Source organism: Methylobacterium sp. HJ2 (assembly GCF_056431005.1).
In genome coordinates, this window is sequence record NZ_JBWJYM010000014.1 from 1 (window position 1) to 55,495 (window position 55,495).

Consider the following 55,495-nt stretch of genomic DNA (forward strand, 5'->3'; position numbering starts at 1 on the left):
GGGATGCCCCTCCGGCCCGCGGGGCGCCGGGGGATCGGTTCACGCGCGACACACGGATTTCGGGTTCCCCGGCGTCCCGCGTCTCCCTCCAGCCACGCCTCCGGCGCAGCCCCGCGCGCGGAGCCCGAACCCCTGCCCGGCGTCCAATCCGGCGCGGAGCCCGACCCCGCGCGAAGCCCGAGGCGCGTGACGATGGCCGACGCTGAGGGGGCGCCCCTACCCCGCCATGGTCTTCTTCACGGTCTCGACGAGCTGCTTCAGGCTGAAGGGCTTGGGCAGGAAGTTGAAGGCCTCGCCGTCGGGCAGGTTCTTGCGGAAGGCGTCCTCGGCGTAGCCGGAGACGAAGATCACCTTGAGGTCGGGCAGGTGCTTGCGCACCTCGCCGAGCAGCGTCGGGCCGTCCATCTCGGGCATGACCACGTCGGAGACGATGAGGTCGATGACGTGGTCGCCCGAGCGCACGATCTGCAGGGCCTCGACCCCGGAGGCCGCCTCCAGCACGGTGTAGCCCCGGGCCGAGAGCGCGCGGCTGTTGACGGCGCGCACCGGATCCTCGTCCTCGACGAGCAGGATGGTGCCCTGCCCCGTATGGTCGGTCGAGGGCTTGCGCGGCGGGGTCGCCGCGGGCGGCGGGGCGCCCCCTTCCGCGCCCCGGGCCCGGCCCCCCTCGGGCGCCGGGAAGCTCGCGGGCGGCAGGCCCGGGACCCCCTGCGGCAGGGCCGGCTCGGCCTCGACGGCCTCGGGCACGTGGCGCGGCAGGTAGATCCGGAAGGCGGTGCCCTCCCCCACGGTCGATTGCACGTCGATGGTGCCGCCCGATTGCTTGACGATGCCGAACACCGTCGAGAGCCCGAGGCCCGTGCCCTTGCCGATCTCCTTGGTGGTGAAGAACGGCTCGAAGATCTTCTCCATCAGCTCGGGCGGGATGCCCTCGCCGGTATCGAGCACTTCGATCAGCACGTTGTCGCCGGGCGGCGGGCCGCCGCGCCCGTCCGGCACCGCCGCCGCGCCGGGATCGGGCACGTTGGCGGTGCGGATCAGCAGGCGCCCGCCGTTCGGCATGGCGTCGCGGGCGTTGACCGCGAGGTTCACGATGACCTGCTCGAACTGGTTCACGTCGGCCTTCACCGGCCAGACCTCGCGCCCGTGCTTGAGCTCGAGCCCGACGCGCTCGCCCAGGAGCCGCTTCAGCAGCAGCGTCAGCTCGGAGAGCGATTCGCCGACGTTCATCACCTCGGGGCGCAGCGTCTGGCGGCGCGAGAACGCCAGGAGCTGGCGCACGAGGCCCGCCGCCCGGTTGGCGTTCTGCTTGATCTGCATGATGTCCTGGAAGGCCGGATCGGTCGGCCTATGGCTCGCCAGCAGCAGGTCCGAGTAGCCGATGATCGCCTGGAGGACGTTGTTGAAGTCGTGCGCGATGCCGCCCGCGAGCTGGCCGACGGCGTTCATCTTCTGCGACTGCGCCACCTGCTGCTCGAGTTGGCGCTGGGCCGTGGTGTCGAGGGCGTAGAGGATCACCGCCTCGCGCTCGGTCTCCGCGATGGTCTCGTCGGCGCTGCCCGCCGTGATCAGCCAGACCCGGGCCGAGCGGCTGCCCGGCCCCTTCAGGGTCACCTCGATCGGGGCGACCTCGGGCAGGCCGCTCGCGCCCTTGGCGAGCGCCGCGTCGAGGCCCTCGCGGTCGTTGACCGAATCCGCGATGTTGGGCGCGCCCGTGGCCTCCCCGACCTCGCCGACGGCGTGGCGCGGCAGGGTGCCGAACAGGCGCGCGAAGGAGGCGTTGGCCCGCGCGATCCGGCCGCTGCGGTCGAGGGTGGCGATGGCGATCGGCGAGTTGTTGAGGAAGCGCGCCAGGCGCACCTCGGCCGCGCGCTGCGGCTCGTCCGACTCGGCGCCGGCCGAGCGGTTGATCACGAAGGTGCGCGAGGCGCCCGGCTTGCCGTCCTTGCCGAAGGCGACGCGGTGGTAGAGCCGGGCCGGCAGGGGATGGCCGTTGCGGCGGCGCAGGTCGAGGTCGAAGCGGTCGGTGCGGACCTCGCCGGGCAGGCCGGCGCTGCGGGTCAGCACCTCGGCGCCCGGCGCGATCTCCGCGAGATGGGGCCCGCCGGAGCCGATCGTGGCGAGGTCGTAGCCGAGCCAGGCGGCGAGGGTGGCGTTCATGTAGACGATCGCGCCCTGCGGATCGATCGACAGGAACCCTGCGGGCGCGTGGTCGAGATAGTCGATCGCGTGCTGGAGCTCCTGGAAGACGTTCTCCTGGCGCTCCCGCTCGGCGGTGATGTCGGCCACCGACCAATGCGCGGCGGACCGGCCCGGCCGGGGCAGCGGCCGCACCTGGATCCGGTACCACGCGAAGTCGCGCTCGCCGCCGCCGGGCGGGGGCGACATCCGGATCTCCTCGGTGTGGCTGCGCCCGTCGCGGGAGGCCTGCGACAGCCGGTAGACCGCCTCGGAGACCTCGGGCGAGCCGACGAAGACCCGCTCCACCGAGCGCAGATTGGAGAAGCTGTCGCCGCCCGCGACCTGAAGATAGGCCTCGTTGGCGTAGATCAGGCGTCCGCCCTCCTCCACCACGAGGACCGCTTCGGGCGCGCCGTCGACGATCGCCTTGGTGATGTCGTCCCGGGCGCCCTGCCCCGAGAGCTGGATCGCCCCGATCGCCAGGGCGAACAGGAAGAACACCCCGGCCATGGCGAGCAGCGCCAGGAGCCAGATGATCAGCGACTGCGCCTGCTCGTTGGCGACGAAGGACAGGCCGATCGCCGCTCCGACGAGGAGCCCCGCCAGAACGAGCAGGAGGCCGACCCGGCCGGGCCGCTCGGACCGGTCGATCGAGCCCGGCACGGGGGGGGCGACGGGCGTCGTGGGTCCAGACAACTCGGCCATCACGCTTCAATCCAGTACGACCGACCGGTTATGCCCCGCGCCGCCCGGACGGCAAGGGGATAAAATCGGTGCTCCTGCAGGGGGCTGGTGGAAGTCGCCCCCGAATGTTGCCGGAATGGCGCGCCCGCGGTGCGGCCGGACGTCCCCACCCTCAGGCCGCGCGGCGGCGCAGGCGCAGGACGAAGCCGATCACCTCGGCCACCGCCCGGTAATGCTCGGCCGGCACCGGCTGGTCGATCTCGACGGTGGCGTGGAGCGCGCGGGCGAGCGGCGGGTTCTCCAGCACCGGCACGTCGTGCTGGGCCGCGACCGTGCGGATGCGCAGCGCCATCGCGTCGACGCCCTTGGCGACGCAGACGGGGGCGGTCATGCCCGGCTCGTAGAGCAGCGCCACGGCGTAGTGGGTCGGGTTGGTGACGACCACGGTCGCGCCCGGCACGGCGGCCATCATGCGCTTCTTGCCGCGCTGGGCCCGGATCTGGCGCATGCGGCCCTTCACCTCCGGGTTGCCGTCCTGCTCCTTCATCTCCTGCTTCATCTCCTCCTTCGACATGCGCAGGCGCTGGCGCCAGCGGTAGCGCTGGTACAGGGCGTCCGCCATGGTGATGAGGAGATGGACGGCGAGCACGCCCGCCAGCAGCTTGAGCCCGATCCCCAGGATCGCGGGCAGGCAGGCCGCCGGGTCGAGCCGCGCGAAGACCTCCAGCCGGTCGCGGTCGTTCCACAGCATCACCGAGACCAGCACGCCCACGACCGCGATCTTGGCCAGCCCCTTGCCGAACTGGACCAGGGCCTCGATCCCGAAGATGCGCTTCACCCCCGACATCGGCGAGACGCGCTCGAACTTGAAGCCGAGCGTCTCGGTGGTGAAGACCAGGGGGTGCTGCAGCAGGCCGGCGGCGAGGCCCGCGACCACGGCGAGGCCCGCCGGGATCGCGAGCGCCTGGAGCCAGATCAGCAGGGACCGGCTCGCCAGCGCGCCCATCGCCGCCGGGTCGTCCGGGACGGCGTGGGCGTTCATCAGGAAGCCGCGCATCTCCGCCATCAGCGTCGTGGCGATGTGGGGCCCGGCCAGCATCAGCCCGAGGGTGAAGGCCCCGAGCGCCGCGAAGGTGTTGATCTCGATGCTGGTGGCGACCTCGCCGCGCTCGATCGCCTGATCGAGCCGCCGCTGGGTCGGCTCCTCGGTCTTGTCCTCCTGCTCGGTGCCCTCAGCCATCGCGGCCTCCGGCCGGCACGCCCGTCAGCGCCCCGCGAGGTTGGCGAGGTAGCGGCCGATATCGTCGAGGAAGACGCCCATCATCACGCCCAACGCCCCCACGAGGATCAGCATGCCGATCATGATCGAGGCCGGCACCGCGACGAAGAACACCTGCAATTGCGGCATCATGCGCGAGAGCACGCCGAGGCCGAGGTTGAACAGCAACCCGAACGCGATGAACGGCGCCGAGATCTGCACGCCCAGGGTGAAGCCGCGCCCGAGCGCCTTGAGGGCGAGCTGGGCCGCCTCGCCGAGGCCCGGCACCCCGTCCGGCGGCAGCACCCGGTAGCTCTGCCCGATCCCGTCGAGGGCGAGGTGATGCAGGTCGGCGGCGAAGATCAGCGTGATGCCGAGCAGCGACAGGAAATTGCCGATGGCCGCCTGCTGGCCGCCCATCGTGGGATCCACCGTCATGGCGTAGGACAGGCCGAGCTGCTGCGAGGCGATCACCCCGGCCGTCTGCAGCGCGGCCAGGATCATGCGAACGGTCAGCCCCAGCACCAGCCCGATCAGGGTCTCGCCGAACAGGAGCCCGATCAGCCGCGGCCCCGCGAGCGTCTGCACGTCGCCGAGCAGCGGGCGCACCGCCGGGAACAGCACCAGCGCCACGAGGAGCGCGAAGGCGAGGCGCAGCCGCGGCGAGACCGATTGCTCGCCGATTCCCGGCATCAGCATGATCAGCGTGCCGACCCGGGCGAAGGTCAGGAGATAGGCCGAGGCAATGCCCGGCAGCAGCAGGTTCATGGAGGGGGTTATAGCCGGTCGCGGCCGGTTTGGCCCCCGGGTCGGTCCGCCGGCCCGCGAGCGCCGCGCCCGCCATCAGCCGCCCGCCGCGATGCGGGCCGCGATGCGGCCCATGTAGCCCGCCATCGCGTCCCCGATGAAGGGCAGCATCAGCAGCAGGGCCGCGAAGACCGCGACGATCTTGGGCACGTAGATCAGCGTCTGCTCCTGGATCTGGGTCAGGGCCTGGACGAGGGAGACCGCGAGGCCGACGGCGAGCGCCACCAGCATCAGGGGACCGGCGATCTTCAGGAACACGAAGATGCCGTCGCGGGCGACGTCGAGGATGGCGAGGCCGGTCATGGGATGCGGATCACGGGTTGGGAGATGGGGGCGTGTGCGCGGATGGCGGGCGGCCGGACGGCTCAGATCTGCATCCGCATGATCTCCTCGTAGGCGGAGATCATGCGGTCGCGCACCGCCACCATGGTCTGGAGGGCGGTCTCGCTCTCGGCGACCGCCGTCACCACGTCGACGACATTGGCCTTTCCGGCCGCCACCGAGAGGGCCTGGGCGTCGGCGCGCTTGCCCGCCGCGCCGACACCGTCGATCGCCTGGCCGAGGAGCTGGGTGAAGTCGGTCGCGGACGAGCCCGCCTGGATCTTCGGCGCCGCCTTGGGGGCGCCGATCGACTGGACCGCCGCGTAGGCGCCGGCCGCGAAGTTGCTGCTTGCCATGACGCGCCTACTTCAGGATCTCGAGGGTGCGGGAGATCATCCGGCGCGTCGCCGTGACCATGTTGAGGTTGGCCTCGTAGGAGCGCTGGGCCTCGCGCATGTCCATGTTCTCGATGAGCGCGTTGACGTTGGGCATCCGCACCTCGCCCCGCTCGTTCGCCGCGGGGTTGCCGGGGTCGTACTTCGTGCGGAAGGGTGCGGTGTCGCGCCGGACCCGGCCCGCCTCGACGAGGCTCGCGCCGGTCTCGCGGTCGAGGTGGCTCGTGAAGCTCGGGATCTTGCGGCGGTAGGGATCGGACCCGGCCGTCTGCGGCGCGGAATCGGCGTTGGCGATGTTCTCCGCGATGATGCGCATCCGCCCGGACTGGGCGGTGAGCCCCGAGGCGGCGATGCTGAGCGTCTTCGAGAAATCCACGGCACCGGCTCCTCAATGGGGGCAGGAAGGGCATCCGGACGGGGCCGGGCCTACTTCTTGCCGATGGCGATCTTCAGGACGTCGAGGTTCTTCTGGTAGAGCGAGGCGGCGAGCTGATAGTCGGACTGGTTGTCGCCCGCCTTCATCATCTCCTCCTCGAGGTTGACCCCGTTCCCGCTCGGGCGGATCTCGAAACCCTTGAAGCGGCGCGGATCGGCGCCCGCGCCGTCCATCGCCCCGGAGGGCGCCATGTGGGCCGCGCTCGTGAGCGCCAGTCCGGAGCCGGTCCCCGTCGGCGCGCCGGTGCGCGGGTCGAGGCTCAAGGCGGCGAGATCGCGTGGGCGGAAGCCCGGCATGTCGGCGTTGGCCACGTTCTCGGCGATGAGCTGCTGGCGGGCCTGCTGCCACTGCATCCGGGTCCGGAGCGCCGCGAACAGCGGCATGTCGATCAGGGCCACGGGCCTCCTCCGTCGGGAAACGCGGGCGTGATCCGTCCGACCGGCAAAATCTGCCGGGTCCATGGTTAATGTCGCGTTAAGGCCCGGGAGGGCCGGAGAAGCTGTTAACGGACGGTTTCGGCGATTGCCTCGACGCCCCGGCGCCGTGCTAACCTCAGGCAGTGTCCTGCGTAGGGTCCGGCCGGATCCTGGAACGAGAGTGCGAAGCCTTGCAATGGTTGCAGTCCGTGTTCGGCTCTGACGGCTCTCCGATCATCCAGTACGTCAGCATCTTCGCGGTCATCTTCGCGGTCCTGACGGTCATCGTGCTCCTGGTCCGCCGGCTCACCGGTGGCGGGCTCGCCGCCGCGGGGCGGCCCGGGCAGCGCGGGCGCCAGCCGCGCCTCGGCATCGTCGACGTGTACGAGCTCGACCGGCAACGCCAGCTCATCCTGCTCCGGCGCGACAACGTCGAGCACCTGCTCCTCGTCGGCGGTCCGAACGACGTGGTGATCGAGCGCAACATCCAGCGGGGACGGGCGCTCGGCGAGGCGGTCCTGCGGCCCGACGACCTGCCTGAGGTACGTCCCGAGCCCGCCAGCGACCCTGTGCTCGAGGCTCCGTCGACCTTGCAGGGGGCTGGGGCCCTGCGTGAGCCTTCCGCCCTGCACGGCCCCGCCGACGGGCTGCTCGCGCCGAGCTTCGAGATGCCGGTGGTGGTGCCTCCGGCCGTGCCGCGCTCCAGCGCCGCCCCGCCGGTCACCCATCCTCTCGACGCGACGGCTCTCGGGCCCGACATGCCGGAGGACGGCGCGCCCGGTCAGGGCTCCGAGGCGGTTCCGGAGATCAGCGCGGGCCCGCGCCCCGGGGCACCGGGGCCGGCAGCGCCCGCGCGCGAGGGCCCGGCCAAGCGTCTGCTGCGCCGCACGGCTCCGCCCCTGATCAATCCGCCGCCGGCCGCGCCGGAGACGCAGACGCCCGAGACGCCGCCGCCCGAACGCGCCGCGTCCCAGGCCGTACCCGCGGCGATGCCCGCAAGCCCGCCCCGGCGGGCCATCGATCCGGCAATCCTGTCCGACATGGCGCGGCAGCTCCAGGCGGCATTGAGCCGGCCTTCCTCCGCAGTCACGCCGCCGCCGGGGGACACGGCGGTGCCAGCGCCGTCAGCCGCCCCGTCATCCCCTCCCCGTCCGCCCTCCCCCGAGCCGGTGCAGCCAGCCCGGGAGCCCGCTCCGGCGATCGATCCGATGGCGGCCGCGATGGCGGCGGCCCCCGCTCCGGTGCCGGCACCGCCCGTCGTCCCGCCTGCGCCCGTCGAGCCGCCCCCGCCCCCGGCCGCACCGGAGCCGACGCCGCCCGCACCGGAGCCGCCGGCGCCGATCCCGGCTCCTGCGCCGACGCCGTCATCCGAGCCACCTCCGGCGAAGCCCGCGACAGCCAATCCCTTCTCCGTCGAGGAGATCGAGGCCGAGTTCGCCCGCCTCCTGGGACGGCCGCTCGACAAGCGGGGCTAGAGCGCATTCCGACGACCCGGTTGCCGGTTCGTCGAAAGACTGTGCGTCGTAACAAGGACATAGAAGCCTCGATCCGACGCGATCAGATCGGTGCTTCCGGCCCGACCACGCCGCGCCGAACGCCCCTGAGGGTCCCGCGGATGTCGCGCGCCCTGGTATGGGGCCGCGCCCGGCGGCAATCCGCGCGGCTTCGCCCGGCCGGTTCGGGTTGGCGCGGGGGGATGCCCGTTCTAAGACCCTCTCTGGCCGAGGCGGGGCTCGACCCGATCTCGAACCGCGACCGCGGCGGGCGCCTCCCCGCCGATGGGCTCCGCCCGGAGCCGCGCAACGAACCGGAGATCGCCAGACCGTGATCGGACGCCTTCTCGCCGCCGCGCTCCTCCTCGCCGGTCTCGCCGCCCCGGCCCTGTCCCAGGAGCCGGCCAGCTCGGCCGCGGCGGCCGCCTCGGGTGCTCCCGCCGGCACCGCGACCGGCAACTGGGTCCACGCCATCACCCTGATGGGCCAGCCGAAATACGGCCCGGGCTTCGGCCATTTCGATTATGCCGACCCGAACGCGCCGAAGGGCGGCCTCGTCCGGCTCGGCGCGCAGGGCGGCTTCGACAACTTCAACATCGTGGTCTCGGGGCTGAAGGGCGATCTCGAGGGCGGCATCGCCCAGATCTACGACACGCTCAGCACCGAATCCCTGGACGAGCCCTTCACCTCCTACGGCCTGCTCGCCGAGGCGATCCGGGTCGCGCCCGATCTCGGCTCGGTCTCCTACCGGCTGCGCGAGGACGCCCGGTGGCACGACGGCAAGCCGGTGACGCCCGAGGACGTGATCTGGTCGTTCGAGGCCTTCAAGGGCAACAGCCCGCTCTACGCGGCCTATTACCAGAATGTCGCCAAGGCCGAGGCCACCGGCCCGCGCGAGGTGACCTTCACCTTTTCGGAGACCGGCAACCGCGAATTGCCCCAGATCGTCGGACAGCTGCGCGTGCTGCCCAAGCATTGGTGGACGGCCAAGGACCAGCAGGGCAAGGCGCGCAACATCACCGAGACCACCCTTGAGCCGCCGCTCGGGTCCGGTCCCTACCGGCTCGCCAAGTTCGAGCCCGGCCGTACCGCCACCTACGAGCGGGTGCCCGATTACTGGGGCCGCGACCTCGCCGTGAATGCCGGGCGCAACAACTTCGGCACGATGCGCTTCGAGTATTTCCGCGACTCCTCGGTCCTGGTCGAGGCGCTGAAGGGCGACCTCTACGATTTCCGGCAGGAGAACGTCGCCCGCAACTGGGCCACCGCCTACGACGACTTCCCGGCCGTCAAGGAGGGCCGCCTCGTCAAGGAGGAATTCCCCGACCGCGGCAACGGCATCATGCAGGCCTTCGTATTCAACCTGCGCAAGCCGATGTTCCAGGACGAGCGCGTGCGCCGCGCCTTCAACCTCGCGATGAATTTCGAGGAGATGAACCGGGCCCTGTTCTACGGCCTCTACAAGCGTATCGACTCCTATTTCTACGGTTCCGAGCTCGCCTCATCGGGGCTGCCCGAGGGCGACGAGCGCGCGATCCTGGAGAGCGTGAAGGACAAGATCCCGCCCTCCGTCTTCACCGAGCCCTACCGCAACCCCGTCAACGACACCCCCGAGGCCGTGCGGGCGAACCTGCGCGAGGCCGTGCGGCTGCTGCGCGAGGCCGGCTACGAGCAGCGCGACGGACGCATGGTCAGCAAGGCGACCGGCCAGCCTCTCAGCGTGGAATTGATCGAATCCCAGAGCATCTTCGAGCGGGTGATCCTGCCCTACGTCGCCCAGCTCAAGCTCATCGGTATCACCGTGTCGCCGCGGATCATCGACCAGGCGCAGTACCAGAATCGCAAGCGCGCCTTCGACTTCGACATGGCGATCAATTCCTGGCCGGAATCCTTGTCGCCCGGCAACGAGCAGCGCGACCATTGGGGCTCCGAGGCCGGGGGCCGGCCGGGATCGAGCAACGTGGCGGGCATCAAGGACCCGGGCGTCGACGCGCTGATCGAGCGGGTGATCTTCGCCCATGACCGGCCGGGCCTCGTCGCCGCCACGCGCGCCCTCGACCGGGTGCTGCTCGCCCACAATTACGTGGTGCCGCAATGGGCCTCGAAGGTCTCGCGCACCCTGCGCTGGAACCGGTTCGCACACCCGTCCGTGCTGCCCGCCTACGGGGGATCGGGTTTCCCGACGACGTGGTGGTACGACGAGGCGGCCGCGGCCAAGGCCGGAGCGCCCCGTTGAAGCGGCGCGGGGATGCTCCGGCGGGACGGAGCGGCGGAGCGACGCGCCGCCGCCTTCTCCTGGGCGCCGGGGCCCTGGCGCTCGGAACCCGCCTCGTCCGGGCCGCGGAGGGCGCGAGCACCATGGGCGTCGTCGAGCAGGCGGGGGCGACGGGCGAGCGCCACGGCCTGTCGAGCTTCGGCGAGCTGAAATACCCGGCGGCCTTCGAGCGCTTCGACTACGTCAACCCGGAGGCGCCCCGGGGCGGGCGCTTCTCGGCTCAGGTCAGCCAGACCTTCGGCAATCAGGCGGGCAACACCTTCAACACCCTCAACCCCTACGTCCTGCGCGGCGAGGGAGCGGGCGGGATCGAGCTCACCTTCGACAGCCTGATGGTGCGCGCCTACGACGAGCCGGACGCGCTCTACGGCCTCGTCGCCCGTTCGGTGGCCGCGAGCGCGGACGGCCTGACCTACACCTTCCGGCTGCGGCCGCAGGCCCGCTTCCACGACGGCACCCGCCTGACCGCCCGGGATGCCGCCTTCTCCTTCACGATCCTGCGCGACAAGGGGCACCCCGAGATCTCGCAGGTGATCCGCGACATGACCGAGGCGGTGGCCGAGGGCGACGAGGTGCTGGTCGTCCGCTTCGCCCCGGGGCGCGCCCGCGACTTGCCCCTGACGGTGGCCCAGCTGCCGATCTTCTCCGCCGCCTACTGGGACGGGCGCGACTTCGAGGCCTCGACGCTCGAGGCGCCGCTGGGATCCGGGCCCTACCGCGTGGCGCGGGTCGATCAGGGCCGCTCGATCGCCTACGAGCGAGTGCCCGATTACTGGGCCGCCGACCTGCCCGTGCGGGTGGGCCAGAACAATTTCGACACGATCGGCTACGAGTATTTCCGCGACCGCAACGTCGCCTTCGAGGCCTTCAAGGGCCGGGCCTACACCTTCCGCGAGGAGTTCACCGCCCGGGTCTGGGCGACGGGCTACGACTTCCCGGCCGTGGCCGAGGGCCGCGTCCAGCGCTTCACCGTCCCGGATGCGCGGCCCTCCGGCACCCAGGGCTGGTGGCTCAACACCCGACGCCCGCAATTCCAGGATCCGAAGATCCGCGAGGCGGTGGGCCTGTGCTTCGACTTCGCCTGGACCAACAAGAACCTGATGTACGGCGCCTACACGCGCACGGCCTCGTTCTTCGAGAATTCCGATCTCAAGGCCGCGGGGCCGCCCGCCCCGGCCGAGATGGCGCTGCTGGAGCCGCTGCGGGACCGGCTCCCGGCGGAGGTCTTCGGCGAGCCCTGGAGCCCGCCGGTTTCGGACGGGTCGGGGCAGGACCGGGTGCTGCTCCGCCGCGCCGACGCGCTGCTGCGCGAGGCGGGCTGCACGCTCGAGGGCGGCACGCTGCGTCTGCCCGGCGGCAAGCCCTTCGAGATCGAGTTCCTCGATTTCGACCCGAGCCTCGAGCCGCACACCCTCGGCTTCGTGCGCAATCTTGGTCTCGTAGGCATCCGCGCCGGCATCCGCACCGTCGATCCGTCGCAGTACCAGGCCCGGGTCAACGACTTCGACTACGACGTGGTCACGCGCCGCTTCGCTTTCGGGCCGACGCCGGGGGCGGAGCTGCGGCAGTCGTACGGCTCGGCCGCGGCTGCGGTGAAGGGCTCGGCCAACCTCTCGGGCATCGCCGACCCGGCTGTCGACGCGCTCCTCGACCGGGTGGCGGATGCGCGCTCGCGCGCCGACCTCGTCACCGCCTGCCGGGCGCTGGACCGGGTGCTGCGGGCCGGTCGCTACTGGGTGCCGATGTGGTATTCGGCCAGCCACCGCCTCGCGGTCTGGGACGTCTACGGCCGGCCCAAGAACGGCCCGAAATACGATCTCGGGGCGCCCCAGGCCTGGTGGTTCGACGCCGAGCGGGCGCAGCGGATCGGCGTGCCCTGATGCGGCGATCGAAGCGCGAGGAAGCCTAGCCCATGCTCGCCTACATCCTGCGCCGCGTCGCCCTGATGGTGCCGACGGTTCTCGGCATCCTGCTCATCACCTTCACCATCGTGCAGTTCGCACCCGGCGGCCCGGTGGAGCGGGTGATCGCGCAGATGCAGGGCCAGGGCGACGCGCTCTCCCGCGTCACCGGCGGCGCGGGCGATCTCGGGGGCGCCGGGCGCCCGACCAACACCGAGAACACCTCGCGCTACCGGGGCGCGCAGGGCCTGAGCCCCGACTTCATCGCCAAGCTCGAGAAGCAATACGGCTTCGACAAGCCCGCGCCCGAGCGCTTCCTGAAGATGATCTGGGACTACGCCCGCTTCGATTTCGGGCGCAGCTACTTCCGCGACGTCACGGTGATCGACCTCATCCGCGAGCGGCTGCCGGTCTCGATCTCGCTGGGGCTGTGGATGACGCTCCTGTCCTACGCGATCTCGATCCCGCTCGGCATCCGCAAGGCGGTCCGGGACGGCACCCGGTTCGACCGCTGGACCTCGTTCGTCGTCATCATCGGCTACGCGGTGCCGGGCTTCATGTTCGGCCTGATGCTGATCATCCTGTTCGCGGGCGGATCGTTCTTCCAGTGGTTCCCCCTGCGCGGACTGACCAGCGAGGGCTGGGACGGCTTCTCGACCTGGCACAAGGTCACCGACTACACCTGGCACATGGCGCTGCCGCTGACCGCCCTGGTGATCGGCGCCTTCGCCACCGCGACGCTGCTCACCAAGAACTCCTTCCTCGACGAGATCCGCAAGCAATACGTCCTCACCGCGCGGATGAAGGGCCTCTCGGAGCGGCGCGTCCTCTACGGGCACGTCTTCCGCAATGCCATGCTGATCGTGATCGCGGGCTTTCCCGGCGCCTTCATCTCGGCCTTCTTCACCGGCTCGCTCCTCATCGAGACGATCTTCAGCCTCGACGGCCTGGGCGAACTCTCGTTCCGGGCCATCACCGGGCGCGACTACCCGGTGGTGTTCGCGACGCTCTACATTTTCTCCTTGCTGGGGCTGGCGGTGAACCTGCTCTCCGACCTGATCTACGTCTGGATCGACCCGCGCATCGATTTCTCCGCGCGGGCGACCTGAGGCGATCCGCATGAGGAACGTCGTCGCCCGCGGTGTCCGCATAGCCGTGCCGGACGACGGACCGGTGGTCGAAGCCGTGTTGGAGGCTTCCTATCCGGTCCCGATGGCGAATGCCTATGACCCTGACCTCTTAGCGGCAGCGCTGCCGATGATGTGTCGAGCCCAACCGGGACTCCTCTCGTCCGGGCGTTACTGGCTTGCCGACGATCCTCCCATCGGCTGCGGTGGGTGGAGCCTGGAAAGACCGGGTACGGCGGACGTCGAGCCCGGTCTCGGCCATATCCGTCATTTCGCCGTCCACCCTGACCATGTCGGGCGGGGCATTGGTCGAAGGATCTTCAACGCTTGCCGTCGCCAAGCGCAAGATTGTGGCATTCAGCGGTTCGAGTGCTGGTCAAGTCTGAACGCTGAGCCTTACTATGTCGCGCTCGGCTTCGCGGTCCGTGAACGCAAACGGATCCGCATGGGACCAGCGATCCATTTTCCGGTCGTCTGCATGGTACTGGCGCTTTAAGTCGCGATGTCCGAAGTGCGCGCGCACCTGTCGATTGCGGGATGCGCCGGCCGCTGCTAACCGCGCCGGTACCCGTCCCGGAGCGTTCGTCCCGCGTGCCCGCCCTCGCCCCCGTCATCCGGCCCGAGCATCCCGACGACGCCGAAGCCATCGAGCGCCTGCATGCCCGGGCCTTCGGGCCCGGCCGCTACGCCCGCACCGCCTTCCGGCTCCGCGAGGGCAACCCCCACCGCCGGGATCTCGCCGTCACCGCCTCGGTCGGCGGCGTGCTCGCCGGCTCGGTGCGCCTCAACGCCGTGCGCGCGGAAGGACCGGCCTTCCTGGCGTTGGGGCCGCTCGCGGTCGATCCGGCCTTTGCGGGAAGCGGCATCGGCTCGGCCCTGATGCGGGCCTGCCTCGACGGCGCGATGCGGGCGGGCGAAGGCTTGGTGATCCTGGTGGGCGACGCGCCCTTCTACGCCCGCTTCGGCTTCGCGCCCGTGCCGCCCGGCCGCCTCGCCCTGCCGGGGCCCGTCGATCCCGCCCGCTTCCTCTGGCGCGAACTCGTGCCGGGCTTCGCGCCGCGCGTCTCCGGCACGGTCGCCGCGGAGTTCCGCGCCCGTTCGGGAACGCCCTTCTCCGCCGCGTCTTGACCGCCCGGATGGATCGCGCGGAGGCCAGGGTGCGGCACGAGACGGTTCGGGTGAACGGAATCGATCTGCACGTCGCACGCCTCGGCTCCGGGCCGCCGCTTCTGTTTCTGCACGGCTGGCCCGAGTTGTGGCTGACCTGGGAGCCTGTGATGACGCGGCTCGCCGCGCGGTTCGACTGCATCGCGCCCGACCTGCGCGGCTTCGGCCTCACCGGCACACCGGATGCGCGCCCGGATGACGGCGTCGGCGCCTCCGTGCACGCGGCGGACATGCTGGCGCTCCTCGACGCCCTCGGGGTCGCGCGGGCGGGGATCGTCGGGCACGATGTCGGGGCCTATGTGGGCCAAGCCCTCGGACGCGCGGCGCCGGAGCGCTGTGCCGGCCTGTTCTTCTTCGACTGCCCGTATCCGGGCATCGGCCCCAGGCTCGGCGCGCCTGGGAACCTGATCGAGATCTGGTACCAATCCTTCCATCTGCAGCCCTTCGCGGCCGAGCTCGTGGGCAGTTCGCGCGAGGCCTGCCGGCTCTACATCGGGCATTTCCTCCGGCACTGGGCCGGCCCGAACCCGCATGCCTTCGACGACGTGCTGGAGGACTTCGTCGACGCCTATCTCCGGCCCGGCAACCTCCAGGGCGGCTTCAACTGGTATCTCAGCCAAAATCCCGCCCGCCTTGCGATGATCCGGGGAGAAGCTCCCGACCCGGAGCCCATCGGCGTGCCGACCTGCATCCGCTGGCCCGAGGCGGACCCGCTCTTCCCCTATGCCTGGAGCGACCGCCTTCCGGTGTATTTCACGGATCTCGACCTCGCGCCGTTTCCCGGCGTCGGGCATTTTCCCCACCGGGAGAAGCCCGATGCGGCCGCCACCGAGATCGCGCGCTTCTTCGGCTTGCGCGTCTAGAACCCGCCGCTGGCGCGACGGCGAGCCACCCTGGCCCAGGCCGATGCGCCATTCCGAGGAGACAGTGATGTTCAGAGCGATCCTGATCGAGAAGGACGAGAGCGGCTATCGCGCCGGCCTCACCGAGGTGGACGAGGCGCGCCTGCCAGAGGGTGACGTGACGATCGCCGTTCAATACTCGACGCTGAACTACAAGGACGGGCTCGCAATCACCGGGAAGAGCCCGGTGGTGCGCAAGTTTCCCATGATCCCGGGCGTCGATCTCGTCGGCCGGGTCACCGAGTCATCGGATGCGCGCTACGCGGTGAGCGATGCCGTGGTGCTCAACGGCTGGGGTGTCGGCGAGACGCATTGGGGCGGTCTCGCCGAGATCGCGCGTCTCAAGGGCGACTGGCTGGTACCCCTGCCCGCGGCCTTCACCCCGCGCCAGGCCATGGCGATCGGCACCGCGGGCTACACCGCCATGCTCGCCGTGATGGCGCTGGAGCGCCACGGGGTCACCCCAGAGAAGGGCGAGATCGTGGTGACGGGTGCGGCCGGCGGCGTCGGCAGCACGGCGATCGCGATCCTGTCGAAGCTCGGCTACACGGTCGTCGCGGTGAGCGGCCGGCCGGAGGAGGCGGACTACCTGCGCGGCCTCGGTGCCGCGGAGGTCCTTGAGCGGGCGCAGTTCTCTGAGCCCGGCAAGCCGTTGGCCAGGGAGCGTTGGGCCGGCGCGATCGACGCGGTGGGCAGCCACACCCTCGCCAACGTCTGTGCCGCGACGCGCCAGCGCGGTGTGGTCGCCGCCTGCGGCCTCGCCCAGGGCATGGATTTTCCCGCCACCGTCGCGCCCTTCATCCTCCGCGGCGTGACGCTCGTCGGCATCGACAGCGTGCTGTGCCCGCGCCCCGAGCGCCTGGAGGCCTGGGACCGCCTCGCCCGCGACCTCGATCCGGCCAAGCTCGACGCCCTGGCGGCCGAGATCCCGCTCTCGGACGCGATCCCGACGGCCGAGCGTCTGCTTGCCGGACAGGTGCGCGGGCGCGTGGTGGTGGACGTGTCGCGCTGAAGGCGTGCGCACCGATCGGGACCGCCCGGTCGCGGGATCGGGGGCTCCTCGTCCGTCGTGGAGCGGGCGGTCGGTCTCCCGACCGCTCTCCCGGACCGGCGTCCTCGCCCGTGCCTCCGCCGATAGTGCCGGGATGTGGTACGCCTTCTGATTCTCGTTCAGCAGGATCGCGGCCGAGGTCGGAAAGGCCTTTCCTGCAGGCGGGACAGGCCCCCTTGCGCCTTCACCTACGCAGAGGCGGATCCTGGTGGCGACCGGGACCCTGGCAGGGCAGGACCTGGCTTCAGACCGGATCCGCCGACGTCGCGGGCACGGACGAGACGTGCCGTCGCGTGCTTCTGAATCCGGGAGGATCGCGGAACGGTCGGCAACGCCTTCGGAGCGCTCCGAACCGGCTGCGTCGGCCTCAGGCGGCCCGCCGTCGTCCTTCCACCAGCCACATCGCCAGCACCGCCGCCGCGAGGCCGGCGAGCGCCCACAGGCCCAGCGCCAGCGGGTAGACCTCGACGCCACGGATGTTGGCGCTGTCGCTCGGCCGGAAACCGATCCAGTCGCCGCCCGCGAGGCGGCCGCCCCGCACGACCTGGAGGCGCGGCACCTGGATGCCGCCCGTATCCGCGACGCGGCGGATCGAGCCGCCTGAGGCCTCGGCGGCCGGTCGCAGGCGTTCGGTGTCGCTGAACACGTCGGCGAGTTCGCGCGGGTTGGCGGGGCCGACGCTGACGAAGGCCACGAGATTGCCCGAGCGCAGCGTGTGCAGGCCGAGTTCGGTCGCCTCGAAGCTGGCCGTGAACAGACCGGGCTCGGCCTGCGTCAGGGTCAGGCCCCGCTCGCGGCCGGTGGGACCCGTGACGGTGACGGGCTCGGCGGTCTCCGCCATGGTCTGGCGCTCGACGCGGATCTCGCGGCCGTGGCCGGTCATCTGCGCGCGCAGCGCCTCTTCCTCCAGCGCCGGCTCTTTCATCAGCCAGTGCGCGAGGCGGCGGAGCAGGTCGAGATAGGGGCCGCCGTCCTGGTAGCCGCGGGCCCAGAGCCAAGCATGGTCGGAGAGGAGAAGTGCGACGCGGCCCTTGTCCTCGCGGGTCAGGGCCAGCAACGGCAGGTTGTCGGCCCCCGACAGGATCGGCTGGATCCCGGCCCGGGTCTGGGCCTGGACGATGCGCAGCCAGTCGCCCCAGGCCGGCGGCTTGCCGGGCTCCGAGCCCGGAAGCGCCCGCGTCACCGGATGGCGCAGGCCGGTCTGCGTCGGCGTCGCCTTGTAGGGCCGCTCGACCACGCGCCCGTCCGGGTCGCCCGGCAGGATGCCGGCGAGCCGGGTGCGGGCGAGACTCGCCGGGCCGGCGAATTCCGGCCCCGCCGCGATCAGAAGCGCCCCGCCTTCGCGCACGTAGCGGACGATGTTATCGAAATAGGCCTGCGGCAGCACGCTCTGGTTGGCGTAGCGGTCGAAGATGATCAGGTCGAAGTCCTTGATCTTCTGGACGAACAGCTCGCGCGTCGGGAAGGCGATCAGGGACAGCTCCGAGATCGGCGTGCCGTCCTGCTTCTCGGGCGGGCGCAGGATGGTGAAGTGGACGAGGTCGACGTTGGCGTCCGACTTCAGCAGGTTGCGCCACGTGCGCTCGCCCTGGTGCGGCTCGCCGGAGACGAGGAGCACCCGGAGCTTCTCGCGGATGCCCTCGATAGGCAGCACCGCGCGGTTGTTGACCGTGGTGAGTTCGCCTTGGAGCGGCTCCACCTCGATCTCGACCACGTTCGGGCCGCCGTGCTCGATCTTGGTGGTGAGGCTGAAGGGCTTGTCGGTCGGTACGCTGAGCCGGCCGATCTCCTGGCCGTCGCGCCGCATGGTGACGTTGGCTGTGCCGGTGCCGCCGCGCTCCATCACCTCGGCCCGTATGGTGAGGTCGCGCCCGACGATGCCGAAACGCGGGGCCTCGATCAGCTTGATCTGCCGGTCGCGCTCGTCGGCGTGGCCGGTGACGAGGACGTGCAGCGGCGCCTTGATGCCGGCGGCCGCGAGGGAGGCCGGGATGTCGTGCACCACCCCGTCCGTCAGCATGACGATCCCGGCGAGCCGCTCCGGCGGCACGTCGGCGAGCGCTTGGCCGAGCGCCGTAAAGAGCTTGGTCCCATCGTCGCCGTCTTGCGAATCCGGCACGTCGATGAAGCGCGGCTCGATGTTGGCGAACGCACCGAAGCGCCGCTGCAACTCGGCCCGGACCTGATCGGTCATCTGCGGCCGGTCCCCCAGCGCCTGGGAGCCGGAGCGGTCGACGATCACCGCGGCGACATCCTTCACCGGTTCGCGGTCCTCGCGCACCAGGGCGGGGTTCGCCAGCGCGGCGAGCACCAGGGCGAGCGCCAGCGCGCGCAGCAGGCCGACCCGCCCACGCGAGACGATCGCCAGGACGCACAGCAGGGCGACCACGACGCCGAGGCCGGCAAGCACCGGCCAGGCCAGGAGAGGCGTGAAGCTGAGGCTCAGCATGCGCTCACTGTCCCAGCCGTTCGAGGAGCGCGGGCACGTGGACCTGATCCGCCTTGTAGTTGCCGGTCAGGGTGTACATCACGATGTTGACGCCGCCCCGGAAGGCCATTTCGCGCTGGCGCTGGTCGCCGCCAACGACGGGGTAGAGCGGCTCGCCCCGGCGGCCGATCGCCCAGGCGGCGGCGAGGTCGTTGCCCGTGATGATGATCGGGCTGACGCCGTCGCCCGCCCGGGCCGGGCGGCGCTCGCTGCCCTCTGCGGCCGGCGGCAGGGCCTCGACCCAAGTCTGGCCGGTGCCGTAGCGGCCGGGAAAGCTGTCCACGAGGTAGAAGGCCTTGGTCAGGACGTGATCGGACGGGACCGGCTCTAGCTCCGGCACCTCGAGGGTCGCCAGCATCTTGCGCAGATACGCGGCCTCGGGCGTCGGCGCCGCGCCGGGGCGAACGGTCAGCCCGTCGCGGGTGTCGAACAGCACGGTGCCGCCGTTGCGCATGAAGGCGTCGATCCGGCGGATCGCCGCTTCATCCGGCTGCGGTCGACCCGGGGCGATCGGCCAGTAGATCAGTGGGTAGAAGGCGAGCTCGTCCTTGGCCGGATCGAGGCCTGCCGGCTCGCCCGGCTCGAGCGCCGTCCGGGCGGCGAGCATCTGGGTCAGGCCGGTCAGGCCGGCCCGGCTCGCCTCGTCCACTGCCGCGTCGCCGGTGATCACGTAGGCGAGGCGGGTGACGAGGGCCGACTCGAAGCCGTTCGGGCGGTTGGCCGGCGGCTCTTCGGCGTGAGTGGGCGCCGGCGCGAGGGCCGCGAGGCCGACGAGGAGCGCGACGGCCAGGGGAATGGCCGCCGGGCGCCCGCGCAGGCGCGCAGTGAAGCCGCCTGTGAGGAAGCCGCCGAGCCAGAGGCCCGCCAGGGTGTCGAGGGCGAGAAGCATCAGGGCCAGGGTGAACAGGGTGGGGCGCAGGTCGACGGTCTCGGCGCCCGCGAGCGTGCCGACGCGGGCGTCGCCGACGCTGGCGAGATCGAGGGACTTCAGCGTGTCGCCGGCCTTGAGGGCGTTGATCGCGATGCCGCCGTCGGCCGGGCCGTAGAAGCCCGGCGGGTGCTCGGAGGTGGCCCGGTCGCCGTAATCGGCCGCGACCGCCTTGGCCGAGGCCGGCGGGGAGCCGAGCGCCCCGAAGCCGTCGAGGGACAGGCGCGGGGCGAGGATCGCGGCGGCCGGGCGGGGACCGCCGTCGGTGGGCGGCGCCGACGAGCCGGCGAGGGCCACCACCCGCCGCAGCATGTCGATGAACAAACCCGAGAGCGGCAGGTTCGACCACGTGGTGTCGGCCGTGACGTGGAATAGCACCACCCGCCCCTGCCCGCGCGTCTCCGCGGTGACGATCGGGGTGCCGTCCTGCAGCGAGGCCCAGGTCCGGGCAGGCAGGTCGCCGTCGGGCTCCGCAAGGATCTGGCGGCGCACGCCGATGTCGCCCGGCGGCACGAGCCCCGCGAATGGGCTCTCCGGCGCGAAGGGCGCGAGAGTCTTCGGGTTGTCCCAGGAGAGCGTGCCGCCGAGGCTGCGGCCGCCCCGGCGCAGGCGCACCGGCACCAGCGGGTCGTTGCCGGCGGCGAGGCGCGGACCGGCGAAGCGCAGCAGCAGGCCGCCCGCATCCACGAACTTGGCCACCCGCGCGGAGGTGCGCTCGTCCATCGCGCCGACGTCGGCAAGGACCAGAACCGTGACTTGGTTGTCGAGAAGCTGGCTGATCGAGTCGGCGATGCCCTTAGCGCCGCGCGGCTCCTGCACGTCGGCGAAGGGTTGGAGCGCCTTGGCGAGATAGTAGGTCGGCGCGAGCAGGGGCTGAGCCTGGTCGCTGGTACCGCCGAAGACGAGGCCGACCCGGCGGCGCTTGCCGCGTTCGTCCATCAGCACCACGGCGCCGGCCGAGCGCTCGCCCGCGACCTCGAGGCGGCTGATGCCGTTGCGCAGCTCCACCGGCATCTCGAAGGGAACCTCCGCCTCCAGCGCGTTCTGCGCGAAGGCGAAATCATGCTCGGCCAGCGGTAGGCCCTTCTGGTCGAGGGCACGGATCAGGCCGGTGTCGCGCCCGTTCGGCGCGGCGCGCAGCACCTTGGCGATGAGCTTGCCCGCGTTCTCCCCGGCGGCGAGCACCAGGGCCGGCGGCTGGTCGGCCCGCAGAAGGGTCAGCGAGGCCCCATGACGGGCGACGAGGTCGGCCAACCCCTTGGTGAAGGTGTCCGCCTGGATGCCCGCGACGCCGTCGCTGATCCAGACGAGGCCGGCGCCCGAGTTCTTCTCCAGGAAGGCGCCGAGCGCTGGCAGCAGCGCCTCGCGCGCCGCGAGGTGCGGACGCGGCGCCAGCGCCCGCAGGCGCTCCAGGGCGGCTGCCGGGGGGCGGGCCTCAAGGCCGCGCGCCTCGGCTCCGGCGGACTCGGCGGTGCCCAGGACGGCGACCGGGCGGCCGTCACGGGCTGCGCCCTCGATCGTATCGGTGGCGACCGCGAGGCGGGCGCGCCAGTCGTGGGCGGCGGTGGTTCCGTTGTCGAGGAGGACGAGCAGCGCGCTGCGCCCACCCCCGGCGCCGACCCCTTGCGGATTCCAGACCGGGCCGGAGACCGCGAGGATCAGGGCGGCGGCGGCCAGGAGGCGCAGCAGCAGCAGCCAGGGCGGCGTGCGTGCGGGCGTCTGGCGCTCCGGCAGCAGGTCGGCCACGAGCTTGAGCGGCGGGAAATCGATGCGGCGCGGGCGCGGCGGCGTCACCCGCAGCAGGAACCACAGGGCCGGCAGGCCGATCAGGGCGGCCAGCGCGAGCGGCGCGGCGAAGGTCAGTCCGAGCACCCGAGCCTCCTCAGCCGGTTCCGCGGGCGGCGGCGACCAGGGTCATCAGGCGGAGCGCCGCCTCGGATGCGGGCCGGTCTGTGCGGTGGAGCGTGAGCGTCCAGCCCTGCCCCCGCGCGATCTCCGCCAGCGCCGCGCGGTGCCGCGCGATCCGGCCCCGATAGGTCTCGCCCCAGGCGGCGGCGTCACCGATGTCGAGGGAGAAGCCGGATTCGGGGTCGTGCAGCACGGTCTGGCCGGCGAACGGGAAGGTCTCCTCGATCGGATCGATCACCATCGCGAGGTGGCCGCGGCTGCCGCGGCCCGCGATCTCCTGCACGGCCGCCGCCACGCGCTCGGGCGGGGTGAGAAAGTCGCTGACGAGGATCACCTCGTCGAAGCGGCCGGGCTCGGAGCGCGGCGGCAGGTCCAGCCCGAGCCCGGCCGTATCGGCGACGAGGGCCTGGGCCATCCGCTCGACGATCCGGCGCGAGGCGGTGGCGCGGGTGAGCCCGAGCAGGCCGACCCGCTCGCCGCCCTCCACGAAGGCGTCGGCGAGCGCGAGGCCGAGCACCAGGGCGCGCTCGACCTTCGTGGCCTGCGCGAGGTCGGAGGCGAAGCCCATCGAGGCCGAGCGGTCGATCCAGAACCAGATGTTGTGGGCGGCCTCCCACTCGCGCTCGCGCACGTAGAGCCGGTCGTCCCGGGCCGAGCGGCGCCAGTCGATCCGCGCCGCGGCTTCGCCCGTGACGAAGGGGCGGAACTGCCAGAAGCTCTCGCCGGGACCGGCACGGCGGCGGCCATGCAGGCCGTGGGCGAGGAGGCTCGACACGCGCCGCGCTTCCAGCACGAGGCGGGGCATCCGCGCGGCGAGCGCCGCGGCGCTCTCGCTCTCCCGCCGGCTCGGGCTGCGCTCGGAGGCTCCGAGGGTGCGGGTCGCGACCAAGCTCAGAGCTTTTCCGCGAGCTTCGCGATCAGCCCCTCGACGGTGTCCCCGTCGGCGCGGGCGGCGTAGCTCAACGCCATACGGTGCTTCAGCACCGGCTCTGCCAGGGCCTTCACGTCGCTGACGGAGGGCGCGACCCGGCCCTCGATCAGCGCGCGGGCGCGGACCGCGAGAGTCAGCGCTTGGCTGGCGCGGGGGCCCGGCCCCCACATCAGCTTCCCCTTCACCAGGGCGTCCCCGCTGTCGGGACGGGCCGCCCGCACCAGGTCGAGGATGGCGTCGACCACCGCCTCGCCGACCGGTAGCCGGCGTACGAGGCGCTGGGCGGTCAGGAGCTGGTCGGTGCTCATCACCGACCGGGCCCGGGTCTCGTCCACGCCGGTGGTCTCGATCAGGATGCGGCGCTCGGCGGCGCGGTCGGGGTAGCCGACGTCGATCTCGAGGAGGAAGCGGTCGAGCTGGGCCTCGGGCAGCGGGTAAGTGCCCTCCTGCTCGATCGGGTTCTGGGTCGCGAGCACGTGGAAGGGCCGCGGCAGGTCGTAGCGCTCGCCCGCCACCGAGACGAAGTGCTCCTGCATCGCCTGCAGCAGCGCCGACTGGGTCCGCGGGCTCGCCCGGTTGATCTCGTCGGCCATCAGCAATTGCGTGAAGACCGGGCCCTTCACGAAGCGGAAGGAGCGGCGGCGCTCGGCGTCCTCGTCGAGGATCTCGGTGCCGAGGATGTCGGAGGGCATCAGATCGGGGGTGAACTGGACGCGGCGGGCATCGAGTCCGAGCACGGTGCCCAGCGTCTCCACGAGCTTGGTCTTGGCGAGGCCCGGCAGGCCGACGAGGAGCCCGTGCCCACCCGCCAGGATGGTGACCAGGGCGAGATCGACCACCTTCTCCTGCCCGAAGATCACCCCGTGGATCGCCTCGCGGGCCTGGCCGACGGCCTGCAGACAGGTCTCTGCGGTGGCGACGATTCCATCGTCGAGGCTGGTGGCGCCTTGCGCGGCGGCTGGGCCCTGCGTCATGCGGTTGAGTGCTTCCTGCTCAAAACACCGGGGGGCGCGTCGCCAGGACGGCCCGGTCGTTCCAGACTCCCGAGTGTGGCGCGCTTTTCGACAGGCTGGCAAGGTCGGCGTCGCCGCATGCGGGAGCCGGGCCGATCAAGTTCCGATCAGGCCTCACGGGCGGAGGGCTCCTCTTTCATGGCTTCGCAGGTGATCGGGGCGGCGAACGGATTCGGCGGCGCCTCGGTGCCGCGCCAGCGGCCGTAGGCCCAGGGCCGATACCACGCGGCGTGCGGCGGAACGCAATCCGGCACGAGGTCGATGCCGTGAGTGCCGAAGGGGCCGCAGCGGCAGATTCGCGCAAGACCCATCCAGCCGCCCGGCCAGAGCCCGTGCCGGCCGATCGCCGCGTCGGTGTAGTCCGAGCAACTCGGCCAGTGCCGGCACTGGCGCCCCACGAGACCGGACAGGGTGAGCTGGTAGCCGCGGATCGCCCAGTGGGCGGCGCGGCGCGCGACGGTGCTCGCGAGGAGCGCCCGCGACCGGTTGGCTCCGGAGGAGGTCACGCCGCCCGGCGCTTGGCCGCGATCTGGTCGAGGGCGTCGACCACCGCGTCGAAGGTCAGGAGCGTCGAGGCGTGGCGGGCCTTGAAGTCGCGCACCGGCTCCAGCACGGCCAGGTCCGCCCAACGGCCCTCGGGCGCGGGCCCGCCCTGCTTCAGCATGGCCCGCACGGCCTCGCGGACCTGGCGCAGTTCGGCGGCGTCCGCCCCCACCACGTGGCGGGCCATCAGCGAGGACGAGGCCTGCCCCAGGGCGCAGGCCTTCACGTCGTGGGCGAAGTCGCTCACCCGGTCGTCCGGGCCGAGCGCCAGATCCACGGTCACCGTGGAGCCGCAGAGCCGCGAATGCGCGGTCGCCGTCGCGTCCGGCCGTTCTAGGCGCCCGAGCCGCGGGATGTCGGCGGCGAGTTCGAGGATGCGGCGGTTATAGATGTCGTCGAGCATCGGAGGCGTCCGGGGTTCCTCGGGTGGCACCGGCCCGGCGCACCGCCGGAGTCTGGCCCGGCGGCGTGCCGGTCGCGGGCCGGCGCGCGGTGCGCGGCAGGCCACACGTTGCGCGATGGCGCCGAAACGACGATATAGGCCCGACAACGCCGCTTCGCGAGGAGGCGGCCCGTCGACCAGGGTCGCGCCCACGGCCGGGGACGCGACGACTGCAGCGGGCAGCGGCTCGAAACCCCTTCAGCCGCCACGTAAGCCCGGAACGGTCCGACGCGATGTATGCCAAACCTGACGGCACGAGCATGAAGTCCCGTGTGGCGCAGGCGGGAGATGCCATGGATGCCGCTCTCAAATCCCTCTCCTACGGCACCGCCGCCGCCGAGGAAGGCCGGGTTCTCCCCTTGATGCGCAACGACAATGACCGCCGGCACGAGGATGCGGGGGCGAAGGCCGCTGAGATCGCCCCCGAGCCTGCCTCCGCCACCCGCGTGCCGGAGGGTATCGCCCTCGGCCGCCCGAGCCGCGAGGAGGCCGAGGCCGCCGTCCGCACCCTGCTGCGCTGGGCCGGCGACGATCCGAACCGCGAAGGCCTGATCGACACACCTGCCCGTGTGGCGAAGGCCTACGGTCAGCTCTTCGGCGGCTACGGAGTCGATGCCGAGGCGCTGCTGGAGCGCGTTTTCGAGGAGGTCGAGGGCTACTCGGACATCGTGCTGGTGCGCGACATCCCGTTCTATTCCCATTGCGAGCACCACATGGTGCCGTTCATGGGGCTCGCCCACATCGCCTACTACCCGACCAAGGGCGTGGTCGGCCTGTCGAAGCTCGCCCGGGTGGTCGACACCTTCGCGCGTCGCCTCCAGACGCAAGAGACCATGACCGCCCAGATCGCCGACGTGATCGAGAGCATCCTCAAACCGCGCGGCATCGCCGTGCTGGTCGAGGCCGAGCATCTCTGCATGGCGATGCGCGGGGTGCAGAAGGCGGGCGTCTCCACCATCACCAGCCAGTTCCGTGGCGTCTTCCGGGACGATCCGAGCGAGCAGGTGCGCTTCCTGACCCTGGTCCGTGGCGGCAAGGGCTGAGGCTTCCCGTCATCCGAGAGATCGGGGCCCGTGTTGGAACGGCCGTCATCGTCCGGGTTTAGGGGATGGTCCATCCGCCAGCGGCAGGCCCTCCCGCCGATCCGGCCAAGGGGCGAAGCGATCCGATCCTCATGACTTCCTCTCCGAGCTTCAAACCGCCCGGCAGCCGCGTCGAGGTCGAGGAGGGCGATGCCTTCACGCCCCGCTTCGACGCTCAGGGGCTGATCGCCTGCATCGCCGTCGACGCCCGGGACGGGCGCGTGCTGATGCTCGCCCACATGAATGCCGAATCCCTGGCCCGCACGCTGGAGACCGGCGAGGCCTGGTACTGGTCGCGCTCGCGGCGTGAGCTCTGGCACAAGGGTGCCACCTCGGGGCAGGTCCAGCGCGTCGTCGAGATGCGGATCGATTGCGACCAAGACGCGGTGCTCATCACCGTCGAGGTCGGCGGGGACGGGGGATGCTGCCACACCGGCCGGCGCGATTGCTTCTATCGGAGCGTCGCGCTCGAAGAGGGTCGGCCCGTGCTGCGGCCGGTCGTGTCGTGAGCCGTGGGACGGCCTCGCTGCGCGCAGTGGAGGCCGAGGCGGGGTTCGGTCCCGGTGCGGTCGAGCCGCTGCGGCAAGCAGCCGATGGGGTCCGTCTCGGGCTCGCCCTTGGTGGCGGCTCGGCCCGCGGATGGGCGCATATCGGGGTGATCCGGGCGCTGGAGGAGGCCGGGATACATCCGCGGGTGGTGGCGGGCTGCTCGATCGGCGCCGTGGTCGGCGGCTGCTACGCCGCCGGCAAGCTCGACGCGCTCGAGACCTTCGCGCGCTCATTGACCAAGCGCCGTGTGGTGGGCCTGCTCGATCTGCGCCTGTCCGGATCGGGGCTGATCGGCGGCGACCGGCTGCGGCGCCGCCTCGTGGAGGATCTGGCCGAGCGACGGATCGAGGATCTGCCGGTTCGCTTCGCGGGGGTCGCCACCGAACTCGGCACCGGACACGAGGTCTGGCTGAGCCGGGGATCCCTGGTCGATGCGGTGCGGGCCTCCTACGCCCTTCCCGGCATCTTCCCGCCTGTGCCCCTCGACGGCCGCCTCCTGATGGACGGCACCCTGGTCAACCCTGTTCCGGTGGCTCTGGCCCGCGCGATGGGGGCAGATCTCGTGGTCTGCGTGAATCTCAACTGCGACCCGGGCGTACGCGGCGGCGTGATCGAGCCGGCGGGCGCCGACACGGTCGCGCGCGTGGTTGCGGGCGCCGTCGAGGCGCGGCGGCGCTGGACGCTGCTCGGGCTGATGCGCGGCCGCCGCCGACGAGGGCGCCCGCTCGCCCCGGTCGCACCCGGCATCGCCCGCGTGATGTTCGACGCCTTCAACATCACCCAGGATCGGATCTCGCGGGCACGCCTCGCGTGCGACCCGCCCGACGTCAGCATCGGACCGGATCTCGCCGAGATGGGTCTGTTCGAGTTCCACCGGGCGGCCGACGGCATCGCACAGGGCTATGCCGCGGCTCGCGCCGCTCTACCTCGCATCCGCGCCGCGCTGGACGGGGCGCGCGCGCGAGTCTGAGGCCGTCAGGCCGTGGTGATGTAGTCCCGCAGAGCCTGATGCTCGGCCTCGACGGCCGCGATGCGCCGCTTCACCACGTCGCCGATCGAGACCATCCCGACGAGCCGCCCATCCTCGCAGACCGGCATGTGGCGAAAACGCCCGCTCGTCATGGTCTGCATCACGTCCTCGATGGTCGTGCTCTTGCTGCAGGTGATCACCTTGCGGGTCATGTGAGCCGAGACGGGCTCGTCGAAGGCAGCGCCGCCGAGGCCCGCGAGGACCCGCATGATGTCGCGCTCCGAGATGATCCCAAGCACCGCGCCGTCCGGATCGGCAACCACCAGAGCGCCGATACTCTTCTCGGCGAGCAGGTGGATCGCCTCGTCGAGGGTGCGCTCTGGGCTCACCGTGATGACGGAATGGCCCTTCTCGACGAGAATGCGTGCAACGGTCATGTGTCCTCCCAGATCGGACGGAAGGCGCGCCAGCCCCGGCGCGCGATTGGCAGGGCCAGGCCGGGTTGACCCCAGCTCGTTCGGGCGATCGCGGCGAGTGTGTGGCGAATGTCCGCCGATGGCAAGCGCCGGACGCGGCGGGCCCATGCGCAATCGACATGCCTCGCGCTGGCGGGCGGTGTTCTCGCGCCGATGGCAGGCCCGCCCGCGTCAGGCGATCGGCTGGCCCACTGGGACACGACCGCTGAACTCAGCCTCGCCCTGGGCGGCTCAAGGGATCGACCAGGGGAAATAGGAAGAACCCGACGGCGAAGCCGCCGAGATGCGCATCCCATGCGATCGCCGCGTTCTCGGCCCCGAGAGGAAGCGTGATCACTCCGAACAGGATGTTGGTGACGAGCCAGATCGCCAGGAAAGCCACGGCCGTACGGTTGCGCATCAGTTCGGAGAGCGTCTCGGGCGGGCGCCTCGGAGGCAGATGCCAGGGCTGGCTGCCGTATCCCGATGCCGGGGGCTGGAACACGAAGCGCGCCGCTCCCGCCATAAGGGCGGAGATTCCGGCCGAGGCACCCACAAGCGGCGCGGTGCTGAGCGGGGCGATCGCGACGTGCAGCATGCCGCCAGCCACCGTCCCGGCCAAGGCGAGCAGGGCGAAGCGCCAGGGTCCGCAGCGGCGGGCGACCGGCGAGCCGAAGGCCGCGAGCCAGACGCAGTTGAAGATCACGTGGAGCCAGGACCCGTGCAGGAGCGCGTAGGTCGCGAATGTCCAGGGCTCGGCGGAATGCTCGGCGACGAGATAGCGGGCAAAGGCCTCGCGCGCGGCAGCCAGGCTCCCGTCCGCAGCGTCGCCGGCTGCCCGGATCACCGCTTCGGCCTGCGACGGATCGAGCCAGACCGTCCACCGCGCGGGGACCAGGGAGAGATTCAGCATGAGCTGAATGTCCCAGGTATCGGATAGGATGAACTCGCGCACCGCGTGGATCGTGAGCAGCACGGCGATCGAGGCCGTGACCACGCCCGGCATGTTGAACACGGGTACACGGCTCTGCGGCGGCAACTCGGGCGATGCATCCATGGCGTCACCATGTCGGTGCCGACCCGTGCAGGGCAAGGCCTCGAAGGTTCGGGGCGGCGTATAAAAAGGATCGCGGAGGAAGGTGCTCGGAGGTTTGGCGGGAACCATCCCGGAGAAAAAGAAGGGAGGGCGGCCTGGTCCGGACCCCCTCCCTCAAGCGAGACGCTTCCCCGATATCTCCAGTCCGCCGCCGGTATTCCGGGACCGCGTGGATCCCGACGATCCGACGCCTCTATGGCCCCTGCCAATCCGGCACCCTGCCGTGCCGCAACGCTGCTCCGCCGATGCTGCAAAACTTCGCCGCATCACCGAGCTAATCGTTTCTTAAGCTGGCTCGCTTCGCAACCGTGCGCGGTCGTCATTGGAAATTAACCTTACCAGAGCGTTACCAGCGCGGCTCGCCGTGACAGGGCATAGAGTGTGCGCAGATCGCGAGGAACGGTTCAGACATCGTCCGGAAACCCGCGTCAGGGCGTGCCGGATCGGGACGGCTCTGCCGACCGAAGGATAGTTGCGGGACACCATGAAGCACCCGACCAGCCGCATGCTCCACGCCTACTGGGACCGCTTGCGTGGGGAGCGTGCGGCTCCCGAGCGGGCCGAGATCGAGCCAGGCCAGATTCGCCATCTCCTGGCCGACAGCCTGATCCTCGAACTCGACATGCCGATGCGGACCGCTCACCTGCGGCTGGCCGGGACGCGGGTTTGCGCCCTGTTCGGGCGGGAGCTGCGCGGCATGTCCTTCGAATGCCTCTGGCAGCCGGGCCATGCGGGAGCGCCCCACCCCGAAGCGTGGCGGATTCTCGAGATCGTGGCCCACGACACCGTGGGTGCGGTGATGGGCCTGCGCGGCACCACGACGGAGGGCGAGGAGGTCGATCTCGAACTCCTGTTGCTCCCCTTGCGCCATCGTGGTCGGACCCAGGCACGGATGCTCGGTACGCTCACCCCGATCACCGTGCCCTACTGGGTCGGCCTACGCCCGCTCGTGAAGCTTGAGACAACCTCACTGCGGATTCTGCGCGGTGAAATCCTCTCCGAGGTCGAGCCGCCCCTTCCCGCCAACGACCGCGCTCCCGTTCGCCGCGGGCACCTTCTTGTCCACCGCGGCGGGCGTCACTGAGCTTCGTGCATTCCGGGAAGGCTTTCGTAACGCCCTGCCGGCTATGGTCGGGCTCGATCCCGCCCGTGCAGCAGACTCGGATGCAAGCCAGCCTCAGCATGACAGCGAGCTCCGCGCTCCTCGCGCCGGACGTCACCCGCGTCCCGGAGCCGCGCCGCGTCGTGCGGGCCTCGGACCAGCGCCGCTTCCAGCGGGTCGCCGTCGCGCTGCTCGGCCGCTACATGCTGAGCGACCGCCGGGAATTCCCGTGTCAGACCGTGGATATGTCGCCCGGCGGCGTGCGCCTCACCTGTGCGGTCGCCGGAGGGATCGGCGAGCGCGTCGTGCTCTACCTGGAGCAGATCGGCCGGATCGAGGGCGTGGTCGCGCGCCACACCCCCGGGGGCTTCGCGGTCGAACTGGCCGGCACCGCGCGGAAGCGCGACAAGATCGCCTCGCAGCTCACGTGGCTCGCCAACCGCGAACTACTCGGCCTGCCCGAGGGCCGCACCCACGAGCGCATCATCCCGAAGATGCCCGGCGTGGTCCTGCGGCTGGAAGGCGGCCGCGAAATCAACGCCCGCATCATCGACTTCTCGATGTCGGGCGCGGCGATCGCCTGTACCACCTTGCCTCCGATCGGGACGCCCGTCGCGGTCGGCCGGATACCGGGGCGGCTGGTGCGCTATTTCGAGGGCGGATTCGGCGTGCAGTTCCTGCTTCCGATCGATCCCGACCGGTTCCACGACGGCATGACGCTCTGAGCCAGTCCCGCTCTGAGCCAGTCCCGTCTCGAGCTCAGTCGGCCGTCCCCACCCGCATCCCAATCCCGCACTGACCTGCACCCCGGGGGCTCCTCCGGCGGTCGCGGGTCCATGGCCGTTCCTGGACATGTGCGCCGATGATTCGTCGTCGCTCGTGTGCCTGCGCCCACGGTTTCGAATCCCTGAACGATCTGCATCGAACGCCTCGAATCGCCGACATCGCCAGTTCGCGCTGTCGCGAGCCGTGCCGTCCGGGACGGCGATTCGCTCAAATTGTTCGTATCGGTTTCAGCGCGGAACAGGAGAGCCGGCGGCATCGTGACCTCACGAGCGGAGGGGGTTGCGATGAGCGGGGCGGTTCTCAAGGTTGTCGGGTTCGCTCTCGCGACGCTGGTCGGCCTCGGCGCGGGTGATGCGGCTCAGGCAGAGCCGATCCTCGCGCTCCCGGCGATGGAAGCCGGCGCGACGCCGCTCGGCCCGGCGAAGCCACTGGCGGCGTGGGTGACGTTCTGCCAGTCCTACGCGGCGGAATGCGCCACGGACCGGTCCGAGCCGGCGCGCATCAGCCTGACGCCGGCGCTGTGGTCGAGCATCGTGGCCATCAACAAGCGCGTGAACAAGAGCGTGCAGGCCATGACCGACCAAGAGCACCTGGGCGTGCCCGACCGCTGGGACCTGGCCGAGGACGGCATCGGCGATTGCGAGGACTTCCAGCTGCTCAAGCGCCACCTCCTGGCCGCCGCCGGACTGCCGCGGCGGGCCATGCGCATGACGGTGGTGATCGACGAGAAGGGCGAGGGCCACGCCGTGCTCACCCTGATCACCGACCGCGGCGACCTCGTGCTCGACAACAAGACCAACCAGATCCTGCCCTGGCACCGCACCGGCTACATCTTCGTCAAGCGCGAGAGCCAGGACGCCGTCGCATGGGTCAGCCTCGGTGGCGTCTCATCGCCGGCGATGACTGCGAATCGCTGAGGATCTCGACCTAGCGCTGCGCGCGGCCGGGCCGGCCGGAAGCCCCGGCCACGCCGCCGTCAAGCAGCTTCGGACAATCCGCCGGCAGGTTCGGACAAGCTGGCGGGGGCAGTGTCCGTGCGACGCAGGACGGCGACGTGCGCCTCGATCCGGCCGACGAACCCCGCCAGGTGCGGGGCGACGCCGCGCAGACCTGCGAGATCGCGCAGGAGGATATCGAGGGCGAGCGCCCGGTCGCCGGCGCTCGGGCAGTTCGCCGCGAAGGTATCGACGGCGTACTCGGCGAGACCCAGGGCCCCGGCCCGGCCATCCTCGGCGAGCGCCCGGATCACGTGGTGGATGGCGGGTTGCATCGGTCTGCTGTTCCCTGAAGCCCAGCCTGGCCGGGTTTTTGCGAAAGCGTCTGCGGCCCGGATGCGAATCACCGCGATCCGGGCATTGTCTCAAGCCGGCAATCGGCTCGAGATCAAGGGGATGCCGCCGCGCCAGGACAAGGCGCGGACCCGGCATGTCGAGGGCGCATGCGCACTCCCTCCCCTCCACCGAGATGTTTCTTCGCCACGCCTGTTTTTCTTTGGAACCGAACGCTCAGCAGGGCGTTAATTCCTTCTTCATTTTCGGTTGAGCAACGCGCGTCGTCATGCAACCTTCATCGCAGCATCAGCGATGGGGCAGCGGGCATGCGGCACGCGATTGTCCAGGGAATGGCCGAGGCGGGGCTTGCGATCGCGCGGCCCGGATGGGCCGTCCTCGCCCGGCGCCTCGGCCGCGCCGGCAGCTTCGGCCTCATGGCTGCGATCCTGATGCTCGGCGGTGCCACCACCCAGGCTCGCACCGGCCTGACCCTGCCCCAGGACGGGGCCGCGGTGGAGACCGGCGCCACCGTCCGCCCGGTGGCGGCCTGGACCGAGATGTGCAAGCGGATGCCGGAGGAATGCGCGGTCGACACGCGCGAGCCCGCCATCCTGTCGCTCAACACCGCGCTCTGGCGAACGCTGACCAGCGTCAACCGCCGGGTGAACGCCCGGATCAAGCCGATCACCGATCAAGCCCACTGGGGCGTCATCGACCGCTGGGACTTCCCCGACGACGGCTTCGGCGATTGCGAGGATTACCAGCTGCTCAAGCGTCGCATGCTGGTGCAGCGCGGCCTGCCCCGGCGGGCCCTGCGCATGACGGTGGTGATCGACGAGATCGGCGAGGGCCACGCGGTGCTGATGGTCCGCACCGACGGCGGCGACTTCATCCTCGACAACAAGACCAACGCGATCCTGCCGTGGCGGCGCACGGGCTACGCCTACATCAAGCGTGAGGGCCAGGAGAGCGAGCGCTGGGTCAGCCTCAATGGCGGCAGCTCACCGGTCGCGACCGCCAACCGCTGATGCGACCCATGCAGGAGGCTCGCTCCGGTCAGACGCCCGCGATCAGCGCCGCGAGGTGCAGGGCGAGGCTGCCCGAGAGCAGGCTCCAGCCGCAGGCGATGACGGTGGCCAGCATCACGAAGGGGATCGGGCGGCCCTCGATCCGGCGCCCGCGCACGGTGTTGCGCAGGATGATGAACGGCGCGCTGAAGGCCAGCATCGGCAGGGCCGCCGCCGCCGCCACGCCGCCGCGCTCCAGCACGCTGAAGCTGGCGCGGCGCTCGGTGAACAATTCGTAGGCGCTGGCGAGCAGCCCCGACAGGGCGAGGCCGACGCAGAGGGTGCGGATCGATTCGAAGGCGGCGGGCGAGACGGTCATGACGCGCGACACTCCAGGGGAATGGCGCGCAGTCTAACCCGTCCGTTTACGAAACGTTAAGCAGGTCTCGGGGTTAGCGTTAACCCGTGCACAGCCGGACGCGGTTCGGGACGCCCGAGCAGCTGCCCGTGCTCAATCCTCGAGGTCGATGTCGAGGATCGGCATCCGGAACACGAACGAATCGTCCCCGTCCTCCTTGTCGTCGGCGATCACGCCGATCGATTCCTCGCCGATGAACACCTCCGCCGAGTCGGCGGCCTTCATCGCCACGATGCGGATGTTGGCGTTGGCGAACTTGCGGCGCAGGTAATCCTGCAGCTTGGCGATCTCGGGCTTGGTCACGCTGTCTCGTCTCCTGGGCCGGTCGGGGGTGCGCTTGCCACGGCGTGGCGCGGTCGGCAAGCGCGGAGCGGTGCGGCCCATCGCGGGAGCCGCGGGGCCGGAGTCATTGCAGGACTTGGGGGCCTCCGATGCCGTAGGCGTCTGCCCCCCGGCGCGTCGGAGCCTGCGGATTCCGTCAGATGCCTTCGGCCATGTGGATGAACTGGTCCATGCTGACGAACTGGTCCATGGCGCGGGACGGCTCGGCGCAGCCCGCGGTGCCGACCACGCGGGCCGGGACGCCGACGACGGTGGTGTTCGGCGGTACGGGCCGCAGGACGACCGAGCCGGCGGCCACGCGGGCACAGGTCCCCACTTCGATGTTGCCGAGAATCTTGGCGCCCGCCCCGATCATCACCCCGCGGCGGATCTTGGGGTGGCGGTCGGCGCCCTGCTTGCCGGTTCCCCCGAGGGTCACGGCGTGCAGGATCGAGACGTCGTCCTCGATCACTGCCGTCGAGCCCACCACGAGGCCGGTGGCGTGGTCGAGGAAGATGCCCCGCCCGATCCGCGCTGCCGGGTGGATGTCGCACTGGAACACTTCCGACGAGCGGCTCTGCAGGTAGAGCGCGAGGTCGCGCCGGCCCGCGTTCCAGAAATGATGGGCGAGGCGGTGGGCCTGCAGGGCGTGGAAGCCCTTGAAGTACAGCACCGGCTCGATGGCGCGGAACGTCGCGGGGTCGCGGTCCATCACCGCGACGATGTCGGCCCGGAAGGCCTCGCCGATATGCGGATCCTCGCGGATCGCCTCGAAGAAGCCGTGGGCCACCAGCTCCGCCGGCAGGGAGGCGTGCCCGAGGCGCGCGGCCACGCGATGGGAGACCGCTCCCTCCAGCGTCTGATGGTTCAGGATCGTGGCCACGATGAACGAGGCGAGTTGCGGCTCCTCGCGCATCACGGCCTCGGCCTCACCGCGCAGCCGCGACCAGACCGGATCGCAGACCGCGAGCGACTCGTCCTGGCTGTGGCCGAACGGGCTGACGGCAGGGCTCGCTGTCATGGCGGGTTCCTCAGATGGGTTCTCGGGTCGGGCCCGCGCACCGGGCGGGTCCGCCCCCTCCGGACAGGACCGATTGCCCGCGCGGCGCGGCGACGTGGAAGGATCCTATCCCAAACTGGCCGGGACCGGACCGTGCATCCTGCCGCATCGGGGCTGCGGCGGTCGAATAGGTCCCGCGGGCGTCGCAGCGCGGAAGGGCCTTAGCGTGGGATTGCCCGTCTCCGCGATCAAGGGGACGGCGTGACGAACCGTGGGCCGGCGAAACCCGGCCGTGGCTCCCCTGCCCGATCCCCGCTACGTCAGCGGCGTCTCCCCGGCTTCAGGCCGGCGCGCGCTGGCCCAGCCCGAAACGGGTCTCGATCGCCGCCGTCAGCCGGTCGACCATCGTGGCCACCGGAACGTCGGAGGTGTCGACCGTGGTCTGCGCCCGGGCATAGATCGGCTCGCGGCTCGCCAGCACCGCCCGCAATTCCTGCATGGCGGTGGCATGGTCGCCGGTGGTGGCGAGGTGGCCCTGGTCGCGCACGCGTTGCATGTGCTCCTCGGGCTTGGCCTTCAGCCAGACCGTGTAGAAGGCCTGCAGCAGAAGATCGTAGGTCAGCGGCTCGGCAACGATGCCGCCGCTGGTGGCCAGAATCATCGGGCCCGGATGCTCCGTGAGGCGGCGCAGGGCCGCCTGCTCCAGCCGCCGATAGCCTTCCTGGCCGTAGATCGCGAAGATCTCGCGCACCGAGAGGGCGTTCTCGCGCTCGATCTCGGCATTGAGCTCGATGAAGGTCCAGCCGATCCGCTCGGCGGTCAGCCGTCCGAGGGTCGACTTGCCGGCACCGCGCAGGCCCACCAGGGCGACGCGCTGGCGCATGGCCCCGTCGGCCTGCGCGCTGCCCGAGAGAATCGTCTTGGCGGCCGCGATCTGGGCGGGGCTGGCCTGGGCGACGAGGTCGCGCACCACCGGCCAGTCCGGCATCGCCTCGTTGCCGCTGATGAGGTCGTCCAGCCGCACGCCCATGGCGTTGGCGACCCGCCGCAGCAGGATGATCGAGACATTGCCCTGGCCGCCCTCGAGCTGCGCGATGTAGCGCTCCGAGAGACCGGAGGTCTGCGACAGCATCTTGCGGGACAGCCCGCGCACCGTGCGCGCGTGGCGTACCCGGCGGCCGAGATCCGTCAGAAACAGCGATTCTTGTTCCAAGACGCCGCTCATGGCGCTGTCAACCTTCCTCGTCGCCCGGAGCAAGGGCGATGCCTCGGGGCCGTCCGATACGCGGATCGAGGGGGCGCCCCCCGATCTCCCGGTCCCGGACGGTGACGCACCCTGACCGCGCAGGCTCGTCCGTTCGGCAGCCCGAAGGGACCATCCGGGGCCGATCCCGCGTCCGCCCGGCCTGTCCTGCCCGGGGTGATGCGCCGGCCCGCCGATGCCGACGCGGCGATCTGCTGCAGCGCAGCGAACCGGTGGCCTATGTGTTGTCGGAAGGGGCCCCGGTCAAGCCGCCCGTCTGCGATCGCTGCGGATTCCGGGGGGCTTCGGCTCGGGCCGAATCCTGGCTGTCCCTGCGAGCGGCGGTTCCGGGCTTCGTGCGAGCGCGGCGCAAGCCGATCGATACGGTCTCCGCTCGCATCGAGCGGAAGCCGGATCACTGGACCGGCGGCAGGGCGGAGGCTTCCTGAACGGCCGTGCCGACAGCGGGCTTGCGCGCCACCGCAATCGGGCGCGCCACGGCGGCGAGCATCTGGACCGAGGGGCGCCGGGGCGGCAGCGGCACTTCGATCGTCTCGGCGACGGGTTGGTTCGCCGCCTGCGCCGCGGTCGGCGTGGTGGACGACGCGACGGCCGGCGTCTGGGCGGAGACCTGGCCCGGGGGCGGCCGCGGCGTGAGCGTGACGGCGGACAGGTCCGCGCTGGCGAGCTGGATCGTCGCGCCCGCCAGAGCCGCCGGGCGACGGGGCGGCAGGGGCACCTCGACCGCCTCGACCTGCACGGAGGCCATCTGGGAGCCCGGCTGCGCGGCTTGCGGCGCGAGGCTCGGCGCGTAGGCCAGCGCCGTGCCGGCGACGGCCACGCTCGGATCGGAGGCGGGAGCGCCGGTGAACAGGCTCGCCACGGCGCTCGCCGAGGCAGCCACCGGGGCCACGACGGAGGCCAACTCCGTGGCGATGCCCTGGCGCTTGGCGGCGTAATAGTAGCCGCGGTTGTAGTAGGTGTAGGCCTGAGCGATGTTGCCCTTGGCCGTGCGGTAGGCGCCGGCGAGATAGGCCACGCCGTAGCGCAGGTTGGTCTGGGGATCGAACAGGCCGCTCGGGGCGCCGTTGTAGCCGAGGCTCCGCGCCGTCGCGTGCTTGATCTGCATCAGGCCCAGCGCGCTGCCGCCCTTGGCCTGCGGATTGTAGTTGCTCTCGCGCTTGACCACCGCGTGGACGAAGCTCGCCGGCACCCCGTTCGCCTTGGCTTCCTGCTCGATCAGCGCGTCGATGTTGTCGCGGGCGCCCTGTGCGAGCGCCGCGACAGGAATCGACGCGAGCAGGGCCGCGAGGAGGAGGCGATTCATTCGAGACCCGGTCGGCTTGTTCTGGTCAAGCTGTGGTCGGATCCAAATGAGGCCGGAAAGCGGCCCGGCGGCGCCCGGCTGTGGGCGGTGCGCGTTCCGGTGGTGTGCTGTGGTTCGTGTGCCACAGCGCACACGGGGCATGCGGGCGAGCCCTGAGGGCGCCCGCCGGGGCTCCTGACGCGAACCGGACCGCGCCGGGCCCGCCTCATCATGACCCGCCCGCGCGACGGCGGGGGCCGGGATCAGGCTCCGACCGCCATCAGGCTTCGGATCGGCCGAGGATCAGCGTGTCCACGCCCGCGGCGAACCCGTCCGCCCCATTGGTGCCGGTGACGGCGCCGGCAGCCCCCTTCACGGCCTCCGGGGCGTTGCCCATGGCGATCGCGAGGCCGCTGCGGGCAAACATCGGCCAGTCGTTGCCCGCGTCGCCGAAGCTCGCGATCCGGGCTGCCGGGATCCCGAGATGGCGGGCCATCCAATCGACGAAGCCGCCCTTGTCCCGGTGCGGCGGCGTCACGTCGAGGTAGTAGGCCTGGGAGCGGTGGACCGTGGCGCGCGCGCCGAGCGCGGCGGCGATCTCCGCTTCGCTGGCCGCCAGATGGGCGGGGTCCGGACCGACGCCGACGATCTTGGAGGCCGCCCCCAGGAGGCCGGCAAGATCGTCCGTGACCCGCGGCTCCGCCGACAGGGTGCGGCGCTCGAGATCGGCATAGGGCGCGGACGGATTGCGCAGCCACCACGCGCCCGCCGCGAACACCCAGATGTCGAGGCCCGCCGCGGCGAGGCGCCGGGCGGCCTCCCGGGCCGTGTCCTCGGGGATCGTGTGCTCCTCGATCACCGTCAGGTCGGGCCGGAGCACGCTCGCCCCGTTATAGGCGCCGAGCGGGAGGGCGAGCCCGAGGGCCTCCGTCAGGCTGCGGAGCCCGACCGGCGGCCGTGCGGAGACGACGGTGAAGCCGATCCCCGCCGCCGCGAGGCGCCGCACCGCCGCGACCGTCCCCGGCGTGAGCCGCTTGTCGTCGGTGACGAGGGTGCCGTCCACGTCCGAGATCACCAGGGCGATGTCGCGGGTCATCGCTGCGCCTCGCGCAGGGCGGCGATCACCCGGTCGGCGATTACCTCCGGCTCCGCCTCGATGCCGACCGTGATCGCGCGCTCGTCCGGGCCCGGGGGCTCCAGAACGGCGAACTGGCTGTCGAGCAGGGCCGGCGGCATGAAGTGCCCGGCGCGCTGGGCGAGGCGGCGGGCGATCAGGGCGCGCTCGCCCGCCAGATACACGATCCGCACGCGCGGATCACCGCCCGACAGGCCGTCCCGGTAGCGCCGCCGCAGGGCCGAGCAGACCACGACGCCCGCCTCCCCCGCCGCCAGACGATCCCCGATCCAGGCCCCGATGCGCGCCAGCCAGGGCGCGCGGTCGGCGTCGTCGAGCGGAAGGCCCGCGTGCATCTTGGCGATGTGCTCGGGGCTGTGGAAGCCGTCGCCGTCCGCGAAGACCCAGCCGAGGCGCTCGGCGATGCGGGCCGCGATCGTGCTCTTGCCCGATCCCGACACGCCCATCACCACCAGCACCTGCGGAGGGATCCGGGGTTCCGGGGCGTCTGAGTCTGGCTGCGGCACGATCGATCTCCGGCTCGAAGCCCATCAATAGGCCGGCGCCGCCGCAAGGGAAGCGTGGGCCGGGCCGACCCGTGCGGCGCGCGGGCGGGGGACGGCGACCTCGGCACCGCGTGGGCTCAGGCCGCCGCCCGGCTCTGGGGCGCCGCGGGCTCGGGCCCGATGATCGGCCGGGTGGCACGGTCGCGCAGGAACTGGGGGCCGAGCACCATGCGGAAGTAGTCGTACTCGCCCGGCCGCTCGTTCGCGATCAGGAACTGGAAGTGCATCCGGAAGGGCTGGTAGACCACCTTCGCGTAGGTCTCGGCCGTGAGGATGTCCCGGAAGCGCGCCGAGCGCACGATCGGGTTGGCGATCGGCCCCCCGGCGAGGTCGAGGGGCAGGTCGAGCACCGGGTTGAAGCCCGGGAAGTTCATCCAGTCCTGCGGCGCCTGGAAGTCGCACCAGACGATGCGGCGGGCGCGTACGATCGCGGCGATCTCGCCCCGCAGGCGCCCCGCGGCGGGATTGTCCGCGACCAGGGGCAGGCCGGACCCCATGGTGACGAGGGAGAGGGCGGTCTCGCCCGTCCCCAGTTCCGGATCGCGCGCGAGCAGCCGCGCCGCGATCTCCAGGGCCGTCATCGCTCCCGTGGAATGGCCGACGATCATCACCTCGTCCGGCCGGTCGCCCGCGGACGCGGTCCGCGCCAATTCGCCGAGGACGGCCTCGGCGAGGGCCTCGACCCGGGCGCGGTAATCCGGCCGCCGGTCCCGGCCGTACTGCCAGTTGAAGACCCAGTCGTTCAGAAGCTGCCAGAAGTAGATCCGGTTCAGGGACGTCTCGATGGCGACGATCCAGCCCAGGCCCGCCGCGACGGCGAGCGGCACGGAGATCCACGGTGGCAGCCCGAGACTGTGGCCGAACCCGCTGCCGAGACCCGCCTGCACGAGGCTGCCGAGCGCCAGGGAGACCAAGCTCAGCAGCACGACCATCACGAACGGGTAGAGGATCACGTTCCCGTAGCGCCAGTTCCAGCGGTAGAAGCGCCACAGTCGGCCGTAGACGAGCGCGTGCAGGGTCCCGGCCAGCAGGAGCAGCACGCTGAGGACGCGCGGCCGGCGGAAGTCGCGGGCGACGACGTCGTCCCAGAGCAGCACGTGATAATCGACGCGCGCGCCCTCGGTCGCCGGATGGGCCGCGACGGTCCAGCTCTGCCGCAGGCCGTCCGGGCTGATCGTCGCCGGCGAGATCGCGCGCCGGCCTTCGCCGAACCGGCGCGCGGCGCGCGACAGCTCGCGCACGAACAGCATCCGGTAGCGGCTGCGCCCCTCCGGATCGTAGCCCGGCAGGAAGAAGACTTGCCGGCGCCGAACCGTGCCCGGCCGGGCCTCCTGCAGGTCCGGAGGTGTGTAGGCCAGGACTTTGCGCATGCGGATCCGGGACTCGGGCGTTCGCCCTCGCGTCTGAAGGGCCGCGATCTATTCCTCGGAACACGCGTGCGGGCAATGGCCTCGGCCCTCCGGACGGCGGAGCTCGCCGCCGGGCGCGAGCCTGAGGTCCGGGCAGCCGCAGGCGGATTCCGGGCGGGCGTGCTGTGTGCAGCGGGGATCACGGGGGCGCGCCGGCCGTCCGGGCGAGGGTGTGTCTCACCCGCTACGGACACCCCGACGCGATTGGGCTAGGCAGCAGGACAGCGAAACCGAGGCGAATCCTGGATGCGCGCTTTTCCCCTGGCCCTGTGCACCGCGCTCGCGGTCTCGGGCTGCTCGGTCCTGCCTGCGGCTGGGCCGACGGCCTCGGCTGTGGAGTCGGGCGCGGAGGTGTCGACCTCGGAAGGCCTGCTGGCGCGCTACGAGATCGTGGACATCACGCCGGCGGTGGTGGAGGCGCTGCGCGGGCGCCCGCTCGACAGCCTGCTGGCCTCCTTCGGTGACCACCGGCCCTCGCTCGAGCCGGTGATCGGGGTGGGCGACTACGTGGCCATCTCGATCTGGGAGGCGGGCTCGGGCGGCCTGTTCTCCGGCCCGCTGCTCTCCGACCGCTTCTCGGCCGGCTCCAAGTCGGCGCTGATCCCCGAGCAGGTGGTGGGCCGCGACGGCGGCATCACGGTGCCGTATGCCGGGCGCATCCAGGTGCTGGGCCGGCGCACCCAGGACGTGCAGGCGCTCATCGAGAACGAGCTGGCCGGCAAGGCGATCCAGCCCCAGGTGCTGGTCGCGGTCACCAAGGCGGTCTCCCAGACGGTGACGGTGACGGGCGAGGCCACCGTGGGCGGGCGCGTGCCGCTCACCACCCGCGGCGACCGGCTGCTGGACGTGGTGGCCACCGCCGGGGGCGTGCGCTCGCCCGTCAACGAGACCTTCGTGCGGCTCTCGCGCGGCACCCAGACCGCGACGGTGCCGCTGACCACGGTGGTCTCGAACCCGCGCGAGAACGTGTTCCTGCGCCCGGGCGACGTGCTGACGCTGGTGCGCGATCCCCAGACCTTCCTGGCGGTGGGCGCGCTGGGCAACGCCACCGAGATCCCGTTCCAGGCCGAGGGCATCACCCTGGCCCAGGCGCTGGCCAAGGCGCGGGGCCTGTCGGACTTCCAGGCCGATCCGGCTGGGCTGTTCATCTTCCGGTTCGAGCCGGCCGCGGTGGTGCGCCGGCTCAACCCCGGCTCGCGCCTGCTGGGCACGCCGCTGGTGCCGGTGGTCTACCGGGTCAACATGCGCGATCCCAACAGCCTGTTCACCACCCAGGCCTTCCGCATGCGCAACCGCGACCTCGTCTACGTCTCCAACGCCCCCTTCACCGAGGTCCAGAAGGTGCTGGGCGTCTTCTCGACCGTCACAGGTCCCATCGCCGGCGCCGCATCCGTCTACGCAACCGCAAAATAAAACGCCCCGGCGCGGTTCCGCACCGGTCCGGCGCGGTTCGCAGCACGGGCGGCCTTGCCATCGGGCGAGCCGCGTCGTTTGCTGCAGGGGGCCGCGCCGCGGTCTCCGGTGCGCTCCGCGGCCGGGGCAGAACGAGGACCCGCGTCCGGCATGTCCGATCGCCGCACGAGCTTGCGACCAAGAGACGGAACGGTGCCGATTTCGCTCGCTCGGAAACGGCTCTAGAAGGCCCCGATGAAGATCGGACGCGTCGCTCTCGGCCCCGGGCCTCTGCGCCGGAGCCTGACCCGGGCCGGCCTGAGGCCAGCCCTGACCCTGCTGCTCTCCCTGGCGCCGGCGCTCGCCGCGGGCTCGGCGGCGCTGGCCGACGTCGTGGTCGGCGTGGCCGTGCCGCGCTCGGGCGCCTACGTGGCGGTCGGCGAGCAGGTGCTGCGTGGGATCGAGGCCGCCGCGCGCGACGCCAACGCGCGCGGCGGCCTCGACGGCCAGACCATCGTGCTCGACGTGCAGGACGACGCCTGCGACTCGAACACCGCCGTCGCGGTCGCGAACCACTTCGTGCGCAGCGAGGTCCGACTCGTCGTCGGCCATGTCTGCTCGAACGCGTCGATCGCGGCGTCGGAGGTCTACGCCCAGAACGGCATCCTGATGATCACCGCCGCCTCCGTCGCGGCCAAGCTCACCGACCGCGGCTTCCCGACGATCTTCCGGGTCTGCGGGCGGGACGACGATCAGGCCCGGCTCTCGGCCGCCGTGCTGGCCGAGCGCTTCCGCGACCGCAAGATCGCGCTGATCCAAGATCTCACCCCCGCCGCCCGGCAGCTCGCCGCTGCCACCAAGGACAATCTCAACCGCATCGGCATCAACGAGGCGCTCTCGGTCGCCTTCTCGCCGAGCGACGCCGACGACGCGGCGCTGGCCGACCGGCTGAAGGGCGCGGCCATCGAGGTGGTGTATTACGGGGGCGACGCGGCCGAGATGGGCCGCCTCGTGCGGATCTCCGCCGAGCGGGGCTTCCGCCCGCAATGGTTCGGCACCTCGGCCATCGCCAACCCGGATTTCGCCCGCATCGCCGGGCCGGCGAGCAACGGCGTGCTGATGACCTTCTACCTCGACCCGAGCCGGCAGCCCGCGGCGGCGGCCGTGGTCAAGGCCTTCAAGGCCGAGGGCATCGACCCGACCGGATCGACGATCTACGGCTACGCCGCGCTCCAGGCCCTCGCCGCCGCCGGCAACTTCGCCAAGACGCCCGAGCCGCGGCGCCTCGCCGCCACGCTGCACGCCGAGCGCTTCGATCTCGTCCTCGGAACGGTCGGCTTCGACAACAAGGGCGACGTCACCGCGCAGGGCTACGTCCTCTACGTCTGGAAGGACGGCGCCTTCACGCCCGCCGGCAAGTAGGCCCGTACCCGGCCAGGAGGCCTGTACGGGGAGAGGCCTCCGGCTCGCGCCCGCCTATCGGGTCCAACCGTCGTCGGGCCATGATCCGTGCGCCTGCCCGCGGCCCGGGCCCCCGCCTCCCCGGCAAAGGCCCGAGGGAAGCGCGCGGGCTCCATCCGCGACGGGTCGGTCCGGTAAACGCCTTCCCGATCGCGTCGCGACGGGAAACGGCCCCCAACCCCCTTTGCGCGATGCGATTCTGCGCCGAACCCGCATCCGTCGCGGCGGAAAGCGCTCCCGGACGTGGCGCTACAGCGCCAGCGCCGCGTCGATCTCCGGACCGCGTCCGTGCTCGCGCAGGAGCGTCGCGAGATGGGGCCGGACCGCGAGCTGGCGTGCGTGGAGGCGCCGCACCGCCGCGGTCAACGTGCCCGCCCGCCCCAGGATCTCGTCGGCGAAGCCCGTCATCCGGGTGTTCGGCCAAGCCGGCTCGCGCAACGCATGCAGCCGCGCCACCAGAGCCTCGGCGTCCGTCCCCGGCTCACCCTGCGCGAACAGGATCAGCAGCGCCGCGGTCGAGCGCGAGAGCCCGTAATGGCAATGCACCAGCAGGTGCCCCTCGGCGTCGGCGAGATCGCGTCCGAAGGCGAGGATGCTCTCGACGTCCGCGCGCTCGGGCGGCACCAGCCCCGCGCCGGGCCCAAGGCAATCGTGGAAATGCAGGACGGTGCGCCGGTGTGCCCCGTAGGACGAGAAGGCCGCGGGCTCGGGCGTGCCGGGATCGAGCAGCGAGAGCACGTGGCTGACGCCGCGCGCGCCGTGGCCGGCGAGTTCCTCGAGGCCGCAGACGGTGTGGAGGGTGATACCTGGGTTCATGCGGCCGCCGGGCTACCACGAACCGGCCGCGGTTTCGAGACGGCGGGCGGACGTGGTAGGGCCGCAGAATCGGTCGCACCCGGGGATCGCATCGTGCCGCAGCCCGTTCCCGTGGCGACGGACGAACGAGGTGGCATGGCGACGCGCATGAAGAGCTCGACCCAGACCGTGAAGCGACGCACTCTCCTGGCCGCCGGGCTTGGCGGCGGATGGGGTGCCTTGGCCGGTTCGCCCGCCCGGGCCGAACAGGGGCCGGAGCTGCGCTGGCGCCTGAGCTCGGCCTACGCCAAGAACCTCGACATCCTGTTCGGGGCGGCCGAGAGCGTCGCGCGCCTCGTCGGCGAGGCCACGGACGGGCGCTTCCAGATCCAGCCCCTCGGGCCGGGCGAGCCGGTGCCCTCAGAGGGGCTCCTCGACGCGGTGGCCTCAGGGACCGTCGAGATGGGCCACGGCCCGGCGGCGCTCGGGACCGCGAAGGACCCGACCTTCGCGCTGGCCACCGCCCTGCCCTTCGGACTCAATGCCCGCGGCCAGAACGCGTGGTGGCATGCCGGGGGCGCCTCCGAGCTGTTCAACGAGATCTTCGGCCGGTTCGGCCTGGTCGCGCTCGCCGCCGGCAACACCGGCGCGCAGATGGGCGGCTGGTTCCGCAAGGAGGTGAAGGGCGCGGCCGACCTCCAGGGCCTGCGGCTGCGCATCGGCGGACTCGGCGGACAGGTGCTCGCCAAGTTCGGCGTCGTGCCCCAGACGCTGTCCGGACCCGAGATCTACCCCGCGCTGGAGGCCAAGCGCCTCGACGCGGCCGAGTGGATCGGCCCCTACGATGACGAGCGCCTCGGCCTGCAGAAGGTGGCGCCGGTCTACCATTACCCGGGGTTCTGGGAGGGCGGCGCGATGCTCCACCTCTGGATCAACGCCGAGAAGTGGAAGGCCCTGCCGAAGAGCTACCGCGCGGTGCTGCAGGCCGCCGCCGCCCAGGCCGGGGCCGAGGTCCAGGCCCGCTACGATGCCCGCAACCCGCAGGCGCTCCGCCGCCTCGTGGCGGGCGGTGCGCAGTTGCGCCCCTTTCCGCAGGACGTGATGGAGACGGCGCTCAAGCACGCCAACGACGTCTACGGCGAGATGGCCGGCAAGAACGCCGATTTCCGCCGAGTCTACGAAGCGATGAAGACCTTCCGGAACGAGGAGTACCTCTGGTTCCAGGTCGCCGAGTACACCTACGACAATTTCATGATCCGCGCCCGCGCGCGCGGCTGATCCGGCTGACCGGATGCGGGCCGGCGTGGCCCGGCCGGGTCGGGGCCTTCCGGGGCGATCGCCCGAGAGGCAAGCACCCAAGAAAAAAGGCCACTCCCGAAGGAGCGGCCCGAAGTCTAGGGAGGAAACGCCCAGAGAGGGCAGCGAAACCGCGACGCCATCGCGATCCCGCGATGCACAATCTGAACCTCGCCAACGGAAATGCAAGGGCAGACGGGCAGCAAACCTGTCGCGTCGCGTGCGCTGCGACACATCCCCGAATTCATGTGCCCGAAATGTCGCAATCGATTGTGCGCGATTTCATGGGGATCCGTGCGTCACGGATCAGTTCTCGTCGGGCTAAAGGCTTGCCGGGAACAAGTTTCGCGAACCTTTTTCGTTCTCGCTGCGGCGCAATATGCCGGGCGCGTCCCTGCGACGGGCGCATCGCGGTCTCAGGTATCCTTCGCTCAAGCGAAACCCCGCCTGTCGGGGCCGAGCCTACGGCGGCGCCGAGGTGAGATCCGGAGCCGCTTGGCGGCATCCGGGATGAGGGGCTCGGCTGCCGGCCTCCCCTGGACAGGGCCCGTCGCTCAGGCCGGGCGAAAGCCGGGCGCCGGACGGCGTCGGCGCAGTCTGGCCAAGCCGAATGCGGCGAGGCCCGCGCCGGCGAGGATCCCGAGCGCGAGCAGCGGCCGGTAGGCGAGCCATGCGAGCGCGATCACGGCCGGTCCGACCAGGAGCGTCGCGGCGAGCGCCATCAGGAACGTGGCGCCGGCCACCAGGCTGCCGAGGATCGGGACGACGCTCGCCAGCAGGTTCACCGGCCCGAACAGGAGGCAGAACCCGATCAGGAGCACGGCCATCCCGACCGCCCGCAGGATCCAGGCGAGGATGCGGTTGTCGTCCTGACCCTGCGCGATCAGCGCGTCGGCGGAGCGCGTCCCGGTGGCGGCGAGAAGGATCTCCTCGCCGTTCGAGGCGCGGAACGGGCTCAGCCCGGCAGCCTCCTGGCGGCCGATGAAGGAGGCCGTCTCCGCGGGCGCCCGGCGATAGGCGATGCGCAGGTCGCCGACGCTCGGGACATCGGGATCGCGCCCGACAAAGTAGAGGCTCCCGCTGGCCCGGGCCGGACGGCCGAGGGCCCTGGCGATGGCCGCCGCGCCCGCCTCGTCCGCGGGCAGATCCTCGCCGGCCGGCAGCGCCTGCACCGCTTGGGCGCCGACGGGCACCGCGTCGATCCGGGCATCGGCCGCGCCGAAGCTGCGCGAGCGGACGGCCGGGAAGGCCGGGTTGCGATGGCCCGCGGGTGCGCGGAACCCGTCCGAGCCGATCGCCTGCGCCGACCATTCCTGCCGGTAGGTGAATGTCCGGTCCTGGCCGGATCCGGACTGGCTCTCGCGCCACTGGTACATCTCGACGGTCCGGGCGAGATGCAGGCCGGCCGCGTGCAGGCCGAGCTGCGGATCCGCGACGCCGGCGGCGCTCGTCACCGGCCCGGTGAGGTAGACCGGCCGGCCGTCGAAGGCCGGATCGCGCCGGTCGGTCGGGATCGGGCGGACGAGCGCCTGCGTCTCGGCCAGCGCCTTGGCGACGTGGACCGCGTGGCCCTCGTTCCAGAACAGGCCGATGCAGGCCAGCGGAATCAGCGCCAATCCGATCAGGATCGCCGCGAAGCTGCCCCCGAGCCGCTCGCCGAAGCCCTGCGGCGCCGCCACCACGTCGGAGCCGGAATCCGCATCGAACCCGCCGAGCGCGCCGCCGAAATCGCTGCTGTCCTGATCGCCCATGCCCGCCCCCGCTGTGCCCGGGCCCAAGCTTAGCAGGTCCGCGACGCAGTCGGTGGCGGCGCGATGCGCCCGAGCGTGCCGATCTCTTGCCCGAGCGTCCGGAGGGGATCCCTCAATGCCCCATCAGGGCGTCCACGTGCGCGGCGACCGACTTGCCCAGCCCCTCCAGGCTGTAGCCGCCCTCCAGCACCGAGACGAGGCGCCCGCCTGCGTGCCGGTCGGCGAGGTCGAGGAGCCGGCGCGTCGCCCAACCGAAATCGGCTTCATCGAGGCGGAGATTGGCGAGCGGATCGAGGCGGTGGGCGTCGAAGCCCGCCGAGACCAGGATCAGGTCGGGGGCGAAGGCGTCGACGCGGGCCAGGATGGTCTCGAAGGCTTCGCGGAACACGGCGCCGTCGTCGTTGGGCCGGAGCGGCACGTTGACGATGGTGTCCCGCGTCCCCCGCTCGGAGGCGGCGCCGCTGCCGGGAAACAGCGGCATCTGGTGCGTCGAGGCGTACATCACCGCGCCGTCGTCCCAGAAGATGTCCTGGCTGCCGTTGCCGTGATGCACGTCCCAGTCGACGAGAGCGACGCGGCTGGCGCCGTGCTTCGTCCGGGCGTGGCGCGCCGCGATGGCCGCCTGATTGAACACGCAGAAGCCCATCGCCCGGGTGCGCTCGGCGTGGTGCCCGGGCGGGCGCATCGCCACGAAGGCATTGCTGCATTCGCCGGCCATGACCGCGTCGACCGCGTGGACGGCGCCGCCGACGGCCCGCAGCACCGCCTCCAGGGTGCCGGGGGACAGCACGGTGTCGGAATCGATCGCCACCATCCCGTCGGCGGGGGCGGCGGCGACGATCGCCGCCACGTAGTCCTCGGGGTGGGCGAGGGTCGCGATCCCGGGCTCGGCACGGGGCGCCTCGCCCCGGACGAGGCCGGCGAAGCGCTCGTTCTCGAGGGCGCGCTCCACGGCCCGGATCCGGCTCGGCCGCTCGGGATGACCCTCCGGGACGATGTGGTCGAGGGCGGAGGGATGGCTGAGGTACAGGGTCGTCACGGGTCTCGTACCCTCCCGGCAAACGGTGCGTGCGGGGCCGGCGCGCCTGTCGCGCGCCTGCAACAACGCCCGCCAATGTGGCACGGAGCCGCCGTGCGAGGCTACGGTGGAGTGCCCGGTGCGGCTATGCTCTCCCGGCCTCGTGAAACCGGACCGGTGGCCCGGGGTACCCTCGAATGGCGGACGGCATGCGCTCCATCCCGATCATCGCGTGTGCCGTCCTCCTCGGCGGCTGCAACTTCAAGGCGGTTCCCGACCCGAGCCTGTCGGCCCGCGACACGGCCTTCATGGCGCTCGTCCCCGACGCCGAGTTCGACCCGCATTTCGCGCGCTACCAGGTCAGCGATCCCACGAAGGAGCCCCCCGGCACCGTGGTGGTGGAGACGAAGGAGCGCCAGCTCTACCTCGTCCTGCCCGACGGGAAGGCGATGCGCTACGGCGTGACCGTCGGCGACGAGGCCTATGGCTGGACCGGACGGGCGACCGTGGCGCGCAAGGCCGAATGGCCGGCCTGGAACCCGCCCGCCGAGATGGTCCGGCGCTGGCCCCACGTTCACCCGATGGAGGGCGGCCCGGCCAATCCGCTGGGTGCCCGCGCCCTCTACCTCGCCGACCACGGCCACGACACGCTCTACCGCATCCACGGCACCAACGAGCCGGAGAAGATCGGGCAGGCGGCCTCCTCCGGCTGCATCCGCATGCGCAACATCGACGCGATCGACCTGTTCAACCGCGTGCCGGTGGGCGCCACCGTCATCGTGCGCTGAGGGCTCCCGAGTCTCTCAGCCCACCTGCTCGGCGGCCTGGGCGCCGGCCTTCGCCTCGCGCCGGGCCTTCGCGAGGATGATCTCCGCGAGGGTGTGATAGAGCCCGCCGCGGCAGACCGCCTTCGAGGCCGCGTCCGCGAGAAGGGCCGCCACCATCAGGGGGATCATCATGGCGTGGTCCTGGGTCATCTCGGTGACGATGACGAAGCTGGTGATGGGCGCCTGCAGAACGCCGGTGAGGTAGGCCACCATCCCGATCAGCACCAGCGCATCGACCGGCACGGAGCCGAACAGCCCGCCGAGGATGCCGCCGAGCCCGGCGCCGACCGCGAGCGAGGGCGCGAACAGGCCCCCCGGGATGCCGCTGATCGAGGACAGCACGGTCGCGGCGAATTTGAGCGGCGCGAAATCGAGCCGGGCCGGGGCCTCGCCGTGCAGGATGGCGCGCGCCTCCTCGTAGCCGGTGCCGTAGACGGCGTTGCCGGAGGCGAGGCCGCACAGCGCCACCCCGAGGCCGCACAGCCCGGCGAAGGCGACCGGGTGGTGGGTGATCCAGGCGCCGGCCCGGCCGGGCAGGCCGCGCGCGAAGGCGATGACGAGGCGGGAGAACAGCCCGCCCGCCAGGCCGCCGAGGCCGCCGAGTACGCCCACGACGATCCAGGACTTGCCGAGCGGCAGGGCCGCCTGCGCGGTGCCGAAATAGGTGTAGTTGCCGACGAGCCAGAGCGAGGTGAGGCCCGCCGCCACGATGCCGGCCACGATCAGCCCCGAGGAGCGCGCCTCGTAGGCCCGCCCCAGCTCCTCGATCCCGAAGACGATGCCGGCGAGCGGCGTGTTGAAGGCCGCCGCCACCCCGGCCGCCCCGCCCGCCAGGATCAGGCCGGGCAGGCGCTCCGGGGTCAGGCGGCCGACCGCGGCCATGATCGCGGCGCCGACCTGCACGGTCGGGCCCTCGCGGCCCGCCGAGGCGCCGCAGAGCAGCCCGAGGCTCATCACAGCGATCTTGCCGAAGCCGACGCGGAGCGAGATCAGGGCGTGGCGGAAGGCCGGGTCCGCGCTGTGGCGCGCCGCGATCACCTGGGGGATGCCCGAGCCCTGCGAGTTCGGGAACACCGTGCGGGCGAGCAGCGCCGCCAGCGCGAAGCCCGCGGGCGTCACCGCCAGGGCCAGCAGCGGGGAGAGGTCGAGCAGGCGCCGGAACAGGGCCTGCGCCCCGTCGGCGCATTTGGCCATCAGCACGGCGGCGAGCCCCACGCAGATGCCGCCGAACAGGAACAGCAGCCGGCCGCGCCACACGGGGAACGCGTCCGCCGAGGCGGTGCGCAGGCGCGCCATCGAGGGGCGGTAGCGAAGACGCGGCATGGCCTCGATGGGAACGCGAAGATGTCGGACCGCGGAGCCGATCCCGGTGCGAGGGGGACCGGCTGCAGGGTCGTGTCGTGTGGCCTTGCGCCGAACCGGGATCCGCTTCGGCGCCCAGAACTCTAGCGAGACCCGGGCCGGCGCGCGAGCGGGGGAAGCCCTATTTCTCCGCCGCGCAGAGCGCCTCCACCGTCTTCACATAGGCCTGGGCATCGAATTTCCGCAGGGAGTTCTCGCTCTGGTAGCGCACGGTGCCGAAGATCTTGCGCCTCGCCCAGGGGCGGTCGTGCAGGCCGTAGACCCAGGCCACGTTGGTGAAGGAATTCGGGTCGCGCCCGTCGAGGAAGTAGCGGTTGTTGAGGCGCAGCGTCCGGGCGAACCCCTCCTCGGGAGAGGGCGACCATTCGAGGATCTTCTTGCCCCAGTACATGCGCAGGTGGTTGTGCATGTAGCCGGTCTCGCGCATCTCGGCCTGGGCGGCGTTCCAGTAGCGGTCGTGGGTCCGGCCGGCCGCGAGGTCATCCTCGCTGTAGGCGTGGGGCCGGGGATCGTCGGCGCAGGCGGCCAGGACCTTGCGCGCCCACTCGGGCACCGCGTGGGCGTAGTCGTCGTAGCGCTCCGTGTAGAAGACGTGGTTCATCGCGAGCTCGCGGCGCACGATCACCTCTTCGAGGTAGGCGGTGCGGTCGGCCGCGTCGCCGCCCTTGGCCGCCCGCACCGCGCGAGCGATCTCCACGGGCGAGATCTGGCCGAAATGCAGGTAGGGGCTCATGTGCGAGGCCGCCCCCGCCTCGGGCCTGTTGCGCTCGGCCCCGTAGCCGGAAAAGCCCTCGGCGAGGAACCGCTTCAGGCGGGCGCGCGCCTCGGTCTCGCCGCCGCGGAAGCGCCGCACGGGCGGGACCGTGCGGTCGAGACGCATGCCGGCCAGGACCGCGTCCGGATCGGCGACGTCGATCTCGCTCGCGAGCCCGAGGCCGTCGGCGCGGTGCGCGACCCGGCGCGGCCGGAGATCGTCGAGGAACGCGTCCCAAAGACGGTGCAGCTTCGGTCGAAGGGTGCGGGCCGCGTATTCGTGCTTGGTCGAGGCGGTCTCGACGGGCACCACCACATCGCCCTCGACCTGCAGGACGCGGCAATCCACGGCCTTCAGGATCTCGGCGTACCAGCGCCTCTGGATGGCGAGATAGCCGCGGTCCAGCACCAGGAGGGCGGCGCGGTCCGCGAGGTCGCGGGCGACCCGGGCGGGCGAGGCCTTGCGCATCACGAAGCCGACGCCGCGGGCCTCGAGCCCCGCCCGCGCGTCGGAGAGGCCCTGGAGCAGGAAGGCGTAGTGCCGGGCGTTGGCCTCGGGGAAGCCGCTCGCCCCGTCGAGCAGGCCGAAACAGGCGACGACGGGCAGGCCGAGCCGGTTTCCTTCCTCGATCGCCAGCTCGAGCGCGGGGTTGTGGTGCGCGCGATTGGCCTGCTGCATCAGGTAGAGGATGTAGGCCCCGTCCGGACGCGGCTCGGCGTCGTTGAGCACCCGGATGCGCTGCCCCTGAATCGCCATGCCCCGCCCGAATCCCGATCCTGCGGACAAGGTAGAGCGCGCCGCGCCGAAGGGGACACCGGCTCAGCACGGAGCGCGAATTCGTCCCGCTTCCGCCAGCGTCATCCGCGACCTGTGAGACAGCGCCTCTCCGAACCTGGGCCGTGAGGGTGCGGAGCCGCAGCGAGGGGTCGAGGCCGCCCCTTGCGATCCCTTCGCCGGATCCTCGCCCGGCCGCGGATCCAGTCGCGGCCGGTGCAGGGCCGCTATCCCTCCAGCAATTCGTCTCCGAGCAGCGCGATGCCGAAGCCGGAGAGGCCCACATAGGCCCGCGACGAGGTCGAGAGATTGCGGATCGAGACCACGCCGAGATCGCGCAGGATCTGGGCGCCGAGGCCGACCTCGCGCCATTGGCGCACGCGCTTGGCCTCCGTGCCCTCGTCGGCGACCCGCGACAGCGGGACCCCCGCGGTGCCGTCGCGCAGGTAGACGAGGATGCCGCGGCCCTCGCGGGCGAAGCGGGCCATCACCGCCTCGATCTGGCGCCCGCCCTCGATCACGTCGGCCACGACGTTCGAGCGGTGCAGCCGGACCAGCACGTCCTGGCCGTCGCCGATCTCGCCCTGCACGAAGGCGAATTGCTGGATCGACTCGAAGGGCGTGGTGTAGGCGTAGCCCGTCATCGCGCCGAACTCGGTCTTGACCGGGAACTGGCCGACCCGCTCGACCAGCTTGTCGCGGGCCTGCCGGTAGGCGATCAGGTCGGCCACCGAGACGCGCTTCAGGCCGTGCGTCTCGGCGAAGGCCGTGATCTGCGGCCCCTTCATCACCGTGCCGTCGTCGTTGGCGAGCTCGCAGATCACGCCCACCGGCGGGAGCTTCGCCAGCCGGCAGAGGTCGACGGCCGCCTCGGTATGGCCGGAGCGCATCAGCACGCCGCCGTCGCGGGCGATCAGCGGGAAGACGTGGCCGGGGCGCACGAAGTCGGCCGCGCCCATGTTGCCGTTGGCGAGCGCCCGCACCGTGTTGCAGCGCTGCTCCGCCGAGATGCCGGTGGTGAGCCCGTGCTTGACGTCGACGGTCACCGTGAAGGCCGTGCCGAGGGGGGCGTCGTTGGCGGCCACCATCGGGTCGAGATGGAGCCGGCGCGCCTCGTCGAGCGTGACGGGCGCGCAGACGATGCCGCAGGTGTTGCGGATGATGAAGGCCATCTTCTCCGGCGTGCAGAGCGCGGCCGCGACGACGAGGTCGCCCTCGTTCTCGCGGTCGTCGTCGTCGGTGACGACGACGATCTCGCCGCGGGCGAAGGCTTCGATGCAGGCGGTGACGGAGGCGTGGGACACGGCGTGGGCTCGGGCTGTCTCGATGATGGAGCGCGAGGGGGCGCGGTCAGCCGACCTGTCCCCGGTGGCGCAGATGGTGATCGGCGAGCACGCAGGCCATCATGGCCTCGGCCACCGGCACGGCGCGGATGCCGACGCAGGGGTCGTGGCGGCCCTTGGTGACGATCTCGGCGTCGCGCCCGTCGCGGGTGACGGTGTGGCGGGGCGTGAGGATCGAGGAGGTCGGCTTCACGGCGAAGCGGCAGACCAGGGGCTGGCCCGTGGAGATGCCGCCGAGCACCCCGCCCGCGTGGTTGGCGAGGAAGGTCGGGCCGTCGTTGCCCGCGCGCATCTCGTCGGCGTTGTCCTCGCCGCGCAAGGCGGCGCTGGCGAAGCCGTCGCCGATCTCGACGCCCTTGACCGCGTTGATCGACATCATCGCGGCGGCGAGGTCGGCGTCGAGCTTGCCGTAGACCGGTGCGCCGAGGCCCGGCGGCACGCCCTCGGCCACCACCTCGATCACGGCGCCGATCGAGGAGCCGTCCTTGCGGATGCCGTCGAGATAGCCTTCGTAGAAGGCCGCCATCTCGGCATCGGGGCAGAAGAACGGGTTGCGGGCGACCGCGTCCCAGTCCCAGCGGGCGCGATCGATCGCGTGCGGGCCCATCTGGACCAGGGCGGCCCGGATGGTGATCCCTGGGATGACCTTGCGGGCGACGGCGCCCGCCGCGACCCGCGCCGCCGTCTCGCGCGCCGAGGAGCGCCCGCCACCGCGATAGTCGCGGATACCGTACTTGGCCTCGTAGGCGTAGTCGGCGTGGCCCGGGCGGTAGCTGTCGCGGATCTCGGAATAGTCCTTGGAGCGCTGGTCGGTGTTCTCGATCATCAGCGCGATCGGCGTGCCGGTGGTGAGCTGGCGCCCGCCCGTGCGGTCGTCCGCGAACACGCCGGACAGGATCCGGACCTGGTCGGGCTCGCGCCGCTGGGTGGTGAAGCGCGACTGGCCGGGCTTGCGGCGGTCGAGCTCGGCCTGGATCTCCTCGGCCTCCAGCGGAAGGTTCGGCGGGCAGCCATCGACCACGCAGCCGAGCGCCACCCCGTGGCTCTCGCCGAAGGTGGTGACGCGGAACAGGTGGCCGAAGGTGTTGTGGGACATGGTGCGCGTGCTCTAGCGCGGGTTGCGGTGAGTCACAAACCGGGGAGCCCGTCGAGACCGCCGCGCGCCTTGAGCGCCCGGTAGGCCCCGATTCCCGTCGCGAGGTCGGCCCGCAGCCGGCGCTCGTCGCCGAGGTCGTCGAGGCCGTAGCTGAGCCCGAGGATGTGGGCGCCCTCGTAGCCCTCGGGCAGCGCGCCCGCGCTGCCGAGCCGGATGGCCCGAACGGGCAGGCGGCCGGCGAAGTCGGCGAGCCGGTCGCGCAGGGCGTCGCCGCTGGCGCGCAGATGGGCGTCGGCGCGCGGTCCGTGCGCGCGGATCGCCGCCACCGTGCCCTGTGCCAGCGAGAGGTGCACCGCCTCGCGGTCGGCGGGGAAGAGGTAGACGAGGTAGTAGCCCCGCGTGGCGCTGGTGGTGATCGCCGGATCGAAGATCGCGAGCCAGGGCACCGCCGCCCAGCGGGTGCCGCGACCGGGGCTGCCCTTGACCAGGAACGGCCCGTCGAGGCCGGCGAGCGCGCCGCGCAGTTCGTCGGCGGCGCTCTTGCGGATCAGGGCGGCGAGCGGGTGCCCGGCCGGCGGGTCGAGCCGGGCCAGCGGATACTCCTCGGCGATGCGCCGCAGGGCGTAGCCGAGGCTCACGGCTGCGCCAGCACCCCGCCGGTCATCGGCTCGCGCACGCCCGTCGTCGACGGCAGGGTGATCGGCAGGCCTTTCAGCGAGCGCACCGCGAGGTAGGCGAAGGCCTGGGCCTCGAGATAGGCCGAGGACCAGCCGATGGCGTCGGCGGTCGTGATCTCGGCGCGCAGATGGTAGTTCAGCAGCCGCACCAGCTCGCCGTTGCGCGCGCCCCCGCCCGCCACGATCCAGCGCGTCGGGATCTCGGGGGCGTGGTCCACCGCCCGCGCCACCGCCCGCGCGGTGAAGGCGGTGAGCGTCGCCGCGCCGTCCTCCGTCGAGAGCTGGCCCGCGAGCTTGTGCGAGAACCAGTTGCGGTCGAGGGATTTCGGCGGCCGGCGCAGGAAGAACGGGTGCATCAGGAGCCAGGCGAGGAGCGGCTCGTCCGGCCGGCCCCGCGCGGCGGTGCGCCCGCCGTCGTCGAGGTTCTTGTTCTCGCGCTCCTGCATCCACTCGTCGATCAGGGCGTTGCCCGGACCGGTGTCGAAGGCGATGATCCCGCCCTTCGAGTCGATCAGCGTCGCGTTGGCGACGCCCCCGATGTTGAGGATGCCGAAGGCGCCCTCGAAGCCCGAGGCCGCGGCCAGCGC

Annotated in this window: 52 protein-coding genes (1 of these 52 cut by a window edge); 19 read left to right on the forward strand and 33 right to left on the reverse strand. The window is 71.8% G+C overall.

The window, feature by feature from the left end; all coding sequences use genetic code 11:
• Positions 1-216: 216 nt before the first annotated feature.
• The 7 genes from cckA to flgB all read right to left on the reverse strand — a co-directional run bounded on the left by cckA (position 217) and on the right by flgB (position 6,480).
• Positions 217-2,886 (reverse strand): cell cycle histidine kinase CckA, encoded by a 2,670-nt coding sequence (gene cckA, locus ACS5RC_RS24795; RefSeq protein WP_478346592.1) that lies wholly within the window; start codon positions 2,884-2,886, stop codon positions 217-219.
• Between the two features lie 151 nt (positions 2,887-3,037).
• Positions 3,038-4,105 (reverse strand): flagellar biosynthesis protein FlhB, encoded by a 1,068-nt coding sequence (flhB, locus tag ACS5RC_RS24800; RefSeq protein WP_478346593.1) that lies wholly within the window; start codon positions 4,103-4,105, stop codon positions 3,038-3,040.
• A 24-nt stretch (positions 4,106-4,129) separates the two neighbouring features.
• Complete coding sequence (fliR, locus tag ACS5RC_RS24805; protein WP_478346594.1) at positions 4,130-4,891, reverse strand: flagellar biosynthetic protein FliR; 762 nt, start codon at positions 4,889-4,891, stop codon at positions 4,130-4,132.
• A gap of 75 nt (positions 4,892-4,966) precedes the next feature.
• The gene (fliQ, locus tag ACS5RC_RS24810) at positions 4,967-5,233 is read right to left on the reverse strand and encodes a flagellar biosynthesis protein FliQ (protein ID WP_478346595.1); all 267 of its coding nucleotides are present in this window, start codon (positions 5,231-5,233) and stop codon (positions 4,967-4,969) included.
• A 62-nt stretch (positions 5,234-5,295) separates the two neighbouring features.
• Positions 5,296-5,607, reverse strand: a complete 312-nt coding sequence (gene fliE / locus ACS5RC_RS24815) for a flagellar hook-basal body complex protein FliE (RefSeq protein ID WP_478346596.1) — start codon at positions 5,605-5,607, stop codon at positions 5,296-5,298.
• Between the two features lie 7 nt (positions 5,608-5,614).
• A complete protein-coding gene (flgC, locus tag ACS5RC_RS24820) occupies positions 5,615-6,022 on the reverse strand; it encodes a flagellar basal body rod protein FlgC (protein ID WP_478346597.1) in 408 nt (135 codons plus the stop codon).
• 50 nt (positions 6,023-6,072) lie between these two features.
• The gene (gene flgB / locus ACS5RC_RS24825) at positions 6,073-6,480 is read right to left on the reverse strand and encodes a flagellar basal body rod protein FlgB (RefSeq protein WP_478346598.1); all 408 of its coding nucleotides are present in this window, start codon (positions 6,478-6,480) and stop codon (positions 6,073-6,075) included.
• Between the two features lie 209 nt (positions 6,481-6,689).
• Here flgB and ACS5RC_RS24830 point away from each other — a divergent pair, with 209 nt between their 5' ends.
• The 8 genes from ACS5RC_RS24830 to acuI all read left to right on the forward strand — a co-directional run bounded on the left by ACS5RC_RS24830 (position 6,690) and on the right by acuI (position 16,375).
• The gene (locus ACS5RC_RS24830) at positions 6,690-7,973 is read left to right on the forward strand and encodes a hypothetical protein (RefSeq protein WP_478346599.1); all 1,284 of its coding nucleotides are present in this window, start codon (positions 6,690-6,692) and stop codon (positions 7,971-7,973) included.
• Between the two features lie 349 nt (positions 7,974-8,322).
• Entirely contained in the window at positions 8,323-10,227 is a 1,905-nt protein-coding gene (locus tag ACS5RC_RS24835; protein WP_478346600.1) for an extracellular solute-binding protein, read from the forward strand.
• A gap of 122 nt (positions 10,228-10,349) precedes the next feature.
• Positions 10,350-12,146, forward strand: a complete 1,797-nt coding sequence (locus ACS5RC_RS24840; protein ID WP_478346655.1) for an extracellular solute-binding protein — start codon at positions 10,350-10,352, stop codon at positions 12,144-12,146.
• A 32-nt stretch (positions 12,147-12,178) separates the two neighbouring features.
• The gene (locus ACS5RC_RS24845) at positions 12,179-13,276 is read left to right on the forward strand and encodes a microcin C ABC transporter permease YejB (RefSeq protein ID WP_478346601.1); all 1,098 of its coding nucleotides are present in this window, start codon (positions 12,179-12,181) and stop codon (positions 13,274-13,276) included.
• 10 nt (positions 13,277-13,286) lie between these two features.
• Positions 13,287-13,790, forward strand: coding sequence for a GNAT family N-acetyltransferase (locus ACS5RC_RS24850; protein WP_478346602.1), 504 nt, complete (start codon positions 13,287-13,289; stop codon positions 13,788-13,790).
• Between the two features lie 95 nt (positions 13,791-13,885).
• A complete protein-coding gene (locus tag ACS5RC_RS24855) occupies positions 13,886-14,422 on the forward strand; it encodes a GNAT family N-acetyltransferase (protein WP_478346603.1) in 537 nt (178 codons plus the stop codon).
• A gap of 8 nt (positions 14,423-14,430) precedes the next feature.
• Positions 14,431-15,324, forward strand: coding sequence for an alpha/beta fold hydrolase (locus ACS5RC_RS24860; RefSeq protein ID WP_478346604.1), 894 nt, complete (start codon positions 14,431-14,433; stop codon positions 15,322-15,324).
• 67 nt (positions 15,325-15,391) lie between these two features.
• A complete protein-coding gene (acuI, locus tag ACS5RC_RS24865; RefSeq protein WP_478346605.1) occupies positions 15,392-16,375 on the forward strand; it encodes an acrylyl-CoA reductase (NADPH) in 984 nt (327 codons plus the stop codon).
• Positions 16,376-16,781: 406 nt separating this feature from the next.
• On the opposite strand, the gene ACS5RC_RS24870 is transcribed toward acuI, so the two are convergent.
• The 6 genes from ACS5RC_RS24870 to ACS5RC_RS24895 form a co-directional block, all read right to left on the reverse strand.
• Positions 16,782-18,863, reverse strand: coding sequence for a hypothetical protein (locus ACS5RC_RS24870; protein ID WP_478346606.1), 2,082 nt, complete (start codon positions 18,861-18,863; stop codon positions 16,782-16,784).
• 4 nt (positions 18,864-18,867) lie between these two features.
• Positions 18,868-21,702, reverse strand: coding sequence for a DUF4159 domain-containing protein (locus ACS5RC_RS24875; protein ID WP_478346607.1), 2,835 nt, complete (start codon positions 21,700-21,702; stop codon positions 18,868-18,870).
• 10 nt (positions 21,703-21,712) lie between these two features.
• A complete protein-coding gene (locus tag ACS5RC_RS24880) occupies positions 21,713-22,627 on the reverse strand; it encodes a DUF58 domain-containing protein (protein WP_478346608.1) in 915 nt (304 codons plus the stop codon).
• Positions 22,628-22,629: 2 nt separating this feature from the next.
• A complete protein-coding gene (locus ACS5RC_RS24885; RefSeq protein WP_478346609.1) occupies positions 22,630-23,643 on the reverse strand; it encodes an AAA family ATPase in 1,014 nt (337 codons plus the stop codon).
• Between the two features lie 146 nt (positions 23,644-23,789).
• Entirely contained in the window at positions 23,790-24,188 is a 399-nt protein-coding gene (gene yidD / locus ACS5RC_RS24890; RefSeq protein ID WP_478346610.1) for a membrane protein insertion efficiency factor YidD, read from the reverse strand.
• On the reverse strand, positions 24,185-24,628 hold the full coding sequence (locus ACS5RC_RS24895) for an iron-sulfur cluster assembly scaffold protein (protein WP_478346611.1): 444 nt from the start codon (positions 24,626-24,628) through the stop codon (positions 24,185-24,187). The genes yidD and ACS5RC_RS24895 overlap by 4 nt, the downstream gene beginning before the upstream one ends.
• 272 nt (positions 24,629-24,900) lie before the next feature.
• On the opposite strand from ACS5RC_RS24895, the gene folE reads away from it, so the two are divergent.
• From folE to ACS5RC_RS24910, 3 genes are all read left to right on the forward strand, one after another.
• Positions 24,901-25,710, forward strand: coding sequence for a GTP cyclohydrolase I FolE (gene folE / locus ACS5RC_RS24900; protein WP_478346612.1), 810 nt, complete (start codon positions 24,901-24,903; stop codon positions 25,708-25,710).
• A gap of 131 nt (positions 25,711-25,841) precedes the next feature.
• The gene (gene hisI, locus ACS5RC_RS24905; RefSeq protein WP_478346613.1) at positions 25,842-26,258 is read left to right on the forward strand and encodes a phosphoribosyl-AMP cyclohydrolase; all 417 of its coding nucleotides are present in this window, start codon (positions 25,842-25,844) and stop codon (positions 26,256-26,258) included.
• Positions 26,255-27,268, forward strand: a complete 1,014-nt coding sequence (locus tag ACS5RC_RS24910; RefSeq protein ID WP_478346614.1) for a patatin-like phospholipase family protein — start codon at positions 26,255-26,257, stop codon at positions 27,266-27,268. The genes hisI and ACS5RC_RS24910 overlap by 4 nt, the downstream gene beginning before the upstream one ends.
• 5 nt (positions 27,269-27,273) lie before the next feature.
• Here ACS5RC_RS24910 and ACS5RC_RS24915 read toward each other — a convergent pair whose 3' ends face one another.
• Together ACS5RC_RS24915 and ACS5RC_RS24920 are read right to left on the reverse strand one after the other, a co-directional pair.
• On the reverse strand, positions 27,274-27,705 hold the full coding sequence (locus ACS5RC_RS24915) for a CBS domain-containing protein (RefSeq protein ID WP_478346615.1): 432 nt from the start codon (positions 27,703-27,705) through the stop codon (positions 27,274-27,276).
• Between the two features lie 250 nt (positions 27,706-27,955).
• On the reverse strand, positions 27,956-28,780 hold the full coding sequence (locus tag ACS5RC_RS24920; protein WP_478346616.1) for a rhomboid family intramembrane serine protease: 825 nt from the start codon (positions 28,778-28,780) through the stop codon (positions 27,956-27,958).
• Between the two features lie 523 nt (positions 28,781-29,303).
• On the opposite strand from ACS5RC_RS24920, the gene ACS5RC_RS24925 reads away from it, so the two are divergent.
• The 3 genes from ACS5RC_RS24925 to ACS5RC_RS24935 all read left to right on the forward strand — a co-directional run bounded on the left by ACS5RC_RS24925 (position 29,304) and on the right by ACS5RC_RS24935 (position 31,624).
• A complete protein-coding gene (locus ACS5RC_RS24925) occupies positions 29,304-29,903 on the forward strand; it encodes a PAS domain-containing protein (RefSeq protein WP_478346617.1) in 600 nt (199 codons plus the stop codon).
• Positions 29,904-30,001: 98 nt separating this feature from the next.
• Positions 30,002-30,646 carry a PilZ domain-containing protein gene (locus ACS5RC_RS24930; RefSeq protein ID WP_478346618.1) on the forward strand — a complete coding sequence of 215 codons (645 nt, stop codon included), beginning with the start codon at positions 30,002-30,004 and terminating at the stop codon, positions 30,644-30,646.
• Between the two features lie 345 nt (positions 30,647-30,991).
• On the forward strand, positions 30,992-31,624 hold the full coding sequence (locus ACS5RC_RS24935) for a transglutaminase-like cysteine peptidase (protein ID WP_478346619.1): 633 nt from the start codon (positions 30,992-30,994) through the stop codon (positions 31,622-31,624).
• Positions 31,625-31,683: 59 nt separating this feature from the next.
• On the opposite strand, the gene ACS5RC_RS24940 is transcribed toward ACS5RC_RS24935, so the two are convergent.
• Positions 31,684-31,977: a hypothetical protein gene (locus ACS5RC_RS24940; RefSeq protein ID WP_478346620.1), complete on the reverse strand. Its 294-nt coding sequence runs from the start codon at positions 31,975-31,977 to the stop codon at positions 31,684-31,686.
• A 327-nt stretch (positions 31,978-32,304) separates the two neighbouring features.
• Here ACS5RC_RS24940 and ACS5RC_RS24945 point away from each other — a divergent pair, with 327 nt between their 5' ends.
• Positions 32,305-33,006 carry a transglutaminase-like cysteine peptidase gene (locus ACS5RC_RS24945; protein WP_478346621.1) on the forward strand — a complete coding sequence of 234 codons (702 nt, stop codon included), beginning with the start codon at positions 32,305-32,307 and terminating at the stop codon, positions 33,004-33,006.
• A 28-nt stretch (positions 33,007-33,034) separates the two neighbouring features.
• Here the strand turns inward: ACS5RC_RS24945 and ACS5RC_RS24950 are convergent, their stop codons facing one another.
• From ACS5RC_RS24950 to ACS5RC_RS24985, 8 genes are all read right to left on the reverse strand, one after another.
• Complete coding sequence (locus ACS5RC_RS24950) at positions 33,035-33,364, reverse strand: DUF6949 family protein (RefSeq protein WP_478346622.1); 330 nt, start codon at positions 33,362-33,364, stop codon at positions 33,035-33,037.
• Positions 33,365-33,496: 132 nt separating this feature from the next.
• Positions 33,497-33,706 carry a DUF3126 family protein gene (locus ACS5RC_RS24955; RefSeq protein WP_478346623.1) on the reverse strand — a complete coding sequence of 70 codons (210 nt, stop codon included), beginning with the start codon at positions 33,704-33,706 and terminating at the stop codon, positions 33,497-33,499.
• Positions 33,707-33,881: 175 nt separating this feature from the next.
• Complete coding sequence (cysE, locus tag ACS5RC_RS24960) at positions 33,882-34,745, reverse strand: serine O-acetyltransferase (RefSeq protein WP_478346624.1); 864 nt, start codon at positions 34,743-34,745, stop codon at positions 33,882-33,884.
• Between the two features lie 319 nt (positions 34,746-35,064).
• A complete protein-coding gene (locus ACS5RC_RS24965) occupies positions 35,065-35,949 on the reverse strand; it encodes a helix-turn-helix transcriptional regulator (protein WP_478346625.1) in 885 nt (294 codons plus the stop codon).
• A gap of 433 nt (positions 35,950-36,382) precedes the next feature.
• A complete protein-coding gene (locus ACS5RC_RS24970; RefSeq protein ID WP_478346626.1) occupies positions 36,383-37,294 on the reverse strand; it encodes a transglycosylase SLT domain-containing protein in 912 nt (303 codons plus the stop codon).
• Between the two features lie 259 nt (positions 37,295-37,553).
• Complete coding sequence (locus tag ACS5RC_RS24975; RefSeq protein WP_478346627.1) at positions 37,554-38,369, reverse strand: HAD-IIB family hydrolase; 816 nt, start codon at positions 38,367-38,369, stop codon at positions 37,554-37,556.
• Positions 38,366-38,854: a gluconokinase gene (locus ACS5RC_RS24980; RefSeq protein WP_478346656.1), complete on the reverse strand. Its 489-nt coding sequence runs from the start codon at positions 38,852-38,854 to the stop codon at positions 38,366-38,368. The genes ACS5RC_RS24975 and ACS5RC_RS24980 overlap by 4 nt, the downstream gene beginning before the upstream one ends.
• A gap of 176 nt (positions 38,855-39,030) precedes the next feature.
• Complete coding sequence (locus ACS5RC_RS24985) at positions 39,031-40,323, reverse strand: alpha/beta hydrolase (protein ID WP_478346628.1); 1,293 nt, start codon at positions 40,321-40,323, stop codon at positions 39,031-39,033.
• 285 nt (positions 40,324-40,608) lie between these two features.
• Between ACS5RC_RS24985 and ACS5RC_RS24990 the strand changes: the two genes are divergently transcribed.
• Both ACS5RC_RS24990 and ACS5RC_RS24995 read left to right on the forward strand, forming a co-directional pair.
• A complete protein-coding gene (locus ACS5RC_RS24990) occupies positions 40,609-41,775 on the forward strand; it encodes a polysaccharide biosynthesis/export family protein (protein WP_478346629.1) in 1,167 nt (388 codons plus the stop codon).
• Between the two features lie 234 nt (positions 41,776-42,009).
• Complete coding sequence (locus ACS5RC_RS24995; protein WP_478346630.1) at positions 42,010-43,176, forward strand: branched-chain amino acid ABC transporter substrate-binding protein; 1,167 nt, start codon at positions 42,010-42,012, stop codon at positions 43,174-43,176.
• 288 nt (positions 43,177-43,464) lie between these two features.
• Here ACS5RC_RS24995 and ACS5RC_RS25000 read toward each other — a convergent pair whose 3' ends face one another.
• Complete coding sequence (locus tag ACS5RC_RS25000) at positions 43,465-44,031, reverse strand: tyrosine phosphatase family protein (protein ID WP_478346631.1); 567 nt, start codon at positions 44,029-44,031, stop codon at positions 43,465-43,467.
• Positions 44,032-44,166: 135 nt separating this feature from the next.
• Here ACS5RC_RS25000 and ACS5RC_RS25005 point away from each other — a divergent pair, with 135 nt between their 5' ends.
• The gene (locus tag ACS5RC_RS25005; RefSeq protein ID WP_478346632.1) at positions 44,167-45,288 is read left to right on the forward strand and encodes a TRAP transporter substrate-binding protein; all 1,122 of its coding nucleotides are present in this window, start codon (positions 44,167-44,169) and stop codon (positions 45,286-45,288) included.
• A gap of 572 nt (positions 45,289-45,860) precedes the next feature.
• Here the strand turns inward: ACS5RC_RS25005 and ACS5RC_RS25010 are convergent.
• Entirely contained in the window at positions 45,861-47,057 is a 1,197-nt protein-coding gene (locus ACS5RC_RS25010; protein ID WP_478346633.1) for a TMEM43 family protein, read from the reverse strand.
• Between the two features lie 112 nt (positions 47,058-47,169).
• A complete protein-coding gene (locus ACS5RC_RS25015; protein WP_478346634.1) occupies positions 47,170-48,096 on the reverse strand; it encodes a histone deacetylase family protein in 927 nt (308 codons plus the stop codon).
• 188 nt (positions 48,097-48,284) lie between these two features.
• On the opposite strand from ACS5RC_RS25015, the gene ACS5RC_RS25020 reads away from it, so the two are divergent.
• Positions 48,285-48,863 carry a L,D-transpeptidase gene (locus tag ACS5RC_RS25020; RefSeq protein WP_478346635.1) on the forward strand — a complete coding sequence of 193 codons (579 nt, stop codon included), beginning with the start codon at positions 48,285-48,287 and terminating at the stop codon, positions 48,861-48,863.
• A 15-nt stretch (positions 48,864-48,878) separates the two neighbouring features.
• Here ACS5RC_RS25020 and ACS5RC_RS25025 read toward each other — a convergent pair whose 3' ends face one another.
• From ACS5RC_RS25025 to ACS5RC_RS25050, 6 genes are all read right to left on the reverse strand, one after another.
• A complete protein-coding gene (locus tag ACS5RC_RS25025) occupies positions 48,879-50,225 on the reverse strand; it encodes a chloride channel protein (protein ID WP_478346636.1) in 1,347 nt (448 codons plus the stop codon).
• 160 nt (positions 50,226-50,385) lie between these two features.
• Positions 50,386-51,774, reverse strand: coding sequence for a deoxyribodipyrimidine photo-lyase (locus ACS5RC_RS25030; RefSeq protein ID WP_478346637.1), 1,389 nt, complete (start codon positions 51,772-51,774; stop codon positions 50,386-50,388).
• Between the two features lie 245 nt (positions 51,775-52,019).
• A complete protein-coding gene (gene ribB, locus ACS5RC_RS25035) occupies positions 52,020-53,096 on the reverse strand; it encodes a 3,4-dihydroxy-2-butanone-4-phosphate synthase (RefSeq protein ID WP_478346638.1) in 1,077 nt (358 codons plus the stop codon).
• Positions 53,097-53,142: 46 nt separating this feature from the next.
• Positions 53,143-54,231 carry a chorismate synthase gene (gene aroC, locus ACS5RC_RS25040; RefSeq protein ID WP_478346639.1) on the reverse strand — a complete coding sequence of 363 codons (1,089 nt, stop codon included), beginning with the start codon at positions 54,229-54,231 and terminating at the stop codon, positions 53,143-53,145.
• 32 nt (positions 54,232-54,263) lie between these two features.
• Entirely contained in the window at positions 54,264-54,869 is a 606-nt protein-coding gene (locus tag ACS5RC_RS25045) for a DUF3578 domain-containing protein (protein ID WP_478346640.1), read from the reverse strand.
• Positions 54,866-55,495 carry the 3' portion of an anhydro-N-acetylmuramic acid kinase gene (locus tag ACS5RC_RS25050; RefSeq protein WP_478346641.1) on the reverse strand. 504 nt of this gene lie beyond the right edge of the window, so 630 of the gene's 1,134 nt are visible here — the last part of the coding sequence; its start codon lies off the right edge, out of view; it ends in the stop codon at positions 54,866-54,868. The genes ACS5RC_RS25045 and ACS5RC_RS25050 overlap by 4 nt, the downstream gene beginning before the upstream one ends.

Excerpts from the sequence above, each read along its gene's own strand:
- ACS5RC_RS25020 (WP_478346635.1), top strand. The coding sequence starts at position 48,285 with ATGCGCTCCATCCCGATCATCGCGTGTGCCGTCCTCCTCGGCGGCTGC.
- ACS5RC_RS25030 (WP_478346637.1), bottom strand. The coding sequence starts at position 51,774 with ATGGCGATTCAGGGGCAGCGCATCCGGGTGCTCAACGACGCCGAGCCG.
- ACS5RC_RS24885 (WP_478346609.1), bottom strand. The coding sequence starts at position 23,643 with ATGACGCAGGGCCCAGCCGCCGCGCAAGGCGCCACCAGCCTCGACGAT.
- ACS5RC_RS24990 (WP_478346629.1), top strand. The coding sequence starts at position 40,609 with ATGCGCGCTTTTCCCCTGGCCCTGTGCACCGCGCTCGCGGTCTCGGGC.
- ACS5RC_RS24970 (WP_478346626.1), bottom strand. The coding sequence starts at position 37,294 with ATGAATCGCCTCCTCCTCGCGGCCCTGCTCGCGTCGATTCCTGTCGCG.
- ACS5RC_RS25005 (WP_478346632.1), top strand. The coding sequence starts at position 44,167 with ATGGCGACGCGCATGAAGAGCTCGACCCAGACCGTGAAGCGACGCACT.
- aroC (WP_478346639.1), bottom strand. The coding sequence starts at position 54,231 with ATGTCCCACAACACCTTCGGCCACCTGTTCCGCGTCACCACCTTCGGC.
- ACS5RC_RS24840 (WP_478346655.1), top strand. The coding sequence starts at position 10,350 with ATGGGCGTCGTCGAGCAGGCGGGGGCGACGGGCGAGCGCCACGGCCTG.
- acuI (WP_478346605.1), top strand. The coding sequence starts at position 15,392 with ATGTTCAGAGCGATCCTGATCGAGAAGGACGAGAGCGGCTATCGCGCC.
- ACS5RC_RS24870 (WP_478346606.1), bottom strand. The coding sequence starts at position 18,863 with ATGCTGAGCCTCAGCTTCACGCCTCTCCTGGCCTGGCCGGTGCTTGCC.
- ACS5RC_RS25000 (WP_478346631.1), bottom strand. The coding sequence starts at position 44,031 with ATGAACCCAGGTATCACCCTCCACACCGTCTGCGGCCTCGAGGAACTC.
- ACS5RC_RS24850 (WP_478346602.1), top strand. The coding sequence starts at position 13,287 with ATGAGGAACGTCGTCGCCCGCGGTGTCCGCATAGCCGTGCCGGACGAC.
- ACS5RC_RS25010 (WP_478346633.1), bottom strand. The coding sequence starts at position 47,057 with ATGGGCGATCAGGACAGCAGCGATTTCGGCGGCGCGCTCGGCGGGTTC.
- ACS5RC_RS25025 (WP_478346636.1), bottom strand. The coding sequence starts at position 50,225 with ATGCCGCGTCTTCGCTACCGCCCCTCGATGGCGCGCCTGCGCACCGCC.
- fliE (WP_478346596.1), bottom strand. The coding sequence starts at position 5,607 with ATGGCAAGCAGCAACTTCGCGGCCGGCGCCTACGCGGCGGTCCAGTCG.
- cckA (WP_478346592.1), bottom strand. The coding sequence starts at position 2,886 with ATGGCCGAGTTGTCTGGACCCACGACGCCCGTCGCCCCCCCCGTGCCG.
- ACS5RC_RS24965 (WP_478346625.1), bottom strand. The coding sequence starts at position 35,949 with ATGAGCGGCGTCTTGGAACAAGAATCGCTGTTTCTGACGGATCTCGGC.
- ACS5RC_RS24845 (WP_478346601.1), top strand. The coding sequence starts at position 12,179 with ATGCTCGCCTACATCCTGCGCCGCGTCGCCCTGATGGTGCCGACGGTT.
- ACS5RC_RS24975 (WP_478346627.1), bottom strand. The coding sequence starts at position 38,369 with ATGACCCGCGACATCGCCCTGGTGATCTCGGACGTGGACGGCACCCTC.
- flhB (WP_478346593.1), bottom strand. The coding sequence starts at position 4,105 with ATGGCTGAGGGCACCGAGCAGGAGGACAAGACCGAGGAGCCGACCCAG.
- ACS5RC_RS24860 (WP_478346604.1), top strand. The coding sequence starts at position 14,431 with ATGGATCGCGCGGAGGCCAGGGTGCGGCACGAGACGGTTCGGGTGAAC.
- ACS5RC_RS24935 (WP_478346619.1), top strand. The coding sequence starts at position 30,992 with ATGAGCGGGGCGGTTCTCAAGGTTGTCGGGTTCGCTCTCGCGACGCTG.
- ACS5RC_RS24915 (WP_478346615.1), bottom strand. The coding sequence starts at position 27,705 with ATGACCGTTGCACGCATTCTCGTCGAGAAGGGCCATTCCGTCATCACG.
- ACS5RC_RS24995 (WP_478346630.1), top strand. The coding sequence starts at position 42,010 with ATGAAGATCGGACGCGTCGCTCTCGGCCCCGGGCCTCTGCGCCGGAGC.
- fliQ (WP_478346595.1), bottom strand. The coding sequence starts at position 5,233 with ATGACCGGCCTCGCCATCCTCGACGTCGCCCGCGACGGCATCTTCGTG.
- ACS5RC_RS24940 (WP_478346620.1), bottom strand. The coding sequence starts at position 31,977 with ATGCAACCCGCCATCCACCACGTGATCCGGGCGCTCGCCGAGGATGGC.
- ACS5RC_RS24945 (WP_478346621.1), top strand. The coding sequence starts at position 32,305 with ATGCGGCACGCGATTGTCCAGGGAATGGCCGAGGCGGGGCTTGCGATC.
- ACS5RC_RS24950 (WP_478346622.1), bottom strand. The coding sequence starts at position 33,364 with ATGACCGTCTCGCCCGCCGCCTTCGAATCGATCCGCACCCTCTGCGTC.
- ACS5RC_RS24920 (WP_478346616.1), bottom strand. The coding sequence starts at position 28,780 with ATGGATGCATCGCCCGAGTTGCCGCCGCAGAGCCGTGTACCCGTGTTC.
- ACS5RC_RS24925 (WP_478346617.1), top strand. The coding sequence starts at position 29,304 with ATGAAGCACCCGACCAGCCGCATGCTCCACGCCTACTGGGACCGCTTG.
- fliR (WP_478346594.1), bottom strand. The coding sequence starts at position 4,891 with ATGAACCTGCTGCTGCCGGGCATTGCCTCGGCCTATCTCCTGACCTTC.
- folE (WP_478346612.1), top strand. The coding sequence starts at position 24,901 with ATGTATGCCAAACCTGACGGCACGAGCATGAAGTCCCGTGTGGCGCAG.
- ACS5RC_RS24895 (WP_478346611.1), bottom strand. The coding sequence starts at position 24,628 with ATGCTCGACGACATCTATAACCGCCGCATCCTCGAACTCGCCGCCGAC.
- cysE (WP_478346624.1), bottom strand. The coding sequence starts at position 34,745 with ATGACAGCGAGCCCTGCCGTCAGCCCGTTCGGCCACAGCCAGGACGAG.
- ACS5RC_RS24980 (WP_478346656.1), bottom strand. The coding sequence starts at position 38,854 with ATGGGCGTGTCGGGATCGGGCAAGAGCACGATCGCGGCCCGCATCGCC.
- ACS5RC_RS24930 (WP_478346618.1), top strand. The coding sequence starts at position 30,002 with ATGACAGCGAGCTCCGCGCTCCTCGCGCCGGACGTCACCCGCGTCCCG.
- hisI (WP_478346613.1), top strand. The coding sequence starts at position 25,842 with ATGACTTCCTCTCCGAGCTTCAAACCGCCCGGCAGCCGCGTCGAGGTC.
- ACS5RC_RS24985 (WP_478346628.1), bottom strand. The coding sequence starts at position 40,323 with ATGCGCAAAGTCCTGGCCTACACACCTCCGGACCTGCAGGAGGCCCGG.